This window comes from Pseudomonas fungipugnans (assembly GCF_029955235.1).
Taxonomy (GTDB): domain Bacteria; phylum Pseudomonadota; class Gammaproteobacteria; order Pseudomonadales; family Pseudomonadaceae; genus Aquipseudomonas; species Aquipseudomonas fungipugnans.
This window is the reverse complement of the sequence record NZ_JARBWL010000001.1, coordinates 2,415,955-2,473,255: the sequence shown is the minus strand read 5'-3', so window position 1 is coordinate 2,473,255 and position 57,301 is coordinate 2,415,955. Positions and strand designations below refer to the sequence as shown.

The following is a 57,301-nucleotide window of genomic DNA, read 5'->3' as shown; positions in this document are numbered from 1 at the left end:
TCACTGGTTCTGGAGAACTGAGCATGTTCGAGAAAATGCAGCGGGCGTTCTGGAAAGCGTTGACCCCGGATATGGTGGTGGATGAGCCCAAGCAGGCTGTTCAACCGGTTGCAGGTTTGGCCGAGGATGTCGTGGCCGCGTTGGGCGGGGTGGATAATCTCAAGTCACAGCAGCCCGTGGCGCTGAGCCGGGTACGGGTGCAATTGCGGGATGTGGCGCAAGTGAACCGCCAGGCTTTGAAAATGGCCGGTGTGCCGGGCGTCATGCTGCTGGATGACGGGGTGGTGCATCTGATCACTGGCCTTCAGCCTTAACCGATCCCTTGTGGCGAGGGAGCTTGCTCCCGCTCGGCGGCGAAGCAGTCGTAAACCGCCCAGCGCGGTATACCTGAAGCAACGCGATGGCTGGATTCGGGGCCGCTTCGCGCCCCAGCGGGAGCAAGCTCCCTCGCCACAGCTGCTTTGCCGGCCCTGATGTCCCTGTGTCCCATTGCCGCCCCGCCCTTACTGTTTCTCAACCGCAGGTGTATCGTATTCGCCTTTTGCGGGTGTCTGGCCCGCCGCTGATACGTGAGGTAGTTGAGTTCATGTCCTTTACCCGTCGCCAAATACTCGGTGGTCTGGCCGGTCTTGTCGTAGTTGGCGTGGGGGCCGGTGGCGCGTCGCGGTACTGGCTGGGGAAAATGGCCGACGCCGAGGCGGGTCACGACTACGAACTGATTGCCGCCCCGCTGGACGTTGAACTGGTGGCCGGGCACAAGACCCAAGCCTGGGCGTTCGGCCCGTCGGTGCCGGGCACCGAGCTGCGGGTACGCCAGGGCGAATGGCTGCGGGTGCGTTTCATCAACCACCTGCCGGTGGCGACCACCATTCACTGGCACGGCATTCGCCTGCCGCTGGAAATGGACGGTGTGCCGTATGTCTCGCAACTGCCGGTGCTGCCGGGTGAATACTTCGACTACAAATTCCGCGTGCCGGACGCCGGCAGCTACTGGTATCACCCGCATGTGAACAGCAGCGAAGAGCTCGGTCGTGGTCTGGTCGGCCCGCTGATCATCGAAGAACGCGAGCCCACCGGTTTCAAGTACGAGAAAACCCTGAGCCTCAAGAGCTGGCACGTCGATGAAGAGGGCGCGTTCGTCGCCTTCAGCATTCCTCGCGAAGCCGCTCGCGGCGGTACGGCGGGGCGCTTGTCGACGATCAATGGCGTGTCGCAGGCGGTGATTGAGTTACCCGCCGGGCAGATCACTCGCGTGCGGTTGCTCAACCTCGACAACACCCTGACCTACCGCATCAATATCCCCGGCGCTGAAGCGCAGATTTACGCGCTGGACGGCAACCCCGTCGAGCCGCGTCCGCTCGGCAAGGAGTACTGGCTCGGTCCGGGCATGCGCATCTGTCTGGCGATCAAGGCACCGGCGGCGGGTGAAGAATTGTCCCTGCGCAACGGCTCGGTGCGCTTGGGCACTTTGCGTTCAGTGGCCAACAGCGATGCGCCGACACCATGGCCGCCCGCGCTGCCGGCCAACCCGATTGCCGAGCCGGACCTGGCCAATGCCGAGAAACTCAACTTCAATTTCGAGTGGGTCGGCTCGGTATCGGTCAATGTCGATAACGGTAAACCGCCGAGCCTGTGGCAGATCAACGGCAAGGCGTGGGACATCACGGACAAGACCTGTTCGGATCGTCCGATTGCGACCCTGAAAAAGGGCAAAAGCTATATTTTCGAATTGAAGAACATGACTCAGTATCAGCACCCGATCCACCTGCACGGGATGAGCTTCAAGGTAATTGCCTCGAACCGGCACAAGGTCATCCCGTACTTCACCGACACCTATCTGCTGGGCAAGAACGAACGCGCGCAAGTCGCACTGGTGGCGGATAATCCGGGCGTGTGGATGTTCCATTGCCACGTGATCGACCACATGGAAACCGGCCTGATGGCCGCCATCGAGGTAGCGTGATGCGTCAGATACGCCCCAACGCCATCATTGATCGCAGCCGCGATCGCGACTTCATGCGCGAAGCCCTGGCCCTTGCTGCCCAAGGCGCAGCGCTCGGTGAAGTGCCGGTGGGCGCGGTGCTGGTGCAGGACGGTGAAATCATCGGTCGTGGCTTCAACTGCCCGATCAGCGGCAACGACCCCAGCGCTCACGCCGAGATGGTCGCGATCCGCGCCGCCGCACTGGCCGCCAGCAACTATCGCCTGCCCGGCAGCACCCTCTATGTGACGCTTGAACCGTGCAGCATGTGCGCCGGGCTGATCGTCCACTCGCGGATTGCGCGGGTGGTGTACGGCGCGCTGGAGCCCAAGGCCGGGATTGTGCAGAGCCAGGGGCAGTTCTTTACCCAGGGCTTTTTGAATCATCGGGTGGTGTTTGAGGGCGGGGTGTTGGCTGAGGAGTGTGGGGCGGTGTTGAGCGAGTTTTTCCGGGCCAGAAGAGCAAAACTCACTGACTGAACACTAATCAAATGTGGGAGCGAGCTTGCTCGCGATGGCGGACTAACATTCAACATTGATATTGGATGTTATGGCCTCATCGCGAGCAAGCTCGCTCCCACAGGGGATCTCTGTTGTCTGGACGATCGAGTGTTTACTTACGGGCCACAATGACAGCCCGCATCGGCGCCGGCAGCCCTTCAACCGTCTTGCCGTGATCGTCCGGATCCAGGAAATCACTCAGCGACTGGTACTTCATCCACTCCGTCCCGCGTTGCTCTTCAACAGTGGTGGTGCTGACATCCACACAACGCACATCACTGAAGCCTGCACGGCGCAACCACAACTCCAGCGCCGGCACCGACGGCAGGAACCACACGTTGCGCATCTGCGCGTAGCGGTCTTCCGGCACCAGTACCTGCTGTTGATCGCCTTCGATCACCAATGTCTCCAGCACCAGTTCACCGCCCTTGACCAGGCAATCCTTCAGCGCCAGCAAATGCTCGATCGGCGAACGGCGGTGGTAGAACACGCCCATGGAAAACACCGTGTCGAAGCCTTCCATGTTCGGCGGCAGGTCTTCGAAGGGGAAGGGCAGATGCCAGGCATTGGGCTCGGACAAGTAACGCTGCACGGCCTGGAACTGGCAGAAGAACAGCCAGTTCGGATCGACGCCAATCACACTGTCCGCGCCGGCGCCGAGCATGCGCCACATGTAGTAACCGTTGCCGCAACCGACATCGAGGATGCGTTTGCCCTTGAGGTCCAGATGCGGGGCGACCCGCGACCACTTCCAGTCCGAACGCCATTCGGTGTCGACATGCACACCGAACAGGTCGAACGGCCCCTTGCGCCACGGCGACAAACCCATCAGCGCCGTACGCATCTGCGCGCGGGTTTCGTCGTCGCAATCGGTGTCCAGCCTCAGGCCGTTGAGCAAGTCGACTTCGCTCGGCTGGATCTTCGGCAAGGCGTCCAGCGCACTTTGCCAGCGCTCCAGGTCGCCGTGGCCCTTTTCCATTTTCCTGTCGAGCTGTGCTTGCAGGGTATTGGCCCAGTCGGCGAGCGGCGTACCGGCCAGGCGGCGGGCGAGGGGAGACAGATCAATCATGGCAAGGCAATCAACGAGGCAAAGTTAAGACACTGGAACCACGGCACGACTTTCGAGAACCCGGCGGCCAACAGGCGTTCGCGGTGTTCTTCGAGGCTGTCGGGCTTCATGACATTTTCGATGGCGCTGCGTTTCTGGGCAATTTCCAGTTCGCTGTAGCCGTTGGCGCGCTTGAACGCGACGTGCAGGTCGGTGAGCAGTGCATGCTCTTGGGGATCGTTGAAGCGCAACTTCTCCGAGAGAATCAGCGCGCCGCCCGGCAGCAGCGACTGGTGGATGCGCGAGAGCAAGGCCGTACGTTGCTCGGGTGCGATGAATTGCAGGGTGAAGTTCAGCGCCACCACCGAGGCCGGCTGGAATTGCAGGGCGAGGATGTCGCCTTCAATGACCTCCACCGGCAGCAGTTCCTGGAACATCGAGTCCTGACCATTGAGGTATTCGCGGCAACGCTCGACCATGGCGGCGGAGTTATCCACAGCGATCACGCGGCAACCGTCGGTGCGCACATGTCGGCGCAGGGCCTGAGTCACGGCGCCCAAGGACGAACCCAGGTCGTACAGCACGCTGTTGGGTTGAGCGAACTGCGCGGCGAGTACGCCAAGGTTTTCAACGATGGTCGGATAACCCGGCACCGAGCGCTTGATCATGTCCGGGAATACCCGCACCACGTCCTCGTTAAAGGCGAAGTCAGGCACCTGGGCCAAAGGCTGGGCGAAAAGGCGATCGGGTTCTTTGCTCACGGCGGTTCCAGCGGCGTAGGTGGAAAAGGCCGGCATTTTAGCCAAATTGGCGGGGGGATGCGCGGGTTGTCTGATAAACCGCTGGCTGAAGGGGCAGAGGGCTGCTGTGGTGAGGGGTTCAGCGTCGTTCCTGAGTAAACGCCGACGCCGTAATTCCCCATTGCCCCAGCCAGTAGCTGAGAATAATCACATAGGGCGCCGCCTCGAACGGCACTACAAACCGGCTGATGCCAATCACGCTATCGGAAAACACGAACGCCAACGCACCCGCCGCCGCCAGCAGTGCCGAGCGTTTCGGCACGCCGCTGCCGAGGCGAGCCAGCGCCCGCCACAGCATCGCACTGATGGCCAGGCCATAGACAATCACGGGAATCAGCAACGGCCCCAGCCCGTGGGAAATCAGAATCCCCAGCAAAGCAGCACCAACGCCCAGTGCAAGCATCAGCGGCAACAGCGCCAGGCGCCGGCAATCGCTCAAATAGGCCCTGAGGTAGGCCAGGTGAGCCACCAGAAACGCCCCCAGGCCAAATACAAACAAATCCCCCGGCCAGGCCAGCAACACATCGCCCAGCAGAGAGAAAATCAGCCCCAGGCTGATCCAGCGTCGATAGTCGGTGGGCGGCGCATCGTGCAGCCAGCCGAGCAAAGCCAGGACCGGCAGCGGCTTGACCAGCAGGCACAGCAACGCGGCGTGTACGCTCACCCCGTAGAGAAACGTCACCGCGCCCATCAGCGCCAGAATCAGCCAGCCCACGGTCAGTTCACCGAAATCGCACAGTCAAAGGTTTTCACGGCCGGGACTTCCGGCTCCCACGGCTGCGAATACGTCAGGCGCAAACGCCCGGTGCCGATGGCGAACGCCTGAAAGCGCCAGGTCGACAAGCCGGCACTGCCGACAATACCGCCGTCGTCGGGGTTGCTGTAAACCTCGGGGCTCAGGGCGCGTAACACACCGCCGGCAGAGTCCTGGATCGCCCAGCGATAACCGGTGGTGGGATTGCTCGGCAGGCTGACAATCAGGTTTTGCCCGTTGCTCAGGCGCACCGGACATTCGCTTTGTTTTTCCACGGTCACGTTTTGTTTGGGGTGCGTGGCGCACGCGGCCAGCAAGGAGAGGGCGATCGGGACAAACAGGCGAGTAGGGGACATAAGGGCAGCGGCTCCGGCATTCACGACGAACGGCGAGCATAACTGAAGATGAGACAAAGTGTGACCGTTGGGCTGTGGTGTGATCCAGACGTCTGTGTTGTGAATGCCGACGCCTTCGCGAGCAGGCTCGCTCCCATAATAGAAAACTGTTTGATCACACAGTCTGTGAACACCAGAGATCAATTGTGGGAGCGAGCCTGCTCGCGAAAGCAGTCTTGCAGGCGCTGGATGATTCTCAGAACAGTACAAAACGGGTGCCCGGTCATGCGAATACGGCTATTTGTTTAATGCCTTACAGTCAACTATCCAAAACAAACGAAAACTCACCCCTGGATGAAAATTCATTATTTTGTCCATCATTGAACTTGACATTAAAAATGCCGGTGTAGCCTGTCTTGCCAGTGTTCACAAACAAGTTCATGACGCCTTCAAGTGCCCAACGGCTAACAGGAGGCTGGCCCGCAGTAAAAGCGATTTCGATCAGGTTCCCCGGTTTGTTAAGTTCGTAGATGCCCGTCTCGATCTGTCTCGGCAGGTAAAAATCAAACGCTCGAGCAAGCGGGGTGTTCTTTTCACCACCCTTGAAAATAGCCAGAATCTCGCGGGAGCCGACGCTGGTGTAAAACGCTTCGGAGTTGAAATCCGGCTGGCCTTGAATAGTGGCCTTCAAATTGTTGTTTTGGCAGCAGCGGCGAAATTCAACTTCATTTTTAACGCAGTTGTCGACAAAGCTTCGTCGTTGATTGATGTCCATTGGCTTATCTCTTTGATGTGCAGTAGCACGACGTGTTCAAGCCTTGAAGGTACAGCCAATGACGGGAAGAAGGAGCTATCAAATCTGCTAGGTTTACCGCCGAATTGTATTTCTGTTTGTCAAAAAAAAGGCCAGATGATTAGTCTGGCCCAGTCAGGTTCATGTTCCGTTAAAACAATATTTTCGCTACATCCGCAAAGCGCTTGGCGAAGTGCACGGTAATCCCTTCTTTCAGGTAGTCCGGCAGTTCCTCAAAGCTGCCACGATTGGGCTCCGGCAAGATCAATTCGAAAATCTTCTGCCGCCGCGCCGCGATCACCTTCTCACGCACCCCGCCAATCGGCAGTACATGCCCGGTCAACGTCAGTTCACCGGTCATGGCCACGCCTTTTTTCGGTGCCTGGTTACGGGCGAGCGAGAGCAGGGCGCTGGCCATGGTCACGCCGGCGCTCGGGCCGTCTTTGGGGGTGGCGCCTTCCGGTACGTGCAGGTGGACGAAGGCTTCGTCGAAGAACTTCGGATCACCGCCAAACGACTTCAGGTTGGAGCTGACGTAGCTGTAGGCGATTTCCGCCGACTCCTTCATCACATCACCCAGTTGCCCGGTGAGCTTGAAGCCACGGTTGAGCGTATGAATGCGCGTCGCTTCAATCGGCAAGGTCGCGCCGCCCATGCTGGTCCACGCCAGCCCGGTAATCACGCCAGTGCCGGACAGCACCTGCTCGTTGCGGAACACCGGATGGCCGAGGGACGCTTCGAGGTCTTTCGGACCGATCTTGATCACCGCGTCCGGTTCGTCGATCAGCTTGACCACCGCTTTGCGCACCAGTTTGCCCAGCTGTTTCTCCAGCTGGCGCACCCCGGCTTCACGGGCGTAACCATCGATCAGTGCCTTGAGCGCGGTGTCGCTGATGGCCAGGTTGGCTTTGGATACGCCGGCCTTTTCAAGTTGTTTCGGCCACAGGTGACGTTTGGCGATGGCGATTTTTTCTTCGGTGATGTAGCCCGACAGGCGAATCACTTCCATCCGGTCCAGCAAAGGGCCGGGAATCGAATCCAGGGTGTTGGCGGTGCAGACGAACAGGACTTTCGACAGGTCCATGCGCAAGTCGAGGTAGTGGTCGAGGAATTCGACGTTCTGTTCCGGATCCAGGGTTTCCAGCAGCGCCGAGGCCGGGTCGCCCTGGTAGCTCTGGCCCATCTTGTCGATCTCGTCGAGCATGATCACCGGGTTCATCACTTCGACGTCTTTCAACGCCTGTACCAGCTTGCCCGGTTGCGCGCCGATATAGGTGCGGCGGTGGCCCTTGATCTCGGCTTCGTCACGCATGCCGCCGAGGCTGAAGCGGTAGAACGGCCGGCCCAGGGATTCGGCGATGGATTTGCCGACGCTGGTCTTGCCCACGCCCGGCGGCCCGACCAGCAGCACGATGGAGCCGCTGATCTCGCCTTTATAGGCACCGACCGCAAGGAATTCGAGGATGCGGTCCTTGATGTCGTCGAGGCCGGCATGGTGTTTGTCCAGCACCTTGCGGGCGTGCTTGAGGTCGAGTTTGTCCTCGCCGTACACGCCCCACGGCACCGACGTCGCCCAGTCGAGGTAGTTGCGGGTGACCGCGTACTCTGGCGAGCCGGTTTCGAGGATCGACAGTTTGTTCATTTCCTCTTCGATGCGTTTTTTGCACCTGCGGCGACAGCACCTTGCCCACCAATCGTTGCTCGAACTGCTCGACGTCGGCACTGCGATCGTCCTTGGTCAGACCCAGCTCCTGCTGGATGACCTTGAGCTGTTCCTTGAGGAAGAACTCGCGCTGGTGTTCACCGATCTTGCGGTTCACCTCGGCGGAGATTTCTTTTTGCAGGCGCGCGACTTCGACTTCCTTGCGCAGCATCGGCAGGACTTTTTCCATGCGTTTGAGCATCGGCACGCAGTCGAGCACTTCCTGCAACTCACCACCGGTGGCCGAGGTCAGTGCGGCGGCGAAGTCGGTCAGTGGCGACGGATCGTTGGGACTGAAGCGGTTGAGGTAGTTCTTCAACTCTTCGCTGTACAGCGGGTTGAGCGGCAGCAACTCCTTGATCGCGTTGATCAGCGCCATGCCGTAGGCCTTGACCTCGTCGGTCGGCTCGGTGGGCTGGTGCGGGTATTCGACTTCCACCAGATACGGCGGGCGATGGTGCTTGAGCCAGGTCTTGATGCGCACCCGGGTCAGGCCCTGGGCGACGAATTGCAGCTTGCCGTTTTCGCGGCTGGCATGGTGCACCTTGACCAGCGTGCCGTAGAGCGGCAGGGCCGAGGTGTCGAAATGGCGCGGGTCTTCCTGGGGCGTGTCCATGTAGAACAAGGCCAGGGAGTGGTGATCGGACTTACTGACAAGATCCAGCGTTTCGGCCCACGGCTCTTCATTGACGATCACCGGCAGCACTTGCGCGGGGAAGAACGGGCGGTTGTGGATCGGGATGATGTAGACCTTGTCCGGTAGATTCTGGCCCGGCAGGGCCAGGCCTTTGCCGGTGGAGGGGTGTTCGGCGTTCTCGGGATCGGCGTATTCGCTCGGGTCTTCAGGGAATGCTTGCTGGTCGCTCATGGGGCACCTGCGCAATGGGGTATGGGTGTTAGATGGGGCAGGTGGGGGGTGGTTTCAATGGGCGGGGATATTTCAGGGTGTGTTTCAGGCGTTCAGGTAATCGAACACGGAAATTTCGAACACGCAAAATTCCCTGTGGGTCGGCGGTGTGGCAGTGATTCGGCAACCACAAAAAAAGGCGACCCCCTCACAGGAGTCGCCTTTTTCTTTACTTGCCGCTAACGCTTATTCCGGCAGTTTGTACGCGATCACATAGTCGCCCATTTTGGTGCCCAGTGAGCCGTGGCCGCCAACGACGAGCAGCACGTACTGTTTGCCGTCCTTGCCGGTGTAGGTCATTGGGGTGGCCTGGCCGCCTGCTGGCAGGCGCGACTTCCACAGCTCCTTGCCGCTGTTGACGTCATAGGCGCGCAGGTACTGGTCCAGGGTGCCGCTGAGGAAGCCGACGCCGCCAGCAGTGACCATCGAGCCGCCCATGCTTGGCACGCCCAGGGTCAGGCCGATAGGCAGTGGCGAGCTGTCGCGACTGGTGCCGTTCTTGTGCTTCCACACCACTTTGCTGGTGGTCAGGTCGATACCGGCGACATAGCCCCAGGCTGGCGCCTGGCACGGTACACCGAATGGCGACATGAACGGGTGCATGGTGACTGCGAACGGCGCGCCAGTGTTGGGCTGGATGCCAGCCGTTTCACTTTCACGCTTGCTGTCGGCGGCCACTTCGGCACGCGGGATCATCTTCGAGACGAACGCCATGTAGTTCGGGTTGGTGAACAGGATCTGGCGAACCGGGTCGACCGACACACTGCCCCAGTTGAACACACCGACGTTACCCGGATAGATCAGGCTGCCCTGCAACGATGGCGGGGTGTACTGGCCTTCGTAACGCAGTTCCTTGAACTGGATACGGCACAGCATCTGATCGAACGGGCTCGCGCCCCACATGGCTTTTTCGGTCAGTTCCGGGGCCAGCAGGTTCAGGTCCGAACGGGCCTGGGTCGGAGCAGTATGGTCGCCTGCAACTGCGCCTTGTGGCACCGCAATTTCACGAATCGGCACAATCGCCGTGCCGTCGCGACGGTCCAGGACATACAGGCTGCCTTGTTTGGTCGGCGCGATCAGCGCCGGCTTCACGCCGTCGGCGGTCTTCATGTCCAGCAGGGTCGGCTGGCTAGGAACGTCCATGTCCCACAGGTCATGGTGAGTGAACTGGTAGTTCCAGCGCACCTTGCCGGTGGCGAGGTCCAGCGCCACCACGCCGGCGCTGAATTTCTCGGCGCCCGGCATACGGTTACCGCCCCACTGGTCAGGCATCTGATTGCCCAGTGGCAGGTACACCATGCCCAGTTTTTCGTCGACGCTGGCCAGTGACCACATGTTCGGCGAGTTGCGGGTGTAGGTCTTGCCCGGTGCCAAAGGCTCGGTCGCCTCCGGATTGCCGCTGTCCCAGTTCCAGACCAGATGACCGTCATGTATATCGAAAGCGCGGATCACGCCCGAAGGTTCGTTGGTCGATTCGTTGTCGGTGACGTGACCGCCCATGATCACCAGATCACGGGTAATCGCGGCCGGCGAGGTGGCGTAGTAGCCGCCCGGGGTGAACGGACCGATACCCTGGGTCAGGTCAACCGTGCCTTTGTTGCCGAAGCCTTCGCAGACCTTGCCGGTGTCGGCATTGAGTGCGATCAGGCGCGCATCGGCGGTCGGCAGGTACAGGCGACGTGGGCAGGCCTGGGCAACGGCTTTGCCGGCTTCGGTGATGGCCACGTTCGATGCGTCACCCGACTTCGCGTAGGCGTTCTCGTCGTAGTACGAAACACCCCGGCAGGTCATGTGGGCAAAGCCCTTGAAGCCGACAGGGCTCTTGATCTGCGGATCGAAACGCCAGAGCTCCTTGCCGGTGTCCGGGTCCAGCGCAAGCACTTTGCTGTGAGCGGTGCAGGCATAGATCATGCCGTTGACCTTCAGCGGGGTGTTTTCGTTTGTCAGCTCGACCGGGTCATCGGCAGTCGGCAGGTCGCCGGTCTGGATGCGCCAGGCCTCTTTCAGCTTGCCGACGTTGTCCGGCGTGATTTGCTTGAGCGGCGAATAGCGGTCACCGAATTCGGTGCGGCCATAAGACTGCCATTCGCCATCAGGCATGGCTGGCGCGGTGCTGGTCATGTCAGCCGTGTCGCGGCCCAGCTCGCCCTTGATTTCACCCGGGTGGGTGAATTGGCTGGCAATGGCGGTAGCACCGGCCAGTACCACGGCCACGCTCAGTGCGGCGGTGCCCAGCGGTGCGGCGCCGTTACGCAGCAACGGGCGGCGAAACCACGGCAACAACAGGACTACGCCGAGCGCGAACCACAGCGACAGACGCGGCACCAGTTGCCACCAATCGAGGCCGATTTCCCACAGCGCCCACACGGTACTGGCAAACAGCACCAGTGCGTACAGCCCCAGCGCGGCACGCCGTGCGGCAATCAGCAGCACGCCGGTGATCGCCAGGCCAATACCGGCCAGCAGGTAATACAGCGAACCGCCGAGCATGCTCAGCTTGATCCCCCCGGCCAGCAAGGCCAGGCCCATTAGCAAAAGCAGAATGCCGAGCAAGCTCGGTGCCAGACGGCTTCGACTCAAAGCACCATCAGTGCTCATAGTGTGGTTTCTCCGTGACGTTTAAGTAGTCCCGCGCCTTTATCACTGTAGATGACGATCTGGCGTGGGCTTGGTTCAGTTAAAACTTGTTTGGTTGGCGCGATGCCCTTGTGGGAGCGAGCAGGCTCGCTCCCACAGGTTTTGTATCGTTGATCAGAAAGACGAGGTGATCTTGATCCCGCCAATCAGCGCGTCATCGACCTTGTCCACGCCACCGGGGTGGCGGATGTATTGCAGGTTCGGGCGCACGGTCAGCCAGTTCGTGACGTGCACGCCGTAATAGAGTTCGGCGCTGTATTCGGTGTCTTGCGGCGGCAGGTACGACGGATCGTCGTAGTCGTAGACGGCGCGGGCCTGGTTGATCGCCTCGGCGTTCTTGCGGTAAGCCGGGTTGACGTGGACACGGGCCAGGGCAAAGCCGATGTCATCGCGGGCGCGGGCATCGAACAGGCCTTTGTAGACGACGCCAGCCTGGACGTAGTTGTCGACGGCGTTGGTCTTCTTGTCATGCATCGTGGCGTTGGCGAAAACGCTCAGGCCGCGAGAGTTGTCGCTGGCGCGGCGGGTGACCTGCTGTTGCACGCCCAGCCACACGCCGTGCTTGCTCGAGGCGCTGCGATACGCTTCGCCGCTCAGCGCCGCCGGCTGGCCGTTGCTGTCTTTGTAGGCGTCGGTGGCCTTGGCGTTGCTGTAGTAGTAACCAGCACGGTATTCGCCCGGCAGGCCATGGAACGTGGGCGTCCACACCAGCTCCACCGGCAGGATCGCGCCCTGGGTGCCGCTACCGCTGAGCTTGAAGCCGTTGCCGCGATCCAGGTTCGACGGGTTCTGTTCGTAAGCACCGACCTGTGCGTACAGCTCGGGCGTCAGGTGATATTTGACCCGCATCGCCCATTGGCTGACCGGCCAGTTGTACCAGATGCCACCGACCCAGTTACCGACCTGGGAGCCGCAGAACGCCAGGTTCTGGAAGTCGCAGGGGAAGCTGTTGAAGTCTTCGCCTTCACCAAAACGACCGACCTTGATGTCGAGTTTCCGGTCGAAAAATTTCTGCTGATACCACATCTGCGTCAGACGCCAGGTCTGCCCACGACCCCAGACTTCCTGGGCCGAGGTGAAACCGCCAACCCGTGGGTCGTTGATCCGGTCGTTGCTGATGTTGTTGCCATTGCGTTCGGTGACGGTCAGCTGAAATTCAGCGTCGTCCCAGCCGAGAATTTTTTGCAGGTCCAGATGCGTGCCCAGGCCGAACTGATCGCTGTAACGGGCGGTGTGGTCGTGGTCATAGCCGCCGTGCAGGTTGCTGCCCATTTCGCCGGTGTAATCGACCTTGAAGTCGTAGCCCTTTTGCGCAAGTTCGGTACGCGTGCCGTTCCAGTCGCCGAGCATCCACGGCGAGTCGCTATCAAAGGCCGGGGCAGCCTGCGCGCAGGTGGCGAGGCTCAAGGCACTGAGGCCGCCGACCAGGTTCAGGGCTTTTCGGTTGGCAACAGGGGGGCGGACAGCGCTGTCTCGCAAAGTCTGGAAATCGGGCATAGAGATGAAATTCTTGATCTTTTTCTAAGGGTGAACTGAACGCAGAAGGGTCTGCAACGGCAGCGGAAGCGTTTCAGCTTTAAGGGTGCAAGGATAATGTCCCGTTACACATAGAGAAAGAGGTTTTATTGACATGGATCATTTCGAATTTGGTAACAGTCAGGATCAAGCGATTGTCCGAGCGCAACGCTGCCTTCGGATGATCTTTCAATGTTCACCTACATTTAACAGACAGCTTCCCCCCAACGAAGCCCTCGGCTAAGGTGCGCGGCTTCCCAATCTTTCATCGCTCAAAGGCCCGGCATGACCGAACAGAACAACAACCCGCTGCACGGCGTGACGCTGGAACAGATCCTCAACGCGCTGGTTGAGCACTACGAATGGTCGGGGCTGGCCGAGCGTATCGATATCCGCTGCTTCAAGAGCGACCCGAGCATCAAGTCGAGCCTGACCTTCCTGCGCAAAACGCCGTGGGCGCGGGAGAAGGTCGAGCGTTTATACGTGAAGTTGATGCGCACCAAGCGTCCGGTCTGACGATGCTCAATCGCCCGCACATCAGACGCCGCTTCGTGGCCACGGCGGCGGTGTTGGGCTGGGCGGCCCTGGGCATTCAGCTGTACCTGATTCTCGCTGCGCGCTGGAGCATGGGCGCCAGCCTGTTGGGCGGGCTGGTGAGTTTTTTCAGCTATTTCACCGTACTGAGCAACACCCTGGTGGCAGTCGTGCTGACCTGCGAGCTGACCTCGCGACCGTCGGCGGCCCGGCGCTGGTTCCTGCAACCTTGGGTGAGCAGCGGCATTGCCGTGAGCATCGTCGTGGTATGCCTGGCCTACAGCCTGCTGTTGCGCCATTTGTGGCACCCCGAAGGCTGGCAGTTCATCGCCGACGAGTTGCTGCACGACATCATGCCGCTGCTGTTTCTGGCGTACTGGTGGCTGTACGTGCCCAGGGGCACATTGCGCCTGTGGCACATTCTGCTCTGGACAATTTATCCGCTGGTGTACTTCGGGTATGTGCTGCTGCGCGGGCATCTGTTGAGCGCTTATGTGTATCCGTTCGTTGATGTCGGGACGCTGGGTTATCCACAGGTGTTTATCAATGCCGGGGGGATATTGGCCGGGTTTTTGGGGATCGCGGTGGTGTTGGTCGGGCTGGATCGGCGGCGATAGTCTGCGAGTGTCGAAAATCAAATGTGGGAGCGAGCTTGCTCGCGATGGCAGTGGATCAGTCAACATTGATGTTGAATGTGACACCGTCATCGCGAGCAAGCTCGCTCCCACATGGGGATTTTGCTCAGGCTTGATTACTCGTCGTCGCTGCCATCCAGCCGCCAATACCCGGCCGCCTTCACGAACTGATCATCCAACCCGTGCTCATCAAGCAGCACCCGGCGAATCTGCCGCGACACTTTGCTTTCGGTCGCGACCCACGCATACAGGTTGCCGCTCGGTACGGTGATTTGCTGCACGGTGGTCAGCAGGTGATGCTTGCCGCCCTCGCGCAACACCCAGATCACATCGACCTGCGCGGCGCTTTCGAGGCGTTGCTGCTCGGCACCGTTTTCCACTTCGACAATCACCAGCGCTCGCCGGTTGGCCGCCAGGCCTTCAAGACGCCGGGCGATGGCGGGCAGGGCGGTTTCGTCACCGATCAGCAAGTAGCTGTCGAAGATGTCCGGCACGATCATCGAGCCCCGTGGGCCGCCGATGTGCAGGAACTGCCCCGGTTTGGCCTGTTCGGCCCAGGTCGCGGCAGGGCCGTCGCCGTGCAGCACGAAGTCGATGTCCAGTTCCAGGGTCTTGAGGTCGTAGCGGCGCGGGGTGTAGTCGCGCATGGCTGGCATCGGTTGATCGGTCTTGCCGGCGCCGAGAACCAGGTGCTCCAGTGCTGCCGTTTCTGCCGCGTTCTGCGGGAACAGCAACTTGACGTGGTCGTCGGTGCCCAGGCTGACAAATCCGGCCAGCTCCGGGCCGCCGAGGGTAATACGGCGCATGCGTGGCGTCAGGTCCACCACCCGCAGCACTTGCAGGCGACGGCGTTTGATTTCATGCATGACACGGTGAATGGTCGGGTTATCAACTGCACTCATTCGGCTTTCTCCTGTACGGCTTGAACGGCGGGGCCGTCGACAATGGCTTTGGCGGTGTTGTTGAGCAAGGCCGCCACACGGATGATTTCTTCAGGGCTCCAGCGACCGTGATGCAGTTGCAGGGCATGACGCAGGTTGTGCACCGCTTCGTGAATTTCGGCGGGACGGTCATGGCCACGCAGCGAACGTTTGCTGACGTCGATGCGCATGCGCACGCCTTCGAGGGCGATGGCCTGATCGCTCAGGGAGTGACGCCCGGCGTCGGTCACGCTGTAGCGTTTTTTGCCGGCTTCGGCGTCGCCCTCGATCATTTCGCTTTCTTCCAGAAAGGTCAGGGTCGGGTAGATCACACCGGGGCTGGGACTGTACGCGCCGTCGAACATGGCTTCGATCTGACGGATCAGGTCGTAGCCGTGGCAGGGCTGTTCGGCGATCAGCGCCAGCAACAGCAATTTCAGGTCGCCAGGGGCAAACACCCGTGGGCCGCGTCCGCCGCGTTCGCGGCCTGGGCGTTTCTCGAAGCCGTCGCGGCCGTCACCGTGTTCGCGGTGGTGGGAATGATGGTCTCTCATTTTTGCGTTCTCTCGTCGTGTTTAGATACAACTTAAGATATATCTTAACGAGAGTGCAAGGCACGGCGACGAACGGCGATCCGCTGGCGGCGATGCTGCTGGTGTGACGGGGGATTTATTTACCTGCCACCGTGGGCGCCTGACACAGCGTCCCGGTCCCCGGCTGCAGGTACGGCGTGAGGATCGGCGCCATCCCTTTGAGGACCTGCACCGGCAACGCCGAGGTAAATTTGAACGCCTCGGCGGAGCGGCCTGGCACAAAGGCGGTCAGGGTGCCGAAGTGGTGATCGCCGATGTAGAACACGAAGGTCGCCGTGCGGTTGATCGATTTGGAGCTGAGAATCCGCCCGCCCGCGCCAATCGCTTCGATGCGGTTATCCCCGGTGCCGGTCTTGCCACCCATCGACAGCGGCGTGCCGTCCGGCAATTTGAAGCTGCCCGCCACCCGTTTCGCCGTCCCGGCATCCACCACTTGTGACAACGCCTCGCGCATGGCCGTGGCAACTTCGGACGGCATCACCCGTTTGCCAACGTTCGGGTCGTTGATGACCTGGGTTTCATAAGGCGTATTGGCGGCAAAGTGCAGGCTGTCGATACGCAGTGTCGGCATGCGAATGCCGTCATTGAGAATGGTGCCGATCAGTTCGGCCAGCGCGGCGGGGCGATCGCCGGAGCTGCCAATCGCCGTGGCCAGCGACGGCACCAGATGGTCGAACGGATAGCCGACTTTCTGCCAGCGCTGGTGAATATCCAGGAACGCTTCAATCTCCAGCATGGTGCGGATACGGCTGTCGCGGGCGCTCTTGTGTTTGCTTTTGAACAGCCAGCTATACACCTCTTGACGCTCGAACTCGCTGGCTTTGACGATCTGGCTGAACTTGGCGTCCGGGTTGTTCAGCAGGTAACCCATCAACCACAGATCCAAGGGGTGGACCTTGGCGATAAAGCCCTGATCCGGCAGATCGTAGGCGCCGGGGCCGTAGCTTTGATAGAGCCTGTCGAGGCGGTCATCCGTGAGTTTTTCCGGATCCTTGACGTTTTTCAGGTGCGAACGCACGAAGGTATTGAAACTCTCCTGACTGGCTTGCGGCTGCAGATAACGATGTACGGCGGCCAGGCGCATGGCGGTCGGGTGCATGCCGTCGAGGAACGTGTCGAGCCGTGCCTGGGTGTCCTTGTTCTGATATTTCTTCCAGAACCGGAGCAGGAACGCGGTGCCTTCACGGTCGGCGAATTGCGCCAGGTATTCCTGGCGCCGTGGATCGCTGTCGTCCTTGAGCAACTCGGCGCTGTTGTTGGGGCCGGAGTAGGTGCTGTAGCGCACCAGATCGCGCATCAGCCGAATGAACGGCAGGTTGATCGACTCACGCAGGGCATCGCGCAGGCTGGGCATGCGGCCGTTGTCTTCGTTACGAAAGTTGTGGAATACGTGCAGGCCGCCACCGGTGAAAAACGCCTCGCCGGGACTGGCCGAGTATTTGCGGTCCAGCGCCTCACCGAGCATTTTCGGCAAGTTGCGGTCGCTGTTGGCCATCAGGTAATCGACGGCCCAGCGACTCAGGCGATCCTGATCGTTGATCTCGACTTTCTTCAGCTCGGCGTTGCTCTTGTCGGCGTACTTGTCGTGCAGTTCGGAGATGATCTGCAAATAGGTGGTCAGCACACGCATCTTGGCAGTGGAGCCCAGCTCCAGTTTGCTGCCTTCATTGATGTCGAACGGCTGGTCGGTGCTGTCGGTCTGCACCCGTACCCGCGAGCCGTCCGGAGTCAGCTCGAACAGGGTGAAGCTGTAGCGCACGGCCGTGGTGCTGGTGGGGGTGAGCAAGCGTTCGCCGAGCAGGCCGATCTTGCCGGCGAACACCGGGTCGGCGAGGTTTTTCAGGTACTCGGTGGCCTGGGTCTGCAAATCACCTTGCAGGGTACTGGTGGCCGACAGGTCAAGGCGGTCGAGGTCGTACAGTGGGCGATTGAGCATCGAAGCCAGTCGGCTGCGGGCGACACTGATGCCTTTGTTGGTTTCGATGGGCTGAATGGTCGGCTGGGTCAGCCAGTCACGGTAGGTCACCTTGCTGGCCAAGGCGGCGCTGGCCAGCTTTGCATCGATCACGTCGTTCTGGGCCAACAGGCGAATGTGGCTGTCGGTGAGGTCGGCCAGCTCTTCGTGGCCTTTGGTCAGGTAGTGGGAAGGACGACGCTGGGCGATCATCAGCGAGAGCATTTCGCGCAGGGCCAGGCCTTTGGCGGCCATGGTTTTCCGATCAGTGGCGGTGCTGGTCAGGCTGGCATTGGCCTTGGCGAAGTCGGCCCCGTACCAGACCCGCAGGCCTTCGGCCATGCCGTGCACTTCACCGTGCCCCGGTACGGCGGATAACGGCACGCTGTTGAGGTAGTCGCGTACCACGTTCTGCCGCGCCTGCAGGGTTTGCGGCCCGAATTGATAGGCGCGCACGCTGGCGGAAATCATCTGACGGATTTTCTCCGCGCCCGAGACGGTCAGACCGTCGGGAGAGTGGCGGTACTTTTCAAGCTGTGTCGCCAGGGTACTGCCACCTGCCGATTGCCCCGGCAGGTGGATCAGCTTGGCGATCTGCGACCACGCGGCCATGCCGAATCGCGGCCAGTCCACAGCAGGATTGGCCTGCGGCTGGGCCGGGTCGAGCAGGAAGCGGTTTTCGATAAACAACAGGCTGTTGATCACCACCGGTGGGATCGACTCGAAACTTGAATAGAGCTGCTGTGGGTAATTGAAGTGATACAGCGGCGCCGCACGGCAATCGGTGATCGACAGCCCGGCCTGGATTTTCTCCGAATAGGGCACGAACAGGCCTTTGTCGCTGTAGCTCATCAGGGCAGGGGAGAAGCGGGTTTGCGCGGCAATCACGTAGTCGCGCTTGAGCAGGCGTGGCAGAAACTCACCCATCGAGCTGTAACCCAGACGCAGGTCAAAAGGGCCGTCGCCGGGGTAGCGAATGGCATCGCTGGGGCCGGGTTGCAGGTCATAACTCAAGGACGCGGCGTACTTGCTGACTTCCCGGGCTTGAAGCTTCGAGGTGCGCATCTCCCGCATCGCCGCCATACACAGCGCAATCAGGATGATCAGCAGCAACACAAAGAACGCCTTCCAGCCATGCCGGTGACGGCGTTTTTTTGCGGGTAAAGGCGCTTGATCCACAGGCTCAGTCGGAACCACAGGTTTGTTCGAATCGGTTTGCCATAGAGCGCCCATAGTCGACTGATCCATTCACGCAGATTGATCGGACTTGTCTGAAGCTTAGACGGTGGTTGGCGGTGGGGGAAAAATTGTCGATTCCAGGTTTTGAATTTGGGTATTGGCTGTGTTTTATGAAAATGACTGATAACCCCGTGGCGAGTGAGCTTGCTCGCGCTGGACTGTGCAGCAGGCCCATTTTTTGTGAACGCTGCGCACTCAAGCGCGAGCAAGCTCGCTCGCCACAGGGTGTGTGGTGCCGGATATAGCTGATTCGAAACCCTAAAAAGTCCCGTGTGTGGTGCCGGATATAGCTGATTCAGAACCCCTAAAAGTCCCGTGGCGAGCGAGCTTGCTCGCGCTGGACTGCGCAGCAGGCCCCTTTTTGTGAGCGCTGCGCACTCAAGCGCGAGCAAGCTCGCTCGCCACAGGGTGTGTGATGCCAGATATGGCTGATTCAGAAACCCTAAAAGTCCCGTGGCGAGCGAGCTTGCTCGCGCTGGACTGCGCAGCAGGCCCCTTTTTGTGAGCGCTGCGCACTCAAGCGCGAGCAAGCTCGCTCGCCACAGGGTGTGTGGTGCCGGATATAGCTGATTCAGAACCCCTAAAAGGTCCCGTGGCGAGCGAGCTTGCTCGCGCTGGACTGCGCAGCAGGCCCCTTTTTGTGAGCGCTGCGCACTCAAGCGCGAGCAAGCTTGCTCGCCACAGGGTGTGTGGTGCCAGATATAGCTGATTTAGAAACCCTAAAAGTCCCGTGTGTGGTGCCAGATATAGCTGATTCAGAACCCCTAAAAGGTCCCGTGGCGAGCGAGCTTGCTCGCGCTGGGCTGCGCAGCAGGCCCATTTTTTGTGAGCGCTGCGCACTCAAGCGCGAGCAAGCTCGCTCGCCACAGGGTGTGTGATGCCAGATATGGCTGATTCAGAAACCCTAAAAAGTCCCGTGTGTGGTGCCGGATATAGCTGATTCAGAACCCCTAAAAGGTCCACAGTCAATGGTAAGTCAGGGAGAGGTGCTCAGAGCCAGCAGGCATCCCACAGTGGGTAATCGCCGATTTTCTCTACCAATCCTGCGCGTAAGGGGTTGGCCACGATATAGCGAGCAAACGGTCGCAGATCTTCATCATCACGAATCGCCCGGTCGTGATAGCCGGTTTGCCAGAATGAGCCTTGAGTACCTGAAGCCCGGTTGATGTTCAGCGTGCTTCGGGACTTGATGGCCTGCATGAGCTGCGCCAAGGATCGCTGCTCAAGTTGCACCAGCCAATGAAAGTGGTCCGGCATGATGACCCAGGCAATCGAACTGACCCATTTTTGCTCGTGGGCTCTCCTGAATTCAGTGACAAGTAAACGTCCCAGTTGCCAGTCAGTGAATATCTGTCGGCGTTGATGCACAACCACCGTGATCAGATAGCCTCGACCCTTTTCTGAATGGCGTCCTTGGCGGAGTCGATGTGAGTTGGGACGTTCTTGCATTCCATTGCCTGCTCTTTAAATTCCTCAACTGATCCTAGCCCGCCACCTTCCTACCCATGTCGGCAACGATTGTCTGAAGATTCCGAATCCATTGAAGGATCTAAACCCGTATGGCTGTTGTGGCGAGCGAGCTTGCTCGCGCTGGACTGCGCAGCAGGCCCCTTTTTGTGAGCGCTGCGCTCTCAAGCGCGAGCAAGCTCGCTCGCCACGGCTCTGTAGTGCCTGATATGGCCGGGTTAGAGCCTTTCAGCGGGTAAATACGGCCAAAGCAGGGGCATGACGGTGCACCATTGCTGTGCAATACTCGGCGCCGTTTCGGTCGGGCTTGAGGGCGATAAAACCAGGTAATGCCCCTCCGTAAACCCCGCGTTTGCCGAGAGTTCCCGCTGAATGTTGTGATTTATAGAGTGAAAACCCCTGTCGCGAGCTTTTTATACTGCACGCCCCGCTGATCCTGACGGTTTGTCCTGCAAGGACGGTCCTGCCCATGAAGCAGGCCCGGTTTGGCGAGCAATGGCTTATCGGTCCGCGCTCGACACTCGGCGGTCATATCCAATAACAAGACGAGGTTGTACCCCTATGCCAGTCGGCAATCCCCTGCCCCATGGCGAGACCGCTCAGGGCGGCCCGCTCAAACGCGAACTCGGCGAACGGCATATTCGCTTGATGGCGCTCGGCGCCTGTATCGGCGTCGGTCTGTTTCTCGGCTCCGCCAAGGCCATCGAAATGGCCGGTCCGGCGATCATGCTGTCCTACATCATCGGCGGTCTGGCGATTCTGGTGATCATGCGTGCCCTCGGCGAGATGGCCGTGCACAACCCGGTCGCCGGCTCCTTCAGCCGTTATGCGCAAGATTATCTGGGCCCGTTGGCAGGCTTTCTCACCGGCTGGAACTACTGGTTCCTGTGGCTGGTGACCTGTGTCGCGGAAATCACCGCGGTAGCGGTGTACATGGGTGTCTGGTTCCCCGATGTACCGCGCTGGATCTGGGCGCTGGCCGCTTTGATGAGCATGGGCACGATCAACCTGATCGCGGTGAAGGCCTTCGGCGAGTTCGAATTCTGGTTCGCCCTGATCAAGATCGTCACCATCATCGCCATGGTGATCGGCGGTATCGGCGTGATCGCTTTCGGTTTCGGCAACGACGGCGTGGCGTTGGGCATTTCCAATCTGTGGGCCCACGGCGGCTTCATGCCCAACGGCGTGCAAGGCGTGCTGATGTCCCTGCAAATGGTGATGTTCGCCTACCTCGGTGTCGAGATGATCGGCCTGACTGCCGGTGAAGCGAAGAACCCGCAGAAGACCATCCCCAATGCGATCGGCTCGGTGTTCTGGCGGATCCTGTTGTTCTACGTCGGCGCCTTGTTCGTGATCCTGTCGATCTACCCGTGGAACGAGATCGGCACCCAGGGCAGTCCGTTCGTGATGACCTTCGAGCGTCTGGGTATCAAGACCGCCGCCGGCATCATCAACTTCGTGGTGATTACCGCGGCGCTATCGTCCTGCAACGGCGGCATCTTCAGCACCGGGCGTATGCTCTACAGCCTGGCGCAGAACGGCCAGGCGCCTGCCGGCTTTGCCAAGACCTCCAGTAACGGCGTGCCGCGTCGGGCGCTGCTGCTGTCGATCTTCGTGCTGTTGCTGGGCGTGCTGCTCAACTACATGGTCCCGGAAAAAGTCTTTGTCTGGGTCACCGCGATTGCCACCTTCGGGGCGATCTGGACCTGGGTGATGATCCTGCTGGCCCAGCTCAAATTCCGTAAAGGCCTGAGCGCCAGCGAACGTGCCGGCCTGCAATACAAGATGTGGCTGTACCCGGTCAGCTCCTACCTGGCACTGATATTCCTGGTGCTGGTAGTCGGTCTGATGGCGTACTTCCCGGACACCCGTGTGGCTTTGTATGTGGGCCCGGCGTTCCTGGTGCTGCTGACGGTGCTGTTCTACGCGTTCAAGCTGCAACCGAACAATGCGCCACGCGGCGCGGCGCGGTCGGCTTCTTGAACCCGTAACGCCTGACATGCAAAAGCCCCGGTCGAGGTGATCGGGGCTTTGTATGTTCAAGATCAAAAGATCGCAGCGTGCGATCTTTTGATCTTCTAAGCGGGCACCACTGACACCGGCCGATTCAACCGCTTGTTGAAATCCAGCCACGCCCCCAGCAACGCCATCAACCCTACCCCCAGCAACGCACTGAAAACCTGCATCGCCAAGGCATCATTGCCCAGCGCATTGAGCATGTCTGCCAATGGCGCCAGCAACACCCCGAGGCAAAACACCTCCAGCGAATAACGGCCCATGCGACAGCTTTGCCGGGCCAGCCAGTGGCGCGTCCAGCCGATCTCCGGCAGCAGTTTTGCAGTGACATAGGCCAATGCCAGGAAGTGCAGCAGCCGCACCGGCGACAGGTTGGTCTTGCTGATCGGGTACAGCCATTCACCGATCACCTTGGGCATGAAGGCGTCATGCACCTGCGGCCATTTCCATGACAGTGCAATCACCCCGGTAATCAGCAGATAACTCGCCGCCGCGACGAACAGCGGCTGGCGATTCAGCTTCCGCGTGTCTCGCACCTGAGGCCGATGAAGCGCCGCCGCGCCGCCGAGGATAAACAGCAACTGCCAGGCCAGCGGGTTGAAAAACCACATGCCGCCGTCGGTACTCGCCAGGTTCCACTGCAACCACGGCGCCAGCAGGTAAACCGCCACTGACAATCCCAGCACCCATTGCGCCTTGCGCAGCAGCGCCGGCAATACCAGGGGCAGGCCCATCAACAACAGAATGTACAGCGGCAACGGGTCCATCAGGTTCGGCTTGAAGCGCAACAGCAACTCGTCCACCAGTGCCTGCTGCGGGTTGCTGAGGAAATACTGCAAGCCCATTTCATGCACCAGGTCGCGGGTTTCGACGTGGCTGTTGGCGAAAAACACGATGCCCATCAGCAACGCCAACAGGAAGATATGCACCACATACAACACCCAGGCGCGGCGCAGGATTTTCACCGTGGTGATCATCATGCCGTCGCGTCGTGCGATCTTGCCGTAGGCCAGTACAGCAGCGTATCCGGCGAGAAACACGAAAATCTCCGCCGCATCGCTGAAGCCGAAATTACGCACGGTGAACTGGGCGAGCGGGTTCTGGGGCACGTGATCCCAGAAAATGAAGATCAGCGCCAGACCACGAAAAAAGTCGATGCGAGGGTCGCGTCCGTCAAGCATGGCTGCGGGCTCTGGAGTGTGTTGAATAGTGAGTGGCGACGCAGGCAAAAGGTTGCGCGCCGCACATCGGCGGCGCGCAGGTTGGCGTGATTGGCCGGTAATTGCAAAGGCTGGGTATTACGGGATGTCTCTGGACCAGCCCCGCTGGAGAGCCGCCTGTCTAAAAAACGCACGGCCTCACGATTGATGGCCGTTGATGGGCTACAGCTTTATGGGTCAAGGGCAGGCATCTGGGAAGCACCGTCATGAAGATGGGTGATTGGATCAACAAAGAACTCGGCGAGCGCCAGGTCTGGCTGTTTTTTCTGATCGCCCTGTTTGTGTTCATCCTCCCGCTGATCCTGGCCGATTACCCCTACATCGATGATAACTGGCGCTTGCTGTCCGCCGGGATGAACTGGGCAGAAGAAGGCCGTCTGTTCACTCAGTGGCTGTACAACTGGCTGACCTTTAGCGGCGCCGCGCCGAACATTTTCCCTCTGCCGCTGTTGATTTCCACGCTGGCCATGGCCGGGGCACTGACGCGCCTGACGTTCCATTACTTTGCCGAGCCGACACTTTCCCGATGCCTGGTGGTATTGGCACTGGGTTACAACCCGTTTTTCCTGCAGAACCTGTCTTATCAATACGACGGGCCGGCCACGACCTTGAGTCTGGTGGCAGTGATTTATGCGATCACTTATCGCGCCAGCTCCCGCGTCTCGCAGTTAGCCGTTCCGGCACTGCTGATAGCCTTGGCCCTTGGGCTGTATCAGCTGAGTATCAATGTGTTTGTCGGGTTGTGCTGCCTGGAGCTGCTGCGGGGCGCGAACGACAAACTGCCCTGGCCCGACTGTTTGCGCCTGATTGGCTGGAAAGCGCTACAGCTGGGGCTCGCCTGGTTGATCTACTACGTCACGGCGTATGCCTATATGAATCAGCAGCGCACGGACGTACTGAACGGGTCCGCTGACCTGTTGCTGCAACTGCAGATCAATGCGGGCAGGGTGCTGGAAAAAGTGGTGCTGCTGTTTCACGGTGGTTTTGGCTGGGTCTTCGGCGGGTTGTTGCTGTGTGCGGTGGCTGGCAGCTTACAGGTCGGGCGACGCATTGTTGAACGTCAGGACAGCGGCCTGAAAAAGAGCGTGATCGGCCTGCTGTGCCTGCTCGCCGTGCTGGCGATAGTGCTGCTGGTGTCAGGGGCGGCCCTGTTTTTCCGGGATTTCAATGAAGGCGCCCGGACCTTGATGGGCTTTGGCGTATTGCTGGTGCTGCTCTTCTACCTCAGCCATCTGGCGTTGGCGTCCTTGCATGAGCGCCTGCCGATGCTCTTGTTGATACCGTTGCTGGCCATGCTTTCGCTGTCCTACGCCTATGGACGGGTGTTGGTCATTCAGAAGGCTTTCGCCACCCAGGCCTTGAGCACCCTGAGTTACGACATCGCATCGCGCCCGGCCCTGCGTAATGCCAAACGTATTTATCTGTCGGTGAGTTATTCCGATCACTGGCTGGTGGGCGCGCAGGCTTCACTCAAGCAAATGCCTGTGCTGCGCTATCTACTGAACGTCGACTTCTACATGCTGGCTGAGAACCTGCCGAAGGCCGGCATCACCAACGTGGTGGCCGAAAGGGAGCGGCGCAACGCGACGCGGGTGGGGTATCAGGGTTATCCAGCATTGGTGGACAGCCAGTTTTACCGGATTTATCTGCGGGGTGATTACGGGTTTATTGTCATTAAAGAACCGCCCCGGATCACCGAACTTCATTGGTAAGGAGAAGCAGGCCAGAGACCACTGGTCTGGAATAGTGGCCAGCCTGTTATTTCTGACAGTAGACAGCCTCTGGTCACAGCTCTAGCTTCAGAGGAAACGGGTGGTAAACCAGGAGTCAGGATGAAAGCGTTGTGGAAAGGGTTTTCCAGTTACGCCGTTGTTGGGGTGGCCAATACGCTGATCCACTGGCAGATCTTTTTCGTGCTGACGGTAGGCGTCGAATTCAGCCAGGCAGCCAGTAACTTTGCAGCGTTTTGTGTGGCCGCGTCGTTCTCTTTTTATGTCAATTCGCTGTACACCTTCGATGCCAAGGTCTCGATTTTTGGCTACCTGATGTTCATTGGCGTGATGGGCGCCATGAGTTATGGCTTTGGCCGTGTCGCGGATACATGGCGGATCCAGGGGTTGATAACGGTGACGGCGTTTTCACTGTTGAGCCTGGTGACCGGATTCTTTTTTTCGAAGTTCTTCGTGTTTCGCGGGCGTGAACCATGAAGGGCTCGTTTGTTTTTCGGCGCTCGGGACTGGAAATTACCGGCTGGATGTTGATTACGCTGCTGGCAACCGCTGTGCGCTTGCACAATATCAGCGTCCCTTATTTCTGGACCGATGAAGCCTATTCAGCATTGGTGAGCGTTCTCTCGCCGCAAGCAATCTGGTTTCACATGGGCCACGAGGTTCATCCACCCGGTTATTTTTTACTGCTGCATCTATGGATCACCGTTTTTGGCGACGGGGTGTTGGCTATACGTTCAATGAGCGCAGTGGCGGGGATCATAACGGTCGTCCTGAGCATGTGGTTCATGCGACTGATCAGTACATCAAGAACCGCAATGCTGGCCGGGCTGTTGATCGCGCTATTGCCGATATCCGTGCGATACAGTCAAGAAGCACGTATGTACACCCTGGAAACCGTCTGGTTGCTGGGTGCAACTATCGCTCTGGTTTATTGGTTGATGAGCCTGCGCAGCCGATACCTGCTGGCGTATGGGTTATTGATGTCTGCCGCGCTGTACACACACTACCTCGCTATTTTATGTGCGCTGTCGCATTTCCTGTATCTGGTGATTTTGCGGTTTCAACGGGACAAGACATTGCACTACCTGTCGCGTCCAGGGCTATGGATGACGTATGTAGCGATATCCATTCTTTATATTCCCTGGTTGATCAGCCTGGTCAGTGAAGTTTTTCTGCATACGGAGCAATTGAAGGCCGGCGGCGATATTTTCTGGATTCCGGCGATGACCCTGAATACCGTGCCTTCTTCGATCTGGCGGTTTTTAACCGTACGCGACAACCAGGAGTTGCCGGTCGCGCTTTATCTGGCGCTCCCCACGCTGGTGCTGCTGGCGACGGTCTGGGTGGCGCTCAAGGAAAACGGCCGATTGAAGTCAGGGTTGTTACTGTTGATCTACACGTTTTTCCCGCTAGTGGCGATTGCCTTGATCTCCTTCAAGTTCCCGATGTTTATCGAGCGCTACATGGCCTTTGCCGCGATGGGGATACCCATGGTGTTGGCGCTGGCCATTGTGAGAGTGGCGCGTCGACACTTTATTCTGGCGGTCATGTGCGTGTGTGTGTTGCTGGGTATTCAGTGCGTCGGTTTAAACACTGTTTATCAACAGGGCGACGATCTGGATGACCCGCGCAACGAGGCGAGCCATCCGCTGGATGACATGGTGGCTCGTGTCAACGAGAGCGCCATTGCCGGCGATGGTCTTGTCGTGGATGGCGGTTATTGGTGGTTAACCGTGGTGTATTACAGTCGCACCGGCATTTACCCCTTGTTGTATGACCCCTCTACGGATGGCAGCACCGATAACCGACCCAATGGTTATGGTGCTTCTACCTTGATGTACCAGGACCGCGACAAGGTTTTTCTCGAAGACCTTAGGCAATTACCCGCGAATATAAAACGGCTATGGTGGATAACCGCAACGGCCCAGGCGGATGATAAGAATCTGTTTCCAGATAACTGGCAGTGTTTGTTTGCCGAGGATGCCGGGGATATGGAGTTGCGACTTTATGTGATTGGTCGGGCGCAAAAGGATGCTGACCATGGAGGCGCGAGCCCATGTAAATCTTGACGCTGCGCCAGCCCCCCCAGAGGCTGGCGCTCAACAACGCCTTACGCTGCTGCCACCTCATTCGCCTCAAAACTATCCGCCCGCGCCATTTGCCACATCCGCGAATAGAACTCGCCATTCACTTCGCCAGTGAGCAATTCCCCCGGTTTCAGAAACACATGCAGTTGCGAGAACAGCTTGATCTCGGTGGCCGACATGCGCCGTACCAGGTGCTTGGCCGACAACTGCGAAGGATGTTCCAGCCCGGCAGCGGCGAGCATTTCCGCCAGAGCCTTGAGGGTGTTGCGGTGGAAGTTGAACACGCGTTGAGCCTTGTCCGGCACCACCAGTGCACGCTGGCGCAAGTTGTCCTGGGTGGCGACGCCGGTCGGGCATTTGTTGGTGTGGCAGCTTTGCGACTGGATGCAGCCGATGGCGAACATGAAGCCGCGCGCGGAGTTGGCCCAGTCGGCGCCAATGGCCAGGACGCTGGCGATGTCGAAGGCACTGACAATCTTGCCGCTGGCGCCAAGCTTGATCTTGTCCCGCAGGTTCAGGCCCACCAGCGTGTTGTGCACGAACAGCAGTCCTTCGCGCATTGGTACGCCGATGTGGTCGGTAAATTCCACGGGAGCGGCGCCGGTGCCGCCTTCCTTGCCATCGACGACGATGAAGTCCGGCAGGATGCCGGTTTCCAGCATGGCCTTGGCGATGCCCATGAATTCCCACGGATGACCAAGGCAGAACTTGAAGCCCACCGGTTTGCCGCCGGACAACTCTCGCAGTTGCTGGATGAAGTGCATCATTTCAATGGGTGTGGAAAACGCGCTGTGGCGTGACGGCGAGATGCAGTCCTCGCCCATCATGATGCCGCGAGTGTCGGCGATTTCCTGGGTCACCTTGTGCTTGGGCAAGATGCCGCCGTGGCCCGGTTTGGCGCCTTGGCTCATCTTGATTTCGATCATCCGCACTTGCGGCGTCTGTGCCTGGGCGGCGAAGCGCTCCGGGTCGAAACGGCCGTCCGCGGTGCGGCAGCCGAAGTAGCCGCTGCCCAGTTCCCAGGTCAGGTCGCCGCCATTTTCCCGGTGGTAGGGGCTGATGCTGCCTTCGCCGGTGTCGTGGGCGAAGTTGCCAAGCTTGGCGCCCTGGTTCAAGGCGCGGATGGCGTTGGCGCTCAGCGAGCCGAAGCTCATGGCCGAGATGTTGAACACTGACGCCGAGTACGGCTGGGTGCACTGTGGGCCGCCGACGATCACCCGGAAGCTGCTCGGGTCGGTCAGGGGCGCCGGGCGCATGGAATGGCCGATGAACTCAAAGCCCGACTGATAGACATCGATCAGCGTGCCGAACGGTTTGTCGGCGCTTTCATTCTTGGCGCGAGAATAGACCAGCGAACGCTGGGCCCGGGAAAAGGGCAGGGCGTCGCTGTCGGATTCGAGCAGGTACTGGCGGATTTCCGGGCGAATGCCTTCTACCAGGTAGCGAATATTGCCCAGGATCGGGTAGTTGCGGCGCACCGCGTGAGGGCTTTGCAGCAGGTCGAAAATACCCAGCAGGCTGAGCACGCCGGTAACGGCGGTGATTGGCCAGAGCCAGTCGTGTTGCAGGAATGGCAGGCTGGTGAGGGTGAAGATCACGCAAGCGGCAAAGAAGGCGTAGCGGCTCAGGAGTGACAGGCTCATACGGTTTCCCTGGGTTCGGACTCGGTTGTTTTCGGCGCAGCGGGTGCAGGCATTTACAGTCCCTGTGGGAGCGAGCTTGCTCGCGATGAGGGCCTGATATTCAAAGGCGATGTTGAATATCTGAGCGCTATCGCGACCAGGCTCGTTCCCACAGAAAAGCATTCCTCTGACCGGTCAGGCACTCTGCGCCTGAAGAAATATCGAAAACAGCTCGGACTGGGACTTGATCCCCAGCTTGCTGTACATGTGTTTCTTATGGACTTTCACGGTCTCTACAGAGATTTGCAGCTTACGGGCGATTTCTTTGCTGGAGCAACCGCTGAGCATCAAACGCCCGACGTCCAGTTCCCGAGCGGTCAGCTGCGCACCTTTGAGTTGCTGCACCGACGTTTCCAGTTGCACCCGCCAGTCGGCCTGCGGCGGTGGCGAGGCCAGCGCCACGGTTTCGTTGATCTCATAGGGCAGGCGCTGGCGCAACAGGCCCAGTACCCACGGCTGGATCAACGACAAAAAGGCAATCTGCTGACCACTGAAACGCTGTTTGCTGCCCAGTGACAGGCACAGCGTGCGGTCGCCTTCGAGCTGACAATTGAACTGGATTTCGTCGGCCACCACATTCAGACGAAAGTAGCGCTGGTAATACTCGGTGAGCTCAAAGTGTTCCGGCGCGACTTCCGACAGGCGATAAAGGCCGGTGTGCGACTGTTCGCGGCAGGCGATGTAGAACGGGTCCAGCAGGTAAAGACCGCGCAGGTAATCCTGAAATAACTGGTCCGGGCTGCCGTCGATGCCAGGGCATTCGGCGAAGACTTGCGGGTGGCGGTCGGCGCTGAAAAGCAGCGCTACCCAACTGTCGAAGCTCACGTACTGATCCAGCAAACGCACCAGCTGTGCCCAGAAATTGGGCTTGTCCAGCGCGTCGATCAGTTGCCCGACCGAGCGGTGCCAGGTGATGTCGTCCAGCGAAAGTGTCATGCCTCTACCCCTATCGGGTTACCCCTGCCGCGTAATTCCCTGGCCGGTTGCTTGCTGCGCATACTGGCGCACAGACAGCGACCGGGCAATCTTTCCCCGCCCGGCGCGCATGACAAGGACTCCCGATGAAAGTCGAATTCGCCCAATTGGCGGGCCGTGACAACGACACGGCTTACAACCTGCAACGTGCCCTGACGGCCATCGCCGCGTGCGCTGCCGATACGCAGCTGATCATGTTCCCGGAATCGCACCTGATGGGGTTTCCCTCGGCCGAAACCGTGGCCGGGATTGCCGAGCCGCTGGACGGGCCGACGGTCAGTGCGGTTATCGCGGCGGCCCGTGAACGCAATATCGCGGTGGTCATCGGTACGGCCGAGAACGACAACGGCCGTTTCTACAACACCACGCTGTTGATCACCCCTGAAGGCATCGCCCTGAAATACCGCAAGACCCACCTGTGGGCGTCGGATCGCGGCGTGTACGAGGCGGGCGACCGCTATGCCACTGCGCTGTGGAACGGTGTGCGGGTCGGGTTGCTGATTTGCTACGACATCGAATTCCCCGAAACCGCCCGCGCCCTGGCGCAACTGGGGGCTGAGTTGCTGCTGGTGACCAACGGCAACATGGACCCGTATGGCCCGACCCACCGCACCGCGATCATGGCCCGTGCCCAGGAGAATCAGACGTTTGCGCTGATGGTCAACCGGGTCGGGGCGGGCGATGGCGGGCTGTTGTTTGCCGGCGGCAGTGCGCTGGTGGATCCGCTGGGGACGTTGTTGTTCGAGGCCGGGCGCGATGAGGGGCAGTTTGCGGTTGAACTGGATCTGAATCAGCTGGCGGCGGCGCGCCAGGATTATCGGTATCTGGATGACCAGCGGCTGAAGTTGCCGGGGACGATTGTCGAGCATGCTGATGGGCTTCGGGAGTTGCTGATTCCTTCGAACTGATCCGGATTGATTGGTCGCTTGTACTGGCCTCATCGCGAGCAAGCTCGCTCCCACAGGGGATCTTCAGTGGACAAAGAATTTGTGAGCGACAGAGATCACATGTGGGAGCGAGCTTGCTCGCGAAGAGGCCCTGACAGACGACACACCTGTTTGACCGTGCAACCAGAACAACAACCGCAACACCCATAAATTTGCGCCGAACTCGGCTCTGCCATAAATCCAATAATATTTCGGAGTAGTCGCTCATGGCTCGTTTGCAACGGACCCTGTCATTGGGGTCGGTGGTGCTGTTTGGCATCGCCTATATGACGCCGATCATTGTGCTCGGCACCTTTGGCATCCTCGCTCAATCCACCGCCGGCATGGTCCCGGCGGCTTATCTGGCGGCCCTGGTGGCGATGTTTTTCACCGCCATGAGTTACGGCCGCATGGCTTCGGCGTTCCCGGTTGCCGGTTCGGCCTACAGCTATGTGCGCAAGGCCATCAGCCCCAAACTCGGCTTTATCGCCGGTTGGGCGGTGTTGCTCGATTATCTGTTCCTGCCCATGGCAATCTGGCTGATCGGTGCCGCTTACCTCAACTCGGCCTTCCCGGCGGTGCCGCAGTGGATCTGGGTGCTGGCGTTCATCGGCATCACCAGTGCCATCAACATCGTCGGCCTGAAACTGGCCAATGGCATCAACGCCTTGCTGATGCTGGTGCAGTTCCTGGTGCTGATCGCCTTCGTCGTGCTGTGCGTTCATTACATTGGCGGTGATGCGAGCACGCCCTTGTGGACGGTCAAACCGTTCTTCAACGGCGACATGCAAATGCCGCTGATCATGAGCGGCGCGGCCATTGCCTGTTATTCGTTCCTGGGCTTTGACGCGGTCAGCACCCTGACCGAAGAAACCCGCGATCCACGCCGCACCATCCCGCGGGCGATCATGTTGATCACCCTGATCGGCGGGATGATTTTCGTCGGTGTGTCGTACTTCGTGCAGATCGCCCACCCCTCGTTCCAGTTCGATAACGTCGATTCGGCAGCCTATGAAATTGCCCGCAACATCGGCGGCGACCTGTTTGTCTCGATCTTCCTGATCGGCTTGATTGTCGGCCAGTTCGCCTCGGGGTTGTCGGCACAGGCCAGTGGCTCGCGTTTGCTGTTCGCCATGGGCCGCGACGGTGTGTTGCCAACGTCGTTCTTCGGCACCTTGCATGAGCGTTTCGGCACGCCGGTCAACAGCATCCTGTTGTGCGCGGTGGTGGCGTTGCTGGCGCTGAAACTGGACGTCACCACCTCGACCTCGTTCATCAACTTCGGCGCTTTCCTGGCGTTCAGCCTGGTGAACCTGTCGGTGATCTTTCATTACTGGATTGGCGGCAAAGCGCGTGGGGCACGGGCGTTTGTGCTGTTCCTGCTGTTTCCGTTCATCGGGCTGGTCGCGGATCTGTGGCTGATGGTCAGCCTTGATCATCTGGCTATTTACCTGGGCCTCAGCTGGCTGGCGATTGGCGTGGTGTACCTGGCGGTGCTGACCGGTGGTTTTCGTCGGCAGCCGCCGGAAATGGATTTTCAAGAGGCCACCTGAGTACGTCGCCTGACCTGAAACCCTGTGGGAGCGAGCCTGCTCGCACAGGTTTATCACCCACAGGTTGATTTGTGTTCAGCCTGCTGTCGGGGCGGTCTGGCGCACCGGCAGTTCAACCCGGAATGTGCTGCCCACGCCCACTTCGCTGCGTACCGAAATCTCTCCTCGGTGTTTCTTCACGATGCCGTACGACAGCGACAATCCCAGCCCCGTCCCTTGGCCCACCGGCTTGGTGGTGAAGAAGGGGTCGAAGATTTTTTGCAGGCTGTGAGGCTCGATACCGGAGCCGGTGTCCTGCACTTCAATCCACACGTTTTCGCCCTCAACGCCTGTGCGCAAGGTGATGATGCCGCGTTCCGGTCCTATCGCCTGGGATGCGTTGACGATCAGGTTCATGATCACCTGATTGATTTGCGACGCCAGGCACTCGATCTCGGGCAACTCCTGATACTGCTTCACCACGTCGGCCTTGTACTTGAGCTCGCTGGCGACAATGTTCAGGGTCGATTCGATGCCCTGTTGCAGGTTGGCCCACTGCCAATGCTCGCTGGAATCCACTCGGGAGAAGTCTTTCAGATCCTTGACGATCTGCCCGACCCGGCCAATGCCGTCCTTGGACTCCTTGATCAGCAGCGGAATGTCCTCGCGCAGGAAGTCCAGTTCGACCCGATCGCGTAATTGGCCCAGACGTTCAATGACCTCGCCCGACGCAATGGCCTCTTCGGCCTCTCGATAGGCATCGAGCATTTCCTGCAGTTGCTTGAAGTAGCCGTCCAGTGTGCCGAGGTTGGAGGAAATGAAGCCGATGGGGTTGTTGATTTCGTGGGCGACACCGGCGGCCAGTTGCCCCAGTGAGGCGAGTTTTTCCGATTGCACCAGCTGCGATTCGAGCTGTTTGCGTTCGTCGACTTCCCGTTGCAATTCGACGCTGGCTTCCTTGAACTGCCGGGTCCGGCGTTCGACCATTTGCCCCAGATGATCCATCTGGACGCTGGCCCGTTCTGTCATTTCCCATTTGGTCAGCAGGGTGTTGGCCATTTGCTGGACTTCAATGTTGTCGAACGGTTTTTTCAGGATCAGTAGCCGGTCATGGGCCTTCAAACGATCCAGCAGTTCGTCCCATGAATAGTCGGAATAGGCGGTGCACACCACCACCTGCAGGCGCTGGTCCGCCTGCCACAAATGTTCGATGGTTTGCGCGCCGTCCCAGCCATCCGGCATGCGCATGTCGACGAAGGCCATGGCGTAGGGGCGATTTTCCTGCAACGCCTGGGTCAGTTTGCCCAGGCCTTCCTGGCCGCCATAGGCCGAGTCCAGTTCGAACAGGGCACTGGCCGATTTCGCTTCGGCACCGAACAGGGCGGCCTCCATTTCGTCCAGTTCCGCTTGCTGCTCAGTGGGCGGGTTGAGGATCTTGCGGAAGTCGTCATGGATCGACGGTGTGTCGTCGATCAACAGAATCCGTCGGTTGGAAGGGCTGCTCATGCGTCACCTGCGACGGTTTTAAGGGGGATTTGCAACGTGAAAAGAGCGCCTTTTCCGGGCCCGTCACTGTGGGCGGTGAGGTGGCCGTTCATCTCGATGGCGGCCAGGGCGCAGCTGTGCAGGCCGAAGCCGTGGCCGTCCTTGCGAGTGGTGAAACCGTGGGCAAAAATTCGCGTCATGTTCTCCTCGGGAATGCCCTCGCCGTCGTCCTTGACGCTGACTTGCAGCAGCGTGTCGTCGATGATTTTCACCCCCAGGGTGATCTGGCGCGGACGGTTGCTCAGGTTCGACATCGCGTATTTGGCGTTGCTGATCAGGTTGATCAGGATCAGCAGCAACCGGTGTTTGTCACCCATGACCTGGGGCACGTCGGCGTACTCCTTGACCACCGTGACGTGGTGCCGGGTCAGGGCGCCGGAATTCATGCGCAGGGCATCCTCCAGCAGCTCGCTGATGCGCACCGGTTCCATCAGGCTGTTGGCGCCGGCATAGGATTGCTGGGTAGCGACGATGTCCTTGATGTGGTCGACGCTTTTGGTCAGTTGCGCCAGCTCGTCGCTCATGCCTTGCTGTTCGAGGGCAATGGCCTCCACCAGTTGATTGAGGTAGCCGGGCAGCAACTTGCCTTTCTCGTCTTCGGTCAGAAAGCGGCCCAGGTCGTGCGAGTGGTCGTTGATCAGCTGCATGGCTTTGCCCAGGCCCAGGGCTTTGCTGGCGCGCAGTTTGCGGGTGACCAGGTCGGCGGAAATGTTCACGCTGTTGAGCACGTTGCCAACGTTGTGCAGCACATTGGTGGCGATCTCGGCCATGCCGGCCTGGCGCGCGGTGTCGAGCAGTTCGCTCTGAGTGTCCTTGAGTTCGCGGGTGCGTTCTTCGACGCGCTGTTCGAGTTCTTCGTTGACGGTGTGCAGGGCTTTGTTGACCTGATGGACCTCGGCGAAGCTGCGCATCAGGCGAATGGCCAGGTACACCAGCAGCAGCACCAGCAACGTGGAAAACAACAACATGTAGAAGTGATAGCGCTGGTCAACCGCATCGACCTCTTGCTGATCCTTGTTCAACAGGCCGGTGATGTCGTCCAGGCGTTCGGACAGCGGTATGGCTTCGATGCTGTCCAGCAGCTGATTGACTTTCGGTTGCTCGCGCACGATCAGCGCAATGTGGTTGCTCAGGGTGTCGATCGGCTCGTGGAACTGCTCCGGCAGGCGCGTTTTGTTGACCGCCAGTTTGTTCAGGCCCACCAGAATCTCGGCGGCCTTGTCGTCCGACGTGACCTGGGCGAACTCCATGCTGCTCAGCAGCAAGTCATAGGTGTCGGTGGCGATGTTCTGCAGTTGCAGTTTGTCGCCGTCCACCAGTTCGGCCAGCGGCTGTTGAATGTCGTCTTCGGCCGTGGGCAGGAACGCCAGTGAATTGCGCAACACCGCGTTGTGCGATTTGAATTGCTCCACCAGCCGGGTCTTTTCTGCGATGGCGGCCAGATAGGCGTCGTGGCTGCTGCTCCAGATCAGAGAGTCGTCGCGGCCGTGGCTCGACTCCATGCTGTCGAAGCGACTCCACAGTCTTGTCATTTCGATCAGGGGCAAGACCAGGGGATCGTAGTTGTGAGTGATGGCAATCCGCGCCTTGAGAATCTCGGTGTCCCACTGCGCGTTGAGCTGTTTCATCCGGCCAATCAGGTCCCGGGATTCGGTGTAGGTCGAGGTCTGGCCGGAGCTGGACTTGAGGTACAGAAACAGCAGTGTGGAGGCCAGGAGCAAGGCGACGACGCCGAGCAGTGCCATGTTGCGACGGGGGGAACGGTTCATAAGGGTTTGCCCTCCCATTCGCCGGTCAGGGTCTTGAGGAATTTGATGATCAGCACCTTGTCATCGGCGGAGGGCATACGGCCGAGCTGGAACTTGAACATCACATCCACTGCGTCTTCGAGCGTCTTGGCCGAAGCGTCATGGAAGTACGGTGCGATCACCGCGACGTTGCGCAGGCTCGGAACCCTGAACACGTTGCGGTCGTCTTCGTCCTTGGTCACCAGGTAGCGACCCAGGTCGGTGTCGACGGGGTTGCCCCGGGCCTTGAAGTAGTCGTCCATGACCCCGAACTTCTGGAACATGTTGCCGCCGATGTTCACCCCTTGATGGCAGGCAATGCAGCCGTAGTCCTTGAAGCGCTGGTAACCGTATTTTTCATCGAGGGTCAGAATGTCGGTATTGCCTTTGAGGTACTGATCGAAGCGCGAGTTGCTGCTGAGCAGGGTGCGCTCGTAGGTCGCCAGGGCATTTTGCACATTGTCCATGGTCACGCCGTCCGGGTAGGCGTTGGCGAACCCGGTTTTCCAGGTCGGGTCGGCGGTCAGGGTTTGCACCACATGTTCCCAGTTGCTGCCCATTTCGCTGGGGCTCTGCATGGATTCGTGGACCTGGGCGTTGAGCGTGTCGGCCCGGCCATCCCAGAACTGCCGGAAGTTCAGGCTGACGTTGAACACGCTGGGGGTGTTGACCGTCACCGGCTGGCCGTTGGCACCGATGGAAAACGGCTTGTCATCGGCGCCACCGCTTTGCAGGTGGTGGCAACTGGCGCAGGACAGGTTGGCGTTGACCGACAGGCGCGGTTCATTGAACAGCCGGTGACCGAGTTCGACCCGCAGAGGGTCGAGCTGTGGCACCGGGGGCAGGGGTTTGAGAGGTTCATCCAGCGGCGCGCCAACGGCTGTCAGCCAGGTTGCCAGGGTACATACCCAGAGCAGGGCGGCACGGTAAGTCAGCATCGGCGGCTTCCTTGGCGGTTGGGTGCAATGGTGTTGCCCGGTATTCATGTATCGGCCGATGGCCGCAATTGTGTAGCCGACAGGAACTGCGCGAATGCATCCGGCTCCACCGCTTTGCTGAAGTAGTAGCCCTGGCCTTCTTCGCAGTGGTGAGCCTTGAGGAAGTCCAGCTGTTCGAGGGTTTCCACGCCTTCGGCAATGATGGTCAGCTTGAGGCTCTTGCCCAGGCTGATGATGGCGCTGACCAGCGCGGCGTCGTTGCTGTCACTGCTCAGGCCGCGAATGAACGACTGGTCGATTTTCAGCACATCGATGGGAAAGCGCCGCAAGTAACTCAGGCTGGAATAGCCGGTGCCGAAATCATCAATAGCCAGGCGCACACCCAAGGCCTTGATGCGGTGCAGCGCCGTCACCGTGGCGTCGACGTTCTGCATCAACACACCTTCAGTGATCTCCAGCTCCAGCAGCGCCGGTTCAAGGCCCGTCTGCTGCAGGATCTGTTCGATGCCGTCGACAAAGTCCCGCTGGCGAAAGTCGATGGCCGACACGTTCACCGACATGCAGATCTTCGCCAGCCCGGCATCCTGCCAGGTGCGGGCCTGGCGACAGGCCTGGGCCAGTACCCATTTGCTCAGAGGCACGATCAGGCCGCTGTCTTCGGCAACGCTGATGAAGTCCGAGGGGTACACCCAGCCGTGCCCCGGTTTTTGCCAGCGGATCAACGCCTCGGCACCGACCACCTGGCCGGTTCGCAAGTCCAGTTTGGGTTGGTAGTGCAGGACAAATTCATCGTGCTCCAGCGCCTGGCGGATCCCCGATTCAATGCTCTGCTGTTCCCGTGCGCGCTGGTTCATGTCATCGATGAAAAAACCGAAATCGTTCGGTCCGTTCTCCTTGATGTTACGCATTGCGGTTTCGGCTTTCTTGATCAGTTCGATGGCGTCCAGGCCGTCCTCGGGGTAAATGCTGATGCCCAGACTCGCCGTCATGCTGAGGTCGTGGCCGGCGATGTGCTGGGGGGCGCGGATGGCATTCAGGAGTTTTTCGGCAATGCTGCGGGTTTGCTGCGGATGGTGGATATCCGCCAGGATCACCACGAACTCGTCGGAGCCGTAGCGAAACACCGAGTCGGATTCACGCACGCTGGTCACCAGGTTCTGTCCGATCCGTTTGAGCATCTCGTCGCCGGCCGGATGCCCCAGCGCATTGTTGATGCGCTTGAAGCGGTCCAGGCCCAGAAACATCACCGCCAGTTGTTTGTCGTGGCGGCGGGACAAGGCCAGGGACTGGTTCAGACGGTCGCCAAGCAATGTACTGTTGGGCAACTCAGTGAGAACGTCGTATTGCAGCAGGTGCGAGACTTTGAGCAGTTCATGCACCCGGGCTTCGATGGTCTGTTGCAGGCTCAGCACTTTCATCGCCGCGTCCTGTGCCATTTGCCACTTCCAGGTCAGGGCACTGGCCATCTGGCGGATCTCCAGGCTGTCGAAGGGCTTTTTCAGCACCAGCAACTGATCGCCGAACTCCAGGCGTTCGGCCATCGCCTCCCAGCTGTAATCCGAATAGGCGGTGCACAAGGCGATTTGCAGGTGTGGATCGGCCTTCCACAGCTGTTCGATGGTTTCCAGGCCGTCCCAGCCCGGCGGCATGCGCATGTCGATGAACGCCAGTGCGTACGGGCGGCCATCGGCCTGGGCACGCTTGACCAGTTCCAGTGCTTCCTGGCCCTGATAGGCGGAGTCGAGCTGGAAGGTCAGGCGCTCGCGAACCGGGGTGCCGAACAGCGTTTCTTCAGCGCCGGCCAGGGTCTTTTCGCCCTCTGTATCGGGGCCCAGGATCTTGCGGAAGTCCTGATGGATCGACGGCGTGTCGTCGATGATCAGAATGCGCCGGTTGGTTCGCACGGATGCGGTTCTCATTCCTCATCCTCCGTGAGCTGCCGCGGGCTGCCCGGTCCGGGCAAAATGCTGCCGGCCTTGAGCAGCTCGGCGGCTTGCTGGCTGCTGACGGCCTTGCTGAAGAAATACCCCTGGGCGTTCATCGGCGAACCGGTGGCCATCAGCGAACTGCGTTGCTCCTGGGTTTCAATGCCTTCGGCGATGATGCCGATCCCCACGTCGCGGGCGAAATTGATGATGGCCTTGAGCGTCGTTGCGCTGGCCGGGTCCCGGGCGGCGGTGTCGAGAAACGATTGGGCGAGTTTGAGGTGGTTGACCTGGTAGGTCTTGAGGTAGTCGAACGACGAATATTCGGTGCCGAAGTCGTCAATGGCGATCTTCACCCCCAACTCGCGCAAGCGTGGCAACACATCGTTGTGGGTCCACTTGGTCTGCGCCAGGGTCGCCTCCGTGACGTCAAAACGCAGGTCCCAGGGGCAAAGTTCCCAGCGCGCGGTGGTGCGCAACACGTCGTAGATCAGTTCAGGCCCGCTCTTGAGCTGGGCCAGCGACAGCTTGATCGCAATCACCGGCGGCGCCATGCCCTCGTCTCGCCACTGGCGCATCTGCCGGCAGGCCTGATCCAGCACCCAATGCCCCAGGACAACGATGGTGCCGGTCTTTTCCGCCGCCGGCAGAAACGCGGGGGCATCCAGCAAACCGCGTTCGGGATGGTTCCAGCTGACCTGCGCCTCCATGCCGAGAATCTTGCCGCTGCTCAGATCCACTTCCGGCCAGTAGTGCAGTTCGAGTTCGCCGTTTTCGATGGCGGCTTTCAAGTCGCTGGCGATGGCCATGCGCTCCACCACTTCCTGATTGATCTCCTCGGAGTGGAAGTGGTACTGATTGCGGCCCTGCTCCTTGGAGCGATACAACGCCATGTCGGCCTGGGTCAGCAGGCTTTCGGCGCTGAGGGTGTCCGGGGTGCAACTGCTGATACCGATGCTGACCGAGGCTCGCACATCGTTGCCGTCCAGGGAGTAAGGCAGCACCAGCGCATCGCGGACCTTGGCGGCCATGGCGGCTGACTGGGTCGGGTCGCTGACGTCCAGTTGCAGAATGGCGAACTCGTCACCGCCCAGCCGGGCGACCACATCGTTTTCCCGCACGCAGGCCTTGATCCGCCGCGCCACCTCCTGCAACAGCAGATCGCCCACCGGGTGGCCGAGGGTGTCGTTGATGCGTTTGAAGTGATCCAGGTCCAGGTAAAAAATGGCGAACGCAGCGGCGCCCCGCCGGGCAGCGGCGAAGGCCTGGTGCAGCCGGTCGATCAGGGTGGCGCGGTTGGCAAGCCCGGTCAGCCCGTCGGTGCGGGCGAGCAGGGCGATTTTTTCTTCGGCCAGTTTGCGCTCGGTGATGTCGATGACGATGCCCTCGACTTCCAGCAACCGGCCTTCGCTGTCGCGCACCGGGATATAGCGGTTCTCGACCCAGCGCCAGCCGCCGTCGCCGGTGCGCATGCGAAACTCGATAGAGGCGCCGACGGCATGGCGGTCCAGGACCCGGGCCATGGCCGAATCGAGTACCGCGTGGTCGTCGGGATGAACCAACTCCTTGGCCCAGTTGGCCGAGGCCACCAGGTCCGCCGCGACATGGCCGTACTTGGTGATGTTGTGCGAGATGTACATCAGCGGAAACGAGGGCTCGCCGCGCAGCCGGTAGAGGATGGTCGGGCTGTTCTGCACGATGATGTTGGCGTCGGACAACTCCCGGGTGCGCTCTTCGACAGCCTGCTCAAGCAACGACATCTTCAGCGCGGCGTCTTCGGTCATCTGCCATTTGGCGGTCAATGCACTGGCCATCTGGCGGATTTCGATGGCATCGAAGGGTTTTTTCAGGATCAGCAGACGGTCGCCCAGTTCCAGGCGCTCGTCGATATCTTCCCAGGAGTAATCGGAATAGGCGGTGCACAGCGCCACTTGCAGCTTGGGATCGACCTGCCACAGCCGTTCGATGGTTTCCAGGCCGTCCCAGCCCGGAGGCATGCGCATGTCGATAAACGCCATGGCATAGGGCAAGTCATTGGCCAGGGCGGTCTCGACCTTGTCCAGCGCCTCGCGGCCCTGAAAGGCCGACTCCAGCACGAAACTTTGCAGCGCAGCCACCGCCGTGGTGCCGAACAGGGCCATCTCGGCGCTGTCCAGGCGTTCGTCTTCGGTCGATGACGGGCTGAGGATCTTGATGAAATCCTGATGAATCGAGGCGGTATCGTCGACGATGAGGATCCGCCGATTGGCCCGTGCCAACAGCGTGTTCATCGACATGCACCGGAACAGGCAGCAGTGGGTTTGCGTGTGCTCATAGGGGCATCCTTTTCCCTGATCACCTGGCCGAACGGGTACAGATTATGGATCCGAGTGAACTGAGCATAGTCGTTCGGCAGGACTTCACCCTGCCTGTTGGCCGTAATCATTTTCCGGGTCGGGGCAAAAATCATCTAGCCTGTAGGCCATGTTCCGGTAATAGCGGATGTCTGGCCGAGTCCTGTCGCGACGAATTTGCCCGTTTTACTTGAGGTAACGCCATGGAAGAGCAAATACCCTCGTCCGTAATCGACAAGCCCAAGGTGCTGCTGGTCGATGATGAGGAATCAATTCTCAGTAGCCTGCGCCGCCTGCTGCGCGGCCAGCCTTATGATGTGTTGCTGGCTAGCAGCGGTGCCCAGGCGCTGGAAATCATGGGGCAGCATCCCGTCGACCTGGTCATGAGCGACGCGCGCATGCCCGGCATGGACGGTGCCACGCTGCTGGCGCAGATCCATCAGCGCCATCCCGCCACCACGCGTATCTTGCTGACCGGTTATGCCGACCTGCCGACGATCATCAAGGCCATCAACGAAGGCCAGATTCATCGCTACATCAGCAAACCCTGGAATGACGAAGAACTGCTGCTGACCTTGCGCCAGGCTCTGGAGCTCCAGCACTCCGAGCGCGAGCGCCTGCGTCTGTTGAAGTTGACCCGCCTGCAGAACGAGCAGTTGAAAACCCTCAATGCCACGCTGGAAAAACACGTGGTGTCGCGCACGGCCGAGCTGCAACAGACCGCCGACATGCTGGACCTGGCCTACGAGGAGCTCAAGCACAGCTACGTCACCGGCACCGAGGTGTTTTCGTTGCTGGCCAACCTGCGTCTGCCGCCGGCCAAGCAGACCAACCGGCAGATCATCGAACTGGTGCGGGTGTACTGCAAACGCCATGGGCTGGACGAGGGCAGCAGCCGCGACCTGACCATGGCCGCCGCGCTCTACAACATCGGCAAGCTGAGCTGGACCGACAGCATGATGATCACCCCTTCGGACCTGCTGCATCATATTGACCGCGACCGCTATCGTGCGTACCCGAAGCAGAGCGAGTCACTGTTGATGACCCTCGACCCGATGAAAGACGCCGCTCGTCTGATCCTGCACCATCAGGAGCGCTGGGACGGCAGCGGGTTCCCCGACCGGCTCAAGGGCGAAGCGATCCCGTTCGGTTCACGGCTGTTGAAACTGGCGGTGGATTTCATCGAGTTGCAGCGCGGGTTGATCCTGGAGCGGCAGATGAACAGCGATGAGGCGCTGGTGTATATCCGCCAGTACGCCGGCCGGCTCTATGACCCGGACCTGATCGAAGACTTCATTCAGGTCTGCGCCGCGTTCCTCAGCGATGTGACGCTGGCCGATCCGTCGGTCAAGGTGCTGACCACCCGGGAACTGGCGCCAGGCATGATCCTGGCGCGCAACCTCAACGCCGACAACGGCATGCTGCTGCTCAACGCCGGCAAGGTGCTGAACGGGCCGCTGGTGGACAAGTTGATTGCCTTCGAATCCATGGAAGGCGCGAAGTACAGCGTATTCGTGAAAGTGCCGGAGGAAGAGGAGGGCGGGATTCTGGAGGTGGGTTGAATGTCCTGATCTGCACTGTTCTCCTGTGGGAGCGAGCTTGCTCGCGATGAGGGCCTGACATCCAACATCTATGTAGGCTGACCCATCGCTATCGCGAGCAAGCTCGCTCCCACAGGGAGTGCGGTACAGGTATGCAGAAATTGTTTCAGCGTGACGAGCGGCCAACCCCCATGTGATCCTTGCGTCTTTTTCACCAAGGTCCCTCTGCATCCATGCCTCTTTCAACCACCGCTGCACCCAATCTCATCCGCATCGCCTGCGCCCTGTTGATCGGCCCTGATGGCCGTACGCTGCTGGTGCGTAAACGCGGCACCCAGGCGTTCATGCAACCGGGTGGCAAGATCGAGTCTTTTGAGCGGCCTGCCCACGCGTTGGCCCGTGAGCTGGACGAAGAGCTGGGTCTGGAGATTGACCCGGCGCAGGCGACGTTCCTCGGTCAGTTCTCGGCGCCCGCCGTCAATGAGCCGGGTTTTGTCGTACAGGCCGAGCTGTTTTTACTGACCATCCATTCAGACGTGTCCCCGGCCGCCGAGATTGAAGAGGTGATCTGGATCGATCCGGCCACCGATGGCAATGTCGTCCTGGCGCCATTGACACGGGACGTGATCCTGCCGTTTTATCGGGCTTCGTTGACTGCGATGGCTTGATCCGTTCTGGCTGAATGATCTGGCCGTATGGTTGATGTTTGAACAACCCAAGGCGACTTGAACATGTGGATTGAACGACTGGACGCCAGCCATGCCCTGGAGTATCGGGCACTGATGCTTGAGGCCTATGAGCTGCACCCGCAGGCATTCACCTCCAGCGTGCGTGAACGGGCGGTCATGCCGTTGAGCTGGTGGGAGGCGCGCCTGAGCAGCAAGCTGGATCGGGTACTCGGTGCCTTTGAAGACGGGGTGCTGGCCGGTATCGTCGGCCTGGCCTTTGAACCCCGGGAAAAGGCCCGGCACAAGGCGACACTGTTTGGCATGTACGTATCAGGCAAGGTTCGCCAGCGCGGGCTTGGATTTGAACTGGTGCAGGCCGCTCTGGCTGAAGCACAAAACCATCAGGGCCTGAGGCTGATCCAGTTGACCGTCACGGCTGGCAACGATGCCGCGGTCAAGCTGTATCAGCGTTGCGGCTTCATCCAGTACGGCCTGGAGCCGCTGGCGGTGCGGGTGGGCGAGGAGTATTTCGACAAGATCCACATGTGGCGCGAGGTCTGATTTCACCGTACTTCACCTCTGGCGCGAAATCTGACACCCACACAAAACCACTGTGGGAGCGAGCTTGCTCGCGATAGCGGTTGAGCATTCAACGCAGATGCTGACGGTCCCATTGCTATCGCGAGCAAGCTCGCTCCCACATTTGTTCCATGTTGCCCCGATTATCCGAATTAACGCACCGCACTCACCCCATCCAACGTCGAAAACGACGTGTCTTTCGCCGTCAGCAAAAAGTCTCGCATGTACGGCGCGTCGAGCATGTCGGCGCGGATGCCGGCGTACAGCGTCGCGAACAGGCCTTTGTCCCCCAGCCGCTTGGCCTTCACATAGCCGCGTGAGCTGTATTCATGCAGCGCCCAGTGCGGCATGCCACACACGCCGCGACCACTGGCCACCAGTTGCATCATCATCACCGTCAGCTCCGACGTTCGCACTTGTGCCGGCTCGATGTCTGCCGGTTCCAGGAAGCGGGTGAAGATGTCCAGCCGGTCGCGCTCCACCGGGTAGGTGATCAGGGTTTCCGACAGCAGGTCTTCGGGGACGATGTAGGCCTTGCTCGCCAGTCGATGCTGATTGGCCACTGCGAGCATGGCTTCATAGGTGAACAGCGGCACATAGGTGATGCCGGCCAGTTCCAGTGGGTCGGACGTCACCACCAGATCCAGATCGCCGCGCGCCAGGGCCGGCAGCGGGGCGAACGAGAAGCCCGACGCCAGGTCCAGCTCGACTTCCGGCCACGCATCGCGGAACTGGTCGATGGTTGGCATCAGCCACTGAAAGCAACTGTGGCATTCGATCGCCATGTGCAGGCGCCCGGCGGTGCCACCGGCCAGCCGGGCGATATCGCGCTCGGCACCGCGCAGCAGCGGCAGGGTGGCATCGGCCAGTTGCAGCAGGCGCAGGCCGGCGCTGGTGAAGCGCACCGGTTTGGTCTTGCGCACGAACAGCGGCATGCCCATGCGCTCTTCCAGCTCCTTGAACTGGTGGGACAGGGCGGACTGGGTCAGGTGCAGCCTGTCGGCGGCATCCACCAGGCTGTCGGCTTCGCGCAGGGCGTGCAGGGTCTTCAGGTGACGAATTTCAAGCACCGGGGGCTCCATGAGGAAAATTTGTGATAAAGGCAAAAAGAGTGAGTTTGTCTCATGGTAAGCGTGCTGTCGACAAGGGCTGAACGTTTAGCCGGTTACCCGACCGTCAGAGCGCCCCACGTACCGCTGGGCAATCTTCATCAAACTGTCACGCAACTGTGGCAGCGCGCCACAACAAAGTTCATCAGACTCGCGCTCTACTGGGGTTCTGCGTTTCGGTGTTTTTCATGTTTTTATCACGAGTGATTTTTCTGGCCGCGCTGCTGTTCGGCCTGCCGTCGTTTGCGGCTTCGCGGTGCGATGTCAACGTCCCGACCGAGCACGTCGATCTGGCGCAGGTGAGCCTGGCGTACCAGAGCATTGGCCGCGCCTCGGACCCGGCGTTGCTGCTGGTGATGGGGCTCGGAGGACAGCTGATCCACTGGCCGGACGAAGTGGTCGTGGCGCTGTGTCAGCAGGGGTTTCGGGTGATTCGTTACGACAACCGCGATGTCGGCCTGTCCACCTGGCGCCAGGCTCCGGCCAGCGCCAACCTGACCTTCGAAGTGCTGCGTTACAAACTCGGCTTGCCGGTGGCGGCGCCGTACACGCTGACGGACATGGCCGACGACGCGCTGGGGCTGATGGACGCGTTGCACATCGAGCAATTCCATGTGCTGGGCGCGAGCATGGGCGGGATGATCGCCCAGCATCTGGCGGCCATGGCGCCGCAGCGAGTGGAGAGCCTGACCCTGATCATGACCAGCTCCGGCGCCGAAGGCTTGCCGGCACCGAGTGCGGCGCTGGTGCAATTGTTGTCGCGTCGCAGCGCGCCGAATCGCGAAGTGGCGCTGGAACAGCAAGCGGACTTGCTCGCCGCGCTTGGCAGCCCGCAGGTGCACGATGATCGGCAAATGCTGTTGCAACAGGCGGCGGCCTCTTATGACCGCGCGTTCAACCCCGAAGGCGTGAAGCGCCAGATCATGGCAATCCTCGCCGAACCGAGCCGGGTGGCGCTGCTCAATCAACTGCGCGTGCCGACGCTGGTGGTACACGGCACCGCCGATCCGCTGTTGCCGGTGATGCATGGCATCCATCTGGCGGCGCATATTCATGGCAGCCAATTGAAGTTGATTCCGGGGTTGGCCCATCGTTTCCAGGAGGCGTTCAAGGCGCCGTTGCTGGCGGCAGTACTGCCGTACTTGCAGGCGCATCGCGAAGACACTTCGCATTGGGCGCAGATCGATCCGGCGGCGGTGCCGAATCTTTTGTAATCCCCAATTCCCCTGTTACACACCAAACCCCTGTGGGAGGACGAGATAGCGGGTGTATCGTGCAACCTTTGCGGTCCTGCTCAAGTCTGCGAGGTGTGTCATGAGTACCCCCTTGAAAATCGAATTCGTCAGCGACGTGTCCTGTCCCTGGTGCGCCGTCGGTCTGTACAGCCTGACCCGGGCGCTTGAGGTGCTGCGCGATGAAGTGCAGGCCGAGATTCATTTCCAGCCATTCGAGCTGAACCCGAAGATGGGCCCCGACGGCCAGAACATCACCGAACACATCACCGAAAAGTACGGCTCGACCAAAGAGCAGTCGCAGAAGAACCGCGAGATGATCCGCGCCCGGGGTGCCGAAGTGGGGTTTGCCTTTCGCACCGACGGCAACAGCCGGATCTACAACACCTTCGATGCCCATCGCTTGCTCTACTGGGCGACGCTTGAGGGCTTGCAGTTCAATCTGAAGGAGGCACTGTTCAAGGCGTATTTCACCGACGGCGGTAACCCGTCGGATCACGGCCAGTTGGCGCAGATCGCCGAAAGCGTGGGGCTGGACCGGCAGCGAGCCGAAGCGATCCTGGCCTCGGACGAATACGCCAAAGAAGTGCACGAAGAAGAACAGCTGTGGCTGACGCGCGGGGTGAGTTCCGTGCCGACGGTGGTCTTCAACGGGCAATACGCCGTTACCGGCGGGCAGCCGGTGGAAACGTTCGTCGGGGCGATCCGGCAGATCATGAGCGAGGCCAAGGGCGGCACGGTGAGCTGAAGCCCGCGTGTCGGAAGGTGCGCAGGACATACCGCTGAGCCACTATGATCAATACGGTTGCCGCCCTGACAGGCGCTTCGTTATCAATCATATGGACATGATTAATGAACACTCACGCTCTGCGCATCCGGGCAGCTATCACGGTGCTGGCGTGCCTGATTCTCACCGGTTGCGCCCATGTACAACCTCCCGTACCGCTGGACCCACAATTCTGGGCCGCCAAAGAGACGACCATCGGCGTGGCGATCACCGTGATGCCGGAGCCGGAACTGGCCGTGACCGGCCATCAGGGCATTCTCGGTTATGTCATCAATCGGGGTGTGAACAGCAGGCTCATTGATGCCGTCGAAAAATGGCAGGTGAGCAGTCTCAACACCTTGCCGGATGTCATCGTCGCCAAGCTGCAAGCCAAGGGCTACAAAGCCAGGCGAATCTACGAGCCGGTGGATTTGAGTGCTTACAAGGAAACCGGTTTTCGCGAAGGCTACATGGACCATGACATGTCGGCGATCAAGGCCCGTTACGGCGTGGATCGTCTGTTGCTGCTGAATGTCTTCACCGTCGGCGCCACCCGCAGCTACTACGTCTACATACCGCTCAGCGTACCTAAGGCACAGGTGAGCGGGCAGGGCATGCTGATCGATCTGAGTGACAACAAACTGCTGTGGTTTCAACCTTTTGCCACGGTACTGGCCGCCCATGGCGAGTGGGATGAGCCAACCTACTCCAGCCTGTCCAAGGCGTTTTATCAAGCCGTGGACAGTAGCCGTCAGCAGATGATCACGCCGTTCTCGCCATGAAACGTCTTGAGCGATCAGCGGACAATCTTGTCCACATGAATGCCCAGCTTCTTCAGCCGATACCAGAAGCTGCGCTCGGAAATCCCGATCAGTTGCGCAGCTGCAGCCTGTACGCCGTTGCTCTGTTGCAGCGCCGCGAGGATGTAGGTCTTTTCGACTTCCGCCAGCGCCGCTTCCAGGTCTGCCGGCACGCCGTTGACGTCGCTGGTCAGGGCGCTACTGTCAGCCGGTTGTGAGGCGAACAGGTAGGCTGGCAGGTCTTGCTCTTCGATCACCGTGCCCGAGGCGACAATGGTCGCCCGCTCCACGCAGTTTTGCAGCTCTCGAATATTGCCCGGCCACGAGTAACTGGCCATGGCCTGCAACGCCTCGGGGCTGAAACCGCTGAAGCGTTTACCGGCGGCGCTGCCCAGTGTGTTGGCGAAATGCCGGGCCAGCGGGGCGATGTCTTCGAGCCGTTCGCGCAGGGCCGGCAACGGAATCGGGAACACGTTGAGGCGGTAATACAGGTCTTCGCGAAACTCCTTGTTGGCCACCGCGTCCAGCAGGTTTTTGTTGGTGGCGGCGATAACCCGCACATCGACCTTGCGTTCCCGCGGATCGCCCACTGGCTCGATGATTCGCTCCTGCAGGGCACGCAGGATTTTCGCCTGCAAGGCCAAGGGCATTTCGCCGATTTCATCGAGAAACAGCGTGCCCTTGTCGGCTTGCTGAAAACGCCCGATCCGGTCCGATACCGCGCCGGTGAAGGCGCCTTTGCGGTGGCCGAACATCTCGCTTTCCAGCAGCCCCTCGGGAATCGCCGCGCAGTTGACCGCGACAAAGGGTTTGTCGGCGCGATTGCCATGCTTATGGATGGCCCGGGCGACCATTTCCTTGCCGGTGCCGCTCTCGCCGGTGAGCAAGATGGTCGCGTTGCTTTCGCGCACCGAATCCACCGCTTGCAACACCTGCCGAAAACTCGGGCTATCGCCCACCAGGCTGTCGATCTGCTGGTGTTCGTCGAGTTCGGCGCGCATGCGCTGGTTGTCTTTGAGGATGTCGCGAAATTGCAGGGCCTTGCTGACGGTGATGTCCAGCTCATCAATGTCGAACGGCTTGGCGATGTAGTCGAAGGCACCGTTGCGCATCGATTGCACGGCGTTTTTCACCGTGCTGTAGGCGGTCATGACAATCACGGGCAACTGCGGGAAGCGGTTTTTGATTTCCGCCAGCAGTTGCGGACCGTCCATGCCGGGCATGCGCCAGTCACTGATCACCAGATCAATGTCTTCGGCCTCCAGCACTTTGAGCGCGTGCAGGCCGTTGCTGGCAGTGAAGACGGTGATGTCGTTCTGGCTCAGGGCCGATGCCAGCAGGTCACAGAGCTTGGGCTCGTCGTCGACCACCAGTATGTTATGCGTCATCGCTGCCCTCATCGAAGTCTTCGCCATGGGCCGGAATGTACAGGCTGAACGTGGCGCCGGCATCTTTTTCGCTGATGCATTCGATACGCCCGTCGTGGTTTTCCATGATCGAAAAGACTTTGGCCAGGCCCAGGCCGGTGCCCGAGGCCTTGGTGGTGACGAACGGTGTGAAGATGCGTTCCAGCATATCGGCTTCGATGCCCTGGCCGGTGTCTGTCACACCGATAATGGTGTAAGTGGTGTCGTTGCGGATCGACAGGGTCAGCCGCCCGCCATCGGGCATGGCATCGATGGCGTTGACGATCAGGTTCAGTCCGGCCTGTTTGAGCTGCCGGGCGTCGGCGTAAATCGTCGCGCCGGGCGCCTGATCGTCGATGCGCACGTCAATGTTGTGGCTGGCCAGTTCCGGGGCGCAGAAGCCGACCAGTTCATCCACCAGCGTGCGCGCCGGTTGGGTGGAGCGCATCGGTGCACTGGGTTTGGCGAAGTCGAGGAACTCGGTGATCAGGTCGTTGATCCGGCTGACTTCGCTGACCACGTATTCCAGATGACGTTTGTCGGTTTCCGGCAAGTCGGCCCGGCGATGCAACAGCTGCGTGGCGGTCTTGATGATGCCCAGCGGGTTGCGGATTTCATGGGCCAGGCCCATGGCCACTTCACCCAAGGCGTGCAGGCGATCGCGGCGGCGCAGTTGGGATTCCAGATTCTGCAGTTCCTCCAGACGCTCGCTCATGTGGTTGAAGGTGCTGCTCAGTTCCGCCAGTTCGTCGCCACCGGTGACCGGCAGACGCTGTCGATAATCGCCGGCAATCACCGCCTGCACGCCATTGGAGAGACCGCGCAACGGCTTGGTCAGGCGCTGGGAGACCAGCCAGCCAACTGCCAGCGAGGCCGCCGAGCTGAGGATGAAAATCAGGATGAACAGGTTGCTCTGGTTCACCAGCCCGACCAGGCTGGTATTGCGCCGCAGACCGCTGAAGATCACGCCCTGCAATTCTCCGCTTTCGCTGAGGATCGGCCGGTAGATGCCACTGTAGCGACTGGTGAATTGTTCGGTCGGCTGGTGGGTGGTACTGAGGATTTGTTGAATTTTTTCCGGCACGACCGCCGGGTGGTCTTCGAAGCGCTGGGTAGAGAAAATCTCTGAAAAACGATCGCCCTTGGCCAGGTACAGGCGCAGGTCCAGAGAGTGCACATCGGCCACGCTGGTGAGAAAACTGCTGTCCAGATAGGTGGCGATCACCAGTTTGTAGTCAACGCCAGCCTGTTCGGTGGCAAAGGTCGAGACCACGGTGCCGGTGGCAATACCGCTGAGTTGCAGGGTTTGCAACACGGCTTTGGGGGCGGTGCTGATCTGGCGCACGATATCGTCGGCGGCGGTGCTGAATACCACTTTGTTGTCGCTGTCGCGGATCAGTGCCACCACGTCTATGCCCATGGAATCGGCGATGTCAGTGGTCAGCTTGTCGTGTTTGGCCGACTGGCGGTCGGTGGGCGGGCGCGTATAACGCAGGAACAGCTGCGCGACCCGGGCGTTGTCGCGCAGGATCTCGGTGATTTCGTCCTGGACGATCTTGGTCGATTCCTGCAGCCAGATCCGCACGTTGCTGTCGAAAATCTGCGACAGGGTGGTGGCGGCCAGTTCGGCGGCGATCATGGTCGGGATCACACTGACCAGCCAGAACGCCAACACCAGTTTGCGTTGCAGGCTCCAGCCGGAAAGGGCAAAAGGTCGGGCTTTGGTGCGGTGGTCTTTGATCATCGGGTTTCGCTTATCGCAGCAGCCATGACGGGGGCGGATCGGTCCGCTCGAATCAACACTTTCACCACGCGCAACAGCGTATCAAGCGCCGGGTTGCGATGGCGGAAAAACAGGGTATTACCGGTCAACGAACAACCCAGGTGCCGCGTGTTGGCGTCAGTGGCCTTGCCACTGGCGTAGATCGCGATCCGGTGTTCAATACAGTAGCTGACATTGACCAGCCAGCGCCGCAGCGGCCAGTGCTGATCCACCGTACGTGACTGATCATGGGCGAACAGTTTGTCCACCAGTCGTTGTTTGTCCAGCATGACCAGATTGAACGCCACCAGCTCGTCGCCGACCCAGTACAGCACACAGACCACGCGGCTATCGAGGTGTTCAAACAGCTGTTGAAACCAGGCCGGCGGCAGGCGTTGTGCTGACTGTTTGCGCTGGGCCAGGCTGGTTTCATACAGCGCCATCATGCGCGGCAGTACATCCTCGACAGAACGCCGCCATTCGACGCGCGGGCCTTGGCCGCGCAGCAGGCGACGCAGGTCTCTGCGGGTGGTGTTGTCCAGGCTGCCCAGATAGGCGTCGACGGAGCCGAAGGCCACCGACAGTTCGGCATCGGGTCGCTCGGGCAGGCTTTGCAGGCCGGCTTCGCGGCAGGTTTGCAGCCATTGTGGATCACGGTCAGAGGCATCCTTGACCGCCAACAGCCCGATCCCGGCATGATCGGCATCAGACCTGGCCAGGCTCAGCAGTTGGTCCAGCAGTGCCGGGCGCCGGGACGGGTCAATGGAGGGGGCGGTCGCCACCTGAGAGCCATGGGTCAATGGTGCGCCGAGTACGTACGTGCGCACCTCGAACAAGCCCGGCCACCATTGACGCAGCTGTTGGCAGATGCGCCTGCCCAATCCCTGCGCGCGAGTGTCCAGCGAATAGGCGGTGATGAACGCCACTGCCGCCGCAATCAACACGTCGTCTTCATACAGCGCCAGGTAGCGCCACTGAAAATCGGTGATCCCGGCCTGTTCAACGCAGCGATAGTAATCCCAGTCCTGCGGCCCATCGGCGAAGCAATCATTCCAGGCGCAGCGGTCGATGGCCTCGATGGTCGAGAAGGCAAGGGCAGTGATCACGTTCTTTCCTTGGATTTCTGTGGCTATCTACACGTCTTTTGATCGCTGGAAAACATGAGGAACAGACGCAATCCCTGTGGGAGCGGGCTTGCTCGCGAAAGCGTGGTGTCAGTCAACATCAACGTCGCTGACATACCGCTTTCGCGAGCAAGTCCGCTCCCACGGGGGGAGTCAGCCTGTCATCAAGCATTGTGTACTCAACCATTACGCCAGCTGCCGATACTCTTCGCGCAGGGGTTGTGGGGTGGCGCGTTGTTGCATGAAACGCTGTTCGATGAAGTCCACGCTCAGTTCAATCACGCGGCGGTACTGCAGGTCGACGGTGATCATGTGATAGCAGTCGTCCAGCAGCACCTTGACCACGGGGCCGCCGAGTTTGCGTTCGACGTAATCGGCGTTCCAGCGGCTGGTGATGTCGTCTTCGATGGAGTGCAGCACCAACGCCGGTGTGGTGATCGACGGCATGCATTTTTTCACCACGGCGTTGAGCCGGTGCAGTTCGCGCACGGTGACGCCTTCCATGGTCAGCAAGCCGGCCTGGCTGCTTTCGCCTTCTTTCATCTGGCGTTCGACGATGGCTCGCAGGCGCTCATTCTTGATGCCGTAGGGCGGTTTTTCTTCGAAGCTGCACAGGTGCACGCCGAACGGGATTTTCATCAGCAACGGCGTAAGGAACGCCAGCTTGTTGATGCTCCAGCCGTCGTAGCGCAGGGTGGTCGAATACAGCAGCAAGCCTTCGATCTGCCCCGGATGTTCGGCAGCCATGTACATCGACAGCACTGCGCCCATGGACAAGCCACCGACGTAGACTTTTTCGTGCTTGCGGCGCACGCCGGTGAAGGTGTTACGCGCGCTTTCATACCAGTCGCGCCAGCCGGTGGCTTGCAGGTCGGCGTTGCCCCCGCAGTGCCCGGCCAGGGTCGGCACATACACCGTGTGCCCGGCTTTCGCCAGGCCCATGGCCACCCGACGGAGTTCCGTCGGGGTGCCGGTGAGGCCGTGGATCAACAACACCGCGACCTCCCCTGTGCCGAGAACGAAACCGGCGTTGCCTTCGCCCATATCGATCTCGTCGTGGATCATCTTTTCATGGCCCGATCAAGCAGACGGTCGAGCAGAGCGATACCGAGGTCGATTTCCGGGTAGCTGATTTCCAGCGACGGTGCCAGGGTGATCACGTTCTTGTAGTAACCGCCCACGTCGAGGATCAGACCCAGACGTTTGCCGTCGATTTCGATGTCGCCTTTCATGCCTTCGTCGACCATGAAATCCAGGGTTGCCTTGTCCGGTGTGAAGCCGTCCGGGCCGCAGATTTCACAGCGCAGTGCCAGGCCCAGGCCATCGACGTCGCCGATGATCGGGTAGCGTTTCTGCAGGTCTTTCAGGCCTTCGAGGAAGTACTTGCCCTTGGCCATGACCATCGCGCCGTAATCGACTTCGCTGGTCATCTTGAACATTTCCAGACCTACCGCAGTACCCAACGGGTTGGAGGCGAAGGTGGAGTGAGTCGAACCTGGCGGGAAGATTTTCGGGTTGATCAGTTCTTCTTTGGCCCAGATGCCGCCCAGCGGGTTGAGGCCGTTGGTCAGTGCTTTGCCGAAGACGATCACGTCCGGCTTGACGTCGAAGTGCTCGATCGACCACAGCTTGCCGGTGCGCCAGAAGCCCATCTGGATTTCGTCGACGACCATCAGGATGCCGTGCTGATCCAGCACTTGCTTGAGTTCGCTGTAGAAGTTCATTGGCGGAATCACGTAGCCGCCGGTGCCCTGGATCGGCTCGACGTAGAAGGCTGCGTATTCGCACTGGTTGGTTTTCGGGTCCCAGACGCCGTTGTATTCGGTCTCGAACAGGCGAGCGAAATTCTTCACGCACTGGCTGCCGTATTCTTCTTTGGTCATGCCTTTCGGGCCGCGGAAGTGGTACGGGAACGGGATGAAGTTGGCACGCTCGCCGAAGTGGCCGTAGCGGCGACGATAGCGGAAGCTGGAGGTGATCGACGAAGCACCGAGGGTACGGCCGTGGTAGCCGCCTTCGAAGGCGAACATCAGGCTCTTGCCGTTGGAAGCGTTACGCACGACTTTCAACGAATCTTCGATGGACTGCGAACCGCCGACGTTGAAGTGCACGCGACCGTCGAGGCCGAACTTCTTCTTGGCATCGACCGCGATCATTTCCGAGAGCTCGATCTTGCCTTTGTGCAAGTACTGGCTGGCGATCTGCGGCAGGGTGTCGATCTGCTGTTTCAGCGCGTTGTTCAGGCGCGGGTTGGCGTAACCGAAGTTGACGGCCGAGTACCACATTTGCAGGTCGAGGTAAGCCTGGTCTTCGGTGTCCCAGACGTAGGAACCTTCGCAGCGGCTGAAGATGCGCGGCGGATCGATGTAGTGAACGGTGTCGCCGTAGGAGCAATATTTGGCTTCTTTGTCCAGAAGAATCTGGTCTTCCGGGGTAGCAATTCGAATATCAGACATGATGGAAGAGTTCCTGGTTTTGAGTCGAAAGTTCGGAGGATTCAAGAGCGAAAGCGGTGGCGTTGGCGGCGCGGCCGGTAGGCAGCGCGGCGAGCAGGGCCGGCAGTTCAGCGAAATTGTCGAAGCGCGCATACGGGATGGCGTTGCGCTCGCAGTACTCGGCCAGACGGTCTTTGGCAAACACGAAGTCGGCGGTGGACGCCACGCACATGTCGGACTGGCCATCGCCAATCACCAGCACCCGCTTGGACTTGGGTGTGGATTTGCATTTGCAGTTGCCGGACGCAGCGCGGCAGGCATCGCTTGAATACGGAAAGTCGATGCGCCAGCTCTCGTGATCGAGTTGACGCAGGCGGTTGGCGAGGATCGGCAGCAGGGTGACGTAGTTGCGTGCCAGGATCCGCGCGATGCCTTGTTCGATGCCGTCGCTGACCACTTCCAGCGAGGCGCCGAGGCCGATCACGTGATCGACGAAGTCGGGGAAATCCGGATCAATGTCGATGCTGTCGAAGAATTCAAGCAATTGGGTCGGTGTGGCCTTGACCAGCGAAAGCTGGCGGCTGAGGCATTCACGGGAACCGATGTCACCGGCCAGCCATTCGTTTTCGATCGCTTCCCAGCTCGGGTCGGCGAAACGCTGGAGAATGCTGTCGATCACGTCGGTGCGGGTGATGGTCCCGTCGAAATCACACACAATGTGCCAGTCAATCATCTGTATTACCTACTTCTGTCGAGACAGTGCTCAGGGCGCGCTGTTTGCGCTTGCGAAGGGGTAGAGCAGGGACTGTGCCAAGTACCGATGGCCCCGTATTGGCGGGGGTGATGCGGTGTTTGTATCAAATCAAGCTACAATTTTTGTAGGTTGCTACAAACAACATGAGTGCTTGCGCGACGGGGGGCATCTGGGGATTGATGCGCGCATGTTCAGATAAGGAATCGCCTCATGAAGAGGATCACTTGCGCTGTATTTTTTGCGCTGACCGGGCTATCGGCCTGTGCCATGGCCGACGGCATTACCGGTGAAGCGGGCCTGGGGCTCAGCTATCAGCCCCATGACCCGACGGGCAGTCGCACCGAAGTCCGGCCCATCCCCTACCTCGACCTGGACTGGGGCGACGTCAGCCTCAGTACCGATGACGGCCTGACCTGGAGCGCGCTCAAGAGCAATGGTTTCAGCGCCGGCCCGTTCCTCAATTACCTGCCGGGACGCACCGCCAACGGCAGTCTGCAAGGCTTTCACGACGTGCCGGATATGGGCGTGGTCGGTGGCTTTGTTCAGTATGCCCCGGCTGACTTCTGGCGGCTGTTTGCCTCCTTGGGCCAGACCGTCGGCGGGTTGGAAGGTATTGTGGGACGCCTGGGTGGCGAGCTGGGTTATCCGCTGGGCGCAGGCGTGATCGGTAGCAGTGAATTGACCGCACACTTTGCCGATGCGCAGCAGAATCAGGCGTTTTTTGGCGTCAGTAACCATGCCTCGCGCAATAGCGGCATTGCCCGGTACAACGCCAGCGGCGGCTTTCAGAACGTGACGCTGACTCAGAGTTTCGAGTTTCCCCTGGCCGACAATTGGTCGTTGCTGACCAGCGTCAGCTGGATTCATCTGACCGGCTCGGCGGCGGACAGCAGCCTGGTCAAGCAGGAAGGCCATGAAGATCAGGGCGAAGCGCAGGTAGCGATTGCCTATAAGTTTCATTGATCTGAACAGGTGAACGTAAAACCTGTGGGATTGTGTGAATTGACAAGAATTGGGGAGAGGCCTCAGGCCTGCTCCCCCTCGGCCAGCAACGCAATCCCGCCAATGATCACCGCAACACCCAGCCAGTGCAGGGCGCTGATCTGCTCGCCCAACCCCAGCCATGACCCCAGCAACACCCCCACAAATACCAGCGAACTGAGCGGAAACGCCAGCGACAGGCTGCTGCGGCGCAAGATCAGCATCCAGACAAAAAACGCGCCGATGCCACAACCCACCGCCAACAACACGCCGGGATCGACCGCCACCGATTGCAGCCATTGCAGGGAGAAACTCATTTGCCCCAGTTGATCGCCGCCGACTTTGGTTGCGATCTGCCCGGCGCTTTCCAGAATGATCAGCAGCGCCCACAGCACCACTGTGCCCAGTCGCCCGTGCAGCCAATCCATCGAGTTGTTCCTTTTGATCGTCAATTGAGCCTCAGGCATGGCCGGCACACACGAGCATCACGCCCGCCGTAATCACCAGGGTGGCGAGCCAGCGCCGACGGCTGACGGTTTCGCCCAGCACCACCTTGCCTGCCAGCACCACGCCGCAATAGGCCAGGGCCCCGGCGGGGAACAACAGACTCAGCGGTGCACGGGACAGCGCTTCGAGCCAGACGAAGAACTCCAGCGCATAGGCGCCGATGCCAGCCCACAGCAGCGGCGCGTTAAACACCTGGCCCCAGAATGCGTTCAGCCGAAAGCCGCCTTCCAGTTCCGGCAAACGGTCCAGGCCGAGTTTGAAGCAGAGCTGGCCAATGACGTCCAGCACGATGGAAAACGCGACGAGCAGGATAACGGTCAAGGTCATGGGTGTCGGCCCTCGATCAGGGCCTGAGCGGTCGGGAAAATATTCAACGTCAGGTTTACCCTTGGCAGATCCTCCCGCACACCGGGAAGGCTTTGAGGGGCAAATGCAAGGGCCGGGCCAGCTGTCTGTAATGCTGAGATCCAATGTGGGAGCGAGCCTGCTCGCGAAGGCGGTGGGTCAATCAGCAATGATGTCGCCTGACACTCGGCCTTCGCGAGTAGGGGGTGGTGGTCAGGCTTGAAAGCGCAGCCAGACCGTGACGAGCACCGTCGCCGCCATCAACCACGCCACCGCCGCCAC

48 protein-coding genes and 1 pseudogene (2 of these 49 running past the window's edge) are annotated in these 57,301 nt (G+C 60.1%); 19 read left to right on the top strand and 30 right to left on the bottom strand.

What is annotated here, in order from left to right:
- From ptsP to tadA, 4 genes are all read left to right on the top strand, one after another.
- Positions 1-21: the end of a phosphoenolpyruvate--protein phosphotransferase gene (gene ptsP, locus POF45_RS10125; RefSeq protein ID WP_282315612.1), read on the top strand. 2,508 nt of this gene lie to the left of the window's left edge; the window shows 21 of its 2,529 coding nt (coding positions 2,509-2,529); the start codon falls outside the window, past its left edge; its stop codon occupies positions 19-21.
- Positions 22-23: 2 nt separating this feature from the next.
- The gene (locus POF45_RS10120) at positions 24-314 is read left to right on the top strand and encodes a PTS sugar transporter subunit IIB (RefSeq protein WP_259496322.1); all 291 of its coding nucleotides are present in this window, start codon (positions 24-26) and stop codon (positions 312-314) included.
- A gap of 272 nt (positions 315-586) precedes the next feature.
- The gene (locus POF45_RS10115) at positions 587-1,963 is read left to right on the top strand and encodes a multicopper oxidase family protein (RefSeq protein ID WP_282315611.1); all 1,377 of its coding nucleotides are present in this window, start codon (positions 587-589) and stop codon (positions 1,961-1,963) included.
- Complete coding sequence (tadA, locus tag POF45_RS10110; RefSeq protein WP_282315610.1) at positions 1,963-2,460, top strand: tRNA adenosine(34) deaminase TadA; 498 nt, start codon at positions 1,963-1,965, stop codon at positions 2,458-2,460. Before POF45_RS10115 ends, tadA begins: the two co-directional genes overlap by 1 nt.
- 133 nt (positions 2,461-2,593) lie before the next feature.
- Here tadA and cmoB read toward each other — a convergent pair whose 3' ends face one another.
- From cmoB to POF45_RS10070, 8 genes and pseudogenes are all read right to left on the bottom strand, one after another.
- On the bottom strand, positions 2,594-3,550 hold the full coding sequence (gene cmoB / locus POF45_RS10105) for a tRNA 5-methoxyuridine(34)/uridine 5-oxyacetic acid(34) synthase CmoB (protein ID WP_259496318.1): 957 nt from the start codon (positions 3,548-3,550) through the stop codon (positions 2,594-2,596).
- A complete protein-coding gene (gene cmoA, locus POF45_RS10100; RefSeq protein WP_282315609.1) occupies positions 3,547-4,326 on the bottom strand; it encodes a carboxy-S-adenosyl-L-methionine synthase CmoA in 780 nt (259 codons plus the stop codon). The genes cmoB and cmoA overlap by 4 nt, the downstream gene beginning before the upstream one ends.
- A gap of 82 nt (positions 4,327-4,408) precedes the next feature.
- A complete protein-coding gene (locus tag POF45_RS10095) occupies positions 4,409-5,044 on the bottom strand; it encodes a lysoplasmalogenase (protein WP_259496314.1) in 636 nt (211 codons plus the stop codon).
- Between the two features lie 2 nt (positions 5,045-5,046).
- Entirely contained in the window at positions 5,047-5,439 is a 393-nt protein-coding gene (locus tag POF45_RS10090; RefSeq protein WP_259496312.1) for a protease inhibitor I42 family protein, read from the bottom strand.
- Positions 5,440-5,737: 298 nt separating this feature from the next.
- Positions 5,738-6,193, bottom strand: coding sequence for a hypothetical protein (locus POF45_RS10085; protein ID WP_282315608.1), 456 nt, complete (start codon positions 6,191-6,193; stop codon positions 5,738-5,740).
- A gap of 169 nt (positions 6,194-6,362) precedes the next feature.
- Positions 6,363-8,781: pseudogene (gene lon / locus POF45_RS10080) on the bottom strand (endopeptidase La).
- 225 nt (positions 8,782-9,006) lie between these two features.
- Positions 9,007-11,418, bottom strand: a complete 2,412-nt coding sequence (locus POF45_RS10075) for a glucose/quinate/shikimate family membrane-bound PQQ-dependent dehydrogenase (protein ID WP_259496307.1) — start codon at positions 11,416-11,418, stop codon at positions 9,007-9,009.
- 153 nt (positions 11,419-11,571) lie between these two features.
- A complete protein-coding gene (locus POF45_RS10070) occupies positions 11,572-12,954 on the bottom strand; it encodes a carbohydrate porin (RefSeq protein ID WP_282315607.1) in 1,383 nt (460 codons plus the stop codon).
- Positions 12,955-13,257: 303 nt separating this feature from the next.
- Here POF45_RS10070 and POF45_RS10065 point away from each other — a divergent pair, with 303 nt between their 5' ends.
- Entirely contained in the window at positions 13,258-13,488 is a 231-nt protein-coding gene (locus POF45_RS10065) for a VF530 family protein (protein ID WP_007944895.1), read from the top strand.
- A 2-nt stretch (positions 13,489-13,490) separates the two neighbouring features.
- Complete coding sequence (locus tag POF45_RS10060) at positions 13,491-14,123, top strand: Pr6Pr family membrane protein (RefSeq protein WP_282315606.1); 633 nt, start codon at positions 13,491-13,493, stop codon at positions 14,121-14,123.
- A 134-nt stretch (positions 14,124-14,257) separates the two neighbouring features.
- On the opposite strand, the gene POF45_RS10055 is transcribed toward POF45_RS10060, so the two are convergent.
- From POF45_RS10055 to POF45_RS10040, 4 genes are all read right to left on the bottom strand, one after another.
- Entirely contained in the window at positions 14,258-15,043 is a 786-nt protein-coding gene (locus POF45_RS10055; RefSeq protein WP_282315605.1) for a siderophore-interacting protein, read from the bottom strand.
- Entirely contained in the window at positions 15,040-15,615 is a 576-nt protein-coding gene (locus POF45_RS10050; protein WP_259496300.1) for a PadR family transcriptional regulator, read from the bottom strand. Before POF45_RS10050 ends, POF45_RS10055 begins: the two co-directional genes overlap by 4 nt.
- A gap of 115 nt (positions 15,616-15,730) precedes the next feature.
- Positions 15,731-18,841 (bottom strand): transglycosylase domain-containing protein, encoded by a 3,111-nt coding sequence (locus tag POF45_RS10045; RefSeq protein WP_282315604.1) that lies wholly within the window; start codon positions 18,839-18,841, stop codon positions 15,731-15,733.
- Positions 18,842-19,837: 996 nt separating this feature from the next.
- Entirely contained in the window at positions 19,838-20,296 is a 459-nt protein-coding gene (locus POF45_RS10040) for an REP-associated tyrosine transposase (RefSeq protein WP_259496297.1), read from the bottom strand.
- A gap of 579 nt (positions 20,297-20,875) precedes the next feature.
- Here POF45_RS10040 and POF45_RS10035 point away from each other — a divergent pair.
- The gene (locus tag POF45_RS10035) at positions 20,876-22,297 is read left to right on the top strand and encodes an amino acid permease (protein WP_259496295.1); all 1,422 of its coding nucleotides are present in this window, start codon (positions 20,876-20,878) and stop codon (positions 22,295-22,297) included.
- Between the two features lie 95 nt (positions 22,298-22,392).
- On the opposite strand, the gene POF45_RS10030 is transcribed toward POF45_RS10035, so the two are convergent.
- On the bottom strand, positions 22,393-23,511 hold the full coding sequence (locus tag POF45_RS10030) for an OpgC family protein (protein ID WP_282315603.1): 1,119 nt from the start codon (positions 23,509-23,511) through the stop codon (positions 22,393-22,395).
- A gap of 245 nt (positions 23,512-23,756) precedes the next feature.
- Here POF45_RS10030 and POF45_RS10025 point away from each other — a divergent pair, with 245 nt between their 5' ends.
- The 3 genes from POF45_RS10025 (at position 23,757) to POF45_RS10015 (ending at position 27,349) form a co-directional block, all read left to right on the top strand.
- Positions 23,757-25,262: a glucosyltransferase domain-containing protein gene (locus POF45_RS10025; protein ID WP_282315602.1), complete on the top strand. Its 1,506-nt coding sequence runs from the start codon at positions 23,757-23,759 to the stop codon at positions 25,260-25,262.
- Between the two features lie 120 nt (positions 25,263-25,382).
- The gene (locus tag POF45_RS10020) at positions 25,383-25,757 is read left to right on the top strand and encodes a GtrA family protein (RefSeq protein WP_282315601.1); all 375 of its coding nucleotides are present in this window, start codon (positions 25,383-25,385) and stop codon (positions 25,755-25,757) included.
- Positions 25,754-27,349, top strand: coding sequence for a glycosyltransferase family 39 protein (locus POF45_RS10015; protein WP_259496289.1), 1,596 nt, complete (start codon positions 25,754-25,756; stop codon positions 27,347-27,349). Before POF45_RS10020 ends, POF45_RS10015 begins: the two co-directional genes overlap by 4 nt.
- A 41-nt stretch (positions 27,350-27,390) precedes the next feature.
- Here the strand turns inward: POF45_RS10015 and POF45_RS10010 are convergent, their stop codons facing one another.
- On the bottom strand, positions 27,391-29,010 hold the full coding sequence (locus POF45_RS10010) for an FMN-binding glutamate synthase family protein (protein WP_282315600.1): 1,620 nt from the start codon (positions 29,008-29,010) through the stop codon (positions 27,391-27,393).
- Between the two features lie 174 nt (positions 29,011-29,184).
- The gene (locus POF45_RS10005) at positions 29,185-29,985 is read right to left on the bottom strand and encodes a helix-turn-helix transcriptional regulator (RefSeq protein WP_282315599.1); all 801 of its coding nucleotides are present in this window, start codon (positions 29,983-29,985) and stop codon (positions 29,185-29,187) included.
- A gap of 125 nt (positions 29,986-30,110) precedes the next feature.
- Here POF45_RS10005 and POF45_RS10000 point away from each other — a divergent pair, with 125 nt between their 5' ends.
- Both POF45_RS10000 and POF45_RS09995 read left to right on the top strand, forming a co-directional pair.
- Complete coding sequence (locus POF45_RS10000) at positions 30,111-30,932, top strand: carbon-nitrogen hydrolase family protein (RefSeq protein ID WP_282315598.1); 822 nt, start codon at positions 30,111-30,113, stop codon at positions 30,930-30,932.
- A 245-nt stretch (positions 30,933-31,177) separates the two neighbouring features.
- Positions 31,178-32,503: an APC family permease gene (locus tag POF45_RS09995; RefSeq protein ID WP_282315597.1), complete on the top strand. Its 1,326-nt coding sequence runs from the start codon at positions 31,178-31,180 to the stop codon at positions 32,501-32,503.
- 75 nt (positions 32,504-32,578) lie between these two features.
- Here POF45_RS09995 and POF45_RS09990 read toward each other — a convergent pair whose 3' ends face one another.
- Genes POF45_RS09990 through POF45_RS09970 form a run of 5 tightly spaced genes read right to left on the bottom strand, consistent with a single transcriptional unit; the run spans position 32,579 to position 40,953 of the window.
- Positions 32,579-33,988: an ATP-binding protein gene (locus POF45_RS09990; RefSeq protein WP_282315596.1), complete on the bottom strand. Its 1,410-nt coding sequence runs from the start codon at positions 33,986-33,988 to the stop codon at positions 32,579-32,581.
- On the bottom strand, positions 33,985-35,796 hold the full coding sequence (locus POF45_RS09985; protein ID WP_259496280.1) for a HAMP domain-containing histidine kinase: 1,812 nt from the start codon (positions 35,794-35,796) through the stop codon (positions 33,985-33,987). Before POF45_RS09985 ends, POF45_RS09990 begins: the two co-directional genes overlap by 4 nt.
- Complete coding sequence (locus POF45_RS09980) at positions 35,793-36,752, bottom strand: cytochrome-c peroxidase (RefSeq protein WP_259496278.1); 960 nt, start codon at positions 36,750-36,752, stop codon at positions 35,793-35,795. Before POF45_RS09980 ends, POF45_RS09985 begins: the two co-directional genes overlap by 4 nt.
- A gap of 44 nt (positions 36,753-36,796) precedes the next feature.
- Positions 36,797-38,671 (bottom strand): putative bifunctional diguanylate cyclase/phosphodiesterase, encoded by a 1,875-nt coding sequence (locus POF45_RS09975; RefSeq protein WP_259496276.1) that lies wholly within the window; start codon positions 38,669-38,671, stop codon positions 36,797-36,799.
- Positions 38,668-40,953 carry an EAL domain-containing protein gene (locus tag POF45_RS09970; protein ID WP_259496275.1) on the bottom strand — a complete coding sequence of 762 codons (2,286 nt, stop codon included), beginning with the start codon at positions 40,951-40,953 and terminating at the stop codon, positions 38,668-38,670. Before POF45_RS09970 ends, POF45_RS09975 begins: the two co-directional genes overlap by 4 nt.
- A gap of 260 nt (positions 40,954-41,213) precedes the next feature.
- Between POF45_RS09970 and nosR the strand changes: the two genes are divergently transcribed.
- From nosR to POF45_RS09955, 3 genes are all read left to right on the top strand, one after another.
- The gene (nosR, locus tag POF45_RS09965; protein ID WP_259496274.1) at positions 41,214-42,572 is read left to right on the top strand and encodes a response regulator c-di-GMP phosphodiesterase, NosR family; all 1,359 of its coding nucleotides are present in this window, start codon (positions 41,214-41,216) and stop codon (positions 42,570-42,572) included.
- A 212-nt stretch (positions 42,573-42,784) separates the two neighbouring features.
- Complete coding sequence (locus POF45_RS09960) at positions 42,785-43,219, top strand: NUDIX hydrolase (RefSeq protein ID WP_282315595.1); 435 nt, start codon at positions 42,785-42,787, stop codon at positions 43,217-43,219.
- A gap of 63 nt (positions 43,220-43,282) precedes the next feature.
- Positions 43,283-43,780 carry a GNAT family N-acetyltransferase gene (locus tag POF45_RS09955; protein WP_282315594.1) on the top strand — a complete coding sequence of 166 codons (498 nt, stop codon included), beginning with the start codon at positions 43,283-43,285 and terminating at the stop codon, positions 43,778-43,780.
- Positions 43,781-43,950: 170 nt separating this feature from the next.
- Here the strand turns inward: POF45_RS09955 and metR are convergent, their stop codons facing one another.
- Entirely contained in the window at positions 43,951-44,868 is a 918-nt protein-coding gene (gene metR, locus POF45_RS09950; RefSeq protein ID WP_259496271.1) for a transcriptional regulator MetR, read from the bottom strand.
- Positions 44,869-45,095: 227 nt separating this feature from the next.
- On the opposite strand from metR, the gene POF45_RS09945 reads away from it, so the two are divergent.
- The 3 genes from POF45_RS09945 to POF45_RS09935 all read left to right on the top strand — a co-directional run bounded on the left by POF45_RS09945 (position 45,096) and on the right by POF45_RS09935 (position 47,687).
- A complete protein-coding gene (locus tag POF45_RS09945) occupies positions 45,096-46,121 on the top strand; it encodes an alpha/beta fold hydrolase (RefSeq protein WP_259496270.1) in 1,026 nt (341 codons plus the stop codon).
- A gap of 100 nt (positions 46,122-46,221) precedes the next feature.
- On the top strand, positions 46,222-46,887 hold the full coding sequence (locus tag POF45_RS09940) for a DsbA family oxidoreductase (protein WP_282315593.1): 666 nt from the start codon (positions 46,222-46,224) through the stop codon (positions 46,885-46,887).
- Between the two features lie 104 nt (positions 46,888-46,991).
- On the top strand, positions 46,992-47,687 hold the full coding sequence (locus POF45_RS09935) for a hypothetical protein (RefSeq protein WP_259496266.1): 696 nt from the start codon (positions 46,992-46,994) through the stop codon (positions 47,685-47,687).
- Positions 47,688-47,701: 14 nt separating this feature from the next.
- Here POF45_RS09935 and POF45_RS09930 read toward each other — a convergent pair whose 3' ends face one another.
- The 6 genes from POF45_RS09930 to POF45_RS09905 all read right to left on the bottom strand — a co-directional run bounded on the left by POF45_RS09930 (position 47,702) and on the right by POF45_RS09905 (position 55,165).
- Positions 47,702-49,093: a sigma-54-dependent transcriptional regulator gene (locus POF45_RS09930; protein ID WP_259496264.1), complete on the bottom strand. Its 1,392-nt coding sequence runs from the start codon at positions 49,091-49,093 to the stop codon at positions 47,702-47,704.
- Positions 49,083-50,855, bottom strand: coding sequence for a sensor histidine kinase (locus POF45_RS09925; RefSeq protein ID WP_259496263.1), 1,773 nt, complete (start codon positions 50,853-50,855; stop codon positions 49,083-49,085). Before POF45_RS09925 ends, POF45_RS09930 begins: the two co-directional genes overlap by 11 nt.
- Positions 50,852-51,979 carry a GNAT family N-acetyltransferase gene (locus POF45_RS09920; protein WP_282315592.1) on the bottom strand — a complete coding sequence of 376 codons (1,128 nt, stop codon included), beginning with the start codon at positions 51,977-51,979 and terminating at the stop codon, positions 50,852-50,854. Before POF45_RS09920 ends, POF45_RS09925 begins: the two co-directional genes overlap by 4 nt.
- Before the next feature lie 204 nt (positions 51,980-52,183).
- Positions 52,184-53,062 (bottom strand): alpha/beta hydrolase, encoded by an 879-nt coding sequence (locus POF45_RS09915; RefSeq protein ID WP_259496260.1) that lies wholly within the window; start codon positions 53,060-53,062, stop codon positions 52,184-52,186.
- On the bottom strand, positions 53,059-54,453 hold the full coding sequence (locus tag POF45_RS09910; RefSeq protein WP_259496258.1) for an aspartate aminotransferase family protein: 1,395 nt from the start codon (positions 54,451-54,453) through the stop codon (positions 53,059-53,061). The genes POF45_RS09915 and POF45_RS09910 overlap by 4 nt, the downstream gene beginning before the upstream one ends.
- Positions 54,446-55,165: an HAD-IB family phosphatase gene (locus POF45_RS09905; RefSeq protein ID WP_259496256.1), complete on the bottom strand. Its 720-nt coding sequence runs from the start codon at positions 55,163-55,165 to the stop codon at positions 54,446-54,448. Before POF45_RS09905 ends, POF45_RS09910 begins: the two co-directional genes overlap by 8 nt.
- Positions 55,166-55,396: 231 nt before the next feature.
- Here POF45_RS09905 and POF45_RS09900 point away from each other — a divergent pair, with 231 nt between their 5' ends.
- A complete protein-coding gene (locus POF45_RS09900; RefSeq protein ID WP_259496254.1) occupies positions 55,397-56,149 on the top strand; it encodes a MipA/OmpV family protein in 753 nt (250 codons plus the stop codon).
- 62 nt (positions 56,150-56,211) lie between these two features.
- Here POF45_RS09900 and POF45_RS09895 read toward each other — a convergent pair whose 3' ends face one another.
- The 3 genes from POF45_RS09895 to POF45_RS09885 all read right to left on the bottom strand — a co-directional run.
- Positions 56,212-56,595 carry a DMT family transporter gene (locus POF45_RS09895; protein WP_282315591.1) on the bottom strand — a complete coding sequence of 128 codons (384 nt, stop codon included), beginning with the start codon at positions 56,593-56,595 and terminating at the stop codon, positions 56,212-56,214.
- Between the two features lie 31 nt (positions 56,596-56,626).
- On the bottom strand, positions 56,627-57,001 hold the full coding sequence (locus POF45_RS09890; RefSeq protein ID WP_259496251.1) for a DMT family transporter: 375 nt from the start codon (positions 56,999-57,001) through the stop codon (positions 56,627-56,629).
- A 231-nt stretch (positions 57,002-57,232) separates the two neighbouring features.
- Positions 57,233-57,301, bottom strand: the end of a protein-coding gene (locus POF45_RS09885; protein WP_282316028.1) for a GlpM family protein. It continues 261 nt past the right edge of the window; only the last 69 of its 330 coding nucleotides appear in the window; its start codon lies beyond the right edge, outside the window; its stop codon occupies positions 57,233-57,235.

Excerpts from the sequence above, each read along its gene's own strand:
- POF45_RS09970 (WP_259496275.1), bottom strand. The coding sequence starts at position 40,953 with ATGTCGATGAACACGCTGTTGGCACGGGCCAATCGGCGGATCCTCATC.
- POF45_RS10045 (WP_282315604.1), bottom strand. The coding sequence starts at position 18,841 with ATGGGCGCTCTATGGCAAACCGATTCGAACAAACCTGTGGTTCCGACT.
- POF45_RS09935 (WP_259496266.1), top strand. The coding sequence starts at position 46,992 with ATGAACACTCACGCTCTGCGCATCCGGGCAGCTATCACGGTGCTGGCG.
- POF45_RS09985 (WP_259496280.1), bottom strand. The coding sequence starts at position 35,796 with ATGAACCGTTCCCCCCGTCGCAACATGGCACTGCTCGGCGTCGTCGCC.
- POF45_RS09930 (WP_259496264.1), bottom strand. The coding sequence starts at position 49,093 with ATGACGCATAACATACTGGTGGTCGACGACGAGCCCAAGCTCTGTGAC.
- nosR (WP_259496274.1), top strand. The coding sequence starts at position 41,214 with ATGGAAGAGCAAATACCCTCGTCCGTAATCGACAAGCCCAAGGTGCTG.
- POF45_RS09955 (WP_282315594.1), top strand. The coding sequence starts at position 43,283 with ATGTGGATTGAACGACTGGACGCCAGCCATGCCCTGGAGTATCGGGCA.
- POF45_RS10035 (WP_259496295.1), top strand. The coding sequence starts at position 20,876 with ATGCCAGTCGGCAATCCCCTGCCCCATGGCGAGACCGCTCAGGGCGGC.
- POF45_RS09905 (WP_259496256.1), bottom strand. The coding sequence starts at position 55,165 with ATGATTGACTGGCACATTGTGTGTGATTTCGACGGGACCATCACCCGC.
- POF45_RS10000 (WP_282315598.1), top strand. The coding sequence starts at position 30,111 with ATGAAAGTCGAATTCGCCCAATTGGCGGGCCGTGACAACGACACGGCT.
- POF45_RS09995 (WP_282315597.1), top strand. The coding sequence starts at position 31,178 with ATGGCTCGTTTGCAACGGACCCTGTCATTGGGGTCGGTGGTGCTGTTT.
- POF45_RS09925 (WP_259496263.1), bottom strand. The coding sequence starts at position 50,855 with ATGATCAAAGACCACCGCACCAAAGCCCGACCTTTTGCCCTTTCCGGC.
- POF45_RS10050 (WP_259496300.1), bottom strand. The coding sequence starts at position 15,615 with ATGAGAGACCATCATTCCCACCACCGCGAACACGGTGACGGCCGCGAC.
- tadA (WP_282315610.1), top strand. The coding sequence starts at position 1,963 with ATGCGTCAGATACGCCCCAACGCCATCATTGATCGCAGCCGCGATCGC.
- POF45_RS10075 (WP_259496307.1), bottom strand. The coding sequence starts at position 11,418 with ATGAGCACTGATGGTGCTTTGAGTCGAAGCCGTCTGGCACCGAGCTTG.
- POF45_RS09980 (WP_259496278.1), bottom strand. The coding sequence starts at position 36,752 with ATGCTGACTTACCGTGCCGCCCTGCTCTGGGTATGTACCCTGGCAACC.
- POF45_RS09890 (WP_259496251.1), bottom strand. The coding sequence starts at position 57,001 with ATGACCTTGACCGTTATCCTGCTCGTCGCGTTTTCCATCGTGCTGGAC.
- POF45_RS09900 (WP_259496254.1), top strand. The coding sequence starts at position 55,397 with ATGAAGAGGATCACTTGCGCTGTATTTTTTGCGCTGACCGGGCTATCG.
- POF45_RS10005 (WP_282315599.1), bottom strand. The coding sequence starts at position 29,985 with ATGACACTTTCGCTGGACGACATCACCTGGCACCGCTCGGTCGGGCAA.
- POF45_RS10055 (WP_282315605.1), bottom strand. The coding sequence starts at position 15,043 with ATGAGTGCAGTTGATAACCCGACCATTCACCGTGTCATGCATGAAATC.
- POF45_RS10065 (WP_007944895.1), top strand. The coding sequence starts at position 13,258 with ATGACCGAACAGAACAACAACCCGCTGCACGGCGTGACGCTGGAACAG.
- POF45_RS10085 (WP_282315608.1), bottom strand. The coding sequence starts at position 6,193 with ATGGACATCAATCAACGACGAAGCTTTGTCGACAACTGCGTTAAAAAT.
- POF45_RS10025 (WP_282315602.1), top strand. The coding sequence starts at position 23,757 with ATGAAGATGGGTGATTGGATCAACAAAGAACTCGGCGAGCGCCAGGTC.
- POF45_RS10010 (WP_282315600.1), bottom strand. The coding sequence starts at position 29,010 with ATGAGCCTGTCACTCCTGAGCCGCTACGCCTTCTTTGCCGCTTGCGTG.
- POF45_RS09915 (WP_259496260.1), bottom strand. The coding sequence starts at position 53,062 with ATGATCCACGACGAGATCGATATGGGCGAAGGCAACGCCGGTTTCGTT.
- POF45_RS09945 (WP_259496270.1), top strand. The coding sequence starts at position 45,096 with ATGTTTTTATCACGAGTGATTTTTCTGGCCGCGCTGCTGTTCGGCCTG.
- POF45_RS10070 (WP_282315607.1), bottom strand. The coding sequence starts at position 12,954 with ATGCCCGATTTCCAGACTTTGCGAGACAGCGCTGTCCGCCCCCCTGTT.
- POF45_RS10120 (WP_259496322.1), top strand. The coding sequence starts at position 24 with ATGTTCGAGAAAATGCAGCGGGCGTTCTGGAAAGCGTTGACCCCGGAT.
- cmoB (WP_259496318.1), bottom strand. The coding sequence starts at position 3,550 with ATGATTGATCTGTCTCCCCTCGCCCGCCGCCTGGCCGGTACGCCGCTC.
- POF45_RS09910 (WP_259496258.1), bottom strand. The coding sequence starts at position 54,453 with ATGTCTGATATTCGAATTGCTACCCCGGAAGACCAGATTCTTCTGGAC.
- POF45_RS10020 (WP_282315601.1), top strand. The coding sequence starts at position 25,383 with ATGAAAGCGTTGTGGAAAGGGTTTTCCAGTTACGCCGTTGTTGGGGTG.
- POF45_RS10030 (WP_282315603.1), bottom strand. The coding sequence starts at position 23,511 with ATGCTTGACGGACGCGACCCTCGCATCGACTTTTTTCGTGGTCTGGCG.
- cmoA (WP_282315609.1), bottom strand. The coding sequence starts at position 4,326 with ATGCCGGCCTTTTCCACCTACGCCGCTGGAACCGCCGTGAGCAAAGAA.
- POF45_RS10040 (WP_259496297.1), bottom strand. The coding sequence starts at position 20,296 with ATGCAAGAACGTCCCAACTCACATCGACTCCGCCAAGGACGCCATTCA.
- POF45_RS09990 (WP_282315596.1), bottom strand. The coding sequence starts at position 33,988 with ATGAGCAGCCCTTCCAACCGACGGATTCTGTTGATCGACGACACACCG.
- POF45_RS09940 (WP_282315593.1), top strand. The coding sequence starts at position 46,222 with ATGAGTACCCCCTTGAAAATCGAATTCGTCAGCGACGTGTCCTGTCCC.
- POF45_RS09895 (WP_282315591.1), bottom strand. The coding sequence starts at position 56,595 with ATGGATTGGCTGCACGGGCGACTGGGCACAGTGGTGCTGTGGGCGCTG.
- POF45_RS10090 (WP_259496312.1), bottom strand. The coding sequence starts at position 5,439 with ATGTCCCCTACTCGCCTGTTTGTCCCGATCGCCCTCTCCTTGCTGGCC.
- POF45_RS09975 (WP_259496276.1), bottom strand. The coding sequence starts at position 38,671 with ATGAGAACCGCATCCGTGCGAACCAACCGGCGCATTCTGATCATCGAC.
- POF45_RS10015 (WP_259496289.1), top strand. The coding sequence starts at position 25,754 with ATGAAGGGCTCGTTTGTTTTTCGGCGCTCGGGACTGGAAATTACCGGC.
- POF45_RS09960 (WP_282315595.1), top strand. The coding sequence starts at position 42,785 with ATGCCTCTTTCAACCACCGCTGCACCCAATCTCATCCGCATCGCCTGC.
- POF45_RS10115 (WP_282315611.1), top strand. The coding sequence starts at position 587 with ATGTCCTTTACCCGTCGCCAAATACTCGGTGGTCTGGCCGGTCTTGTC.
- POF45_RS10060 (WP_282315606.1), top strand. The coding sequence starts at position 13,491 with ATGCTCAATCGCCCGCACATCAGACGCCGCTTCGTGGCCACGGCGGCG.